At 62.5% G+C, this 55,599-nt stretch carries 58 protein-coding genes and 1 tRNA gene (1 of these 59 only partly in view); 35 read left to right on the top strand and 24 right to left on the bottom strand.

Annotation, left to right across the window (positions count from 1 at the left end):
- Together NKF25_RS18815 and NKF25_RS18810 are read left to right on the top strand one after the other, a co-directional pair.
- Positions 1-416: the 3' portion of a MarR family transcriptional regulator gene (locus NKF25_RS18815; RefSeq protein WP_253228181.1), read on the top strand. The gene continues 367 nt to the left of window position 1, outside the view; 416 of the gene's 783 nt are visible here — the last part of the coding sequence; the start codon falls outside the window, past its left edge; the stop codon is at positions 414-416.
- 230 nt (positions 417-646) lie between these two features.
- Positions 647-1,174 (top strand): hypothetical protein, encoded by a 528-nt coding sequence (locus tag NKF25_RS18810; protein WP_253228180.1) that lies wholly within the window; start codon positions 647-649, stop codon positions 1,172-1,174.
- 31 nt (positions 1,175-1,205) lie between these two features.
- Here NKF25_RS18810 and NKF25_RS18805 read toward each other — a convergent pair whose 3' ends face one another.
- The 5 genes from NKF25_RS18805 to NKF25_RS18785 are packed head-to-tail and all read right to left on the bottom strand — an operon-like array spanning position 1,206 to position 3,411.
- A complete protein-coding gene (locus tag NKF25_RS18805; RefSeq protein WP_253228179.1) occupies positions 1,206-1,970 on the bottom strand; it encodes a proteasome assembly chaperone family protein in 765 nt (254 codons plus the stop codon).
- A 5-nt stretch (positions 1,971-1,975) separates the two neighbouring features.
- On the bottom strand, positions 1,976-2,158 hold the full coding sequence (locus NKF25_RS18800) for an RNA-protein complex protein Nop10 (RefSeq protein ID WP_253228178.1): 183 nt from the start codon (positions 2,156-2,158) through the stop codon (positions 1,976-1,978).
- A complete protein-coding gene (locus NKF25_RS18795) occupies positions 2,155-2,955 on the bottom strand; it encodes a translation initiation factor IF-2 subunit alpha (protein WP_253228177.1) in 801 nt (266 codons plus the stop codon). Before NKF25_RS18795 ends, NKF25_RS18800 begins: the two co-directional genes overlap by 4 nt.
- Positions 2,952-3,125: a 30S ribosomal protein S27e gene (locus NKF25_RS18790; RefSeq protein WP_066143251.1), complete on the bottom strand. Its 174-nt coding sequence runs from the start codon at positions 3,123-3,125 to the stop codon at positions 2,952-2,954. The genes NKF25_RS18795 and NKF25_RS18790 overlap by 4 nt, the downstream gene beginning before the upstream one ends.
- 4 nt (positions 3,126-3,129) lie before the next feature.
- On the bottom strand, positions 3,130-3,411 hold the full coding sequence (locus NKF25_RS18785; protein ID WP_066143248.1) for a 50S ribosomal protein L44e: 282 nt from the start codon (positions 3,409-3,411) through the stop codon (positions 3,130-3,132).
- A 168-nt stretch (positions 3,412-3,579) separates the two neighbouring features.
- Between NKF25_RS18785 and NKF25_RS18780 the strand changes: the two genes are divergently transcribed.
- The 4 genes from NKF25_RS18780 (at position 3,580) to NKF25_RS18765 (ending at position 6,744) form a co-directional block, all read left to right on the top strand.
- A complete protein-coding gene (locus NKF25_RS18780; protein ID WP_253228176.1) occupies positions 3,580-4,488 on the top strand; it encodes a twin-arginine translocation signal domain-containing protein in 909 nt (302 codons plus the stop codon).
- 75 nt (positions 4,489-4,563) lie between these two features.
- Entirely contained in the window at positions 4,564-4,818 is a 255-nt protein-coding gene (locus NKF25_RS18775; RefSeq protein ID WP_253228175.1) for an HAH_0734 family protein, read from the top strand.
- Positions 4,819-5,144: 326 nt separating this feature from the next.
- Positions 5,145-6,311: a thiolase domain-containing protein gene (locus NKF25_RS18770; protein ID WP_253228174.1), complete on the top strand. Its 1,167-nt coding sequence runs from the start codon at positions 5,145-5,147 to the stop codon at positions 6,309-6,311.
- Positions 6,312-6,366: 55 nt separating this feature from the next.
- Positions 6,367-6,744, top strand: a complete 378-nt coding sequence (locus NKF25_RS18765) for an OB-fold domain-containing protein (protein WP_253228173.1) — start codon at positions 6,367-6,369, stop codon at positions 6,742-6,744.
- Here the strand turns inward: NKF25_RS18765 and NKF25_RS18760 are convergent.
- The 3 genes from NKF25_RS18760 to NKF25_RS18750 are packed head-to-tail and all read right to left on the bottom strand — an operon-like array spanning position 6,721 to position 9,115.
- Positions 6,721-7,659 (bottom strand): alpha/beta hydrolase, encoded by a 939-nt coding sequence (locus NKF25_RS18760; RefSeq protein ID WP_253228172.1) that lies wholly within the window; start codon positions 7,657-7,659, stop codon positions 6,721-6,723. The genes NKF25_RS18765 and NKF25_RS18760 overlap by 24 nt on opposite strands.
- 44 nt (positions 7,660-7,703) lie before the next feature.
- The gene (gene meaB / locus NKF25_RS18755; protein ID WP_253228171.1) at positions 7,704-8,702 is read right to left on the bottom strand and encodes a methylmalonyl Co-A mutase-associated GTPase MeaB; all 999 of its coding nucleotides are present in this window, start codon (positions 8,700-8,702) and stop codon (positions 7,704-7,706) included.
- Entirely contained in the window at positions 8,699-9,115 is a 417-nt protein-coding gene (locus NKF25_RS18750; RefSeq protein ID WP_066143229.1) for a cobalamin B12-binding domain-containing protein, read from the bottom strand. The genes meaB and NKF25_RS18750 overlap by 4 nt, the downstream gene beginning before the upstream one ends.
- Before the next feature lie 273 nt (positions 9,116-9,388).
- On the opposite strand from NKF25_RS18750, the gene NKF25_RS18745 reads away from it, so the two are divergent.
- Positions 9,389-9,979, top strand: coding sequence for a DUF420 domain-containing protein (locus NKF25_RS18745; protein ID WP_253228170.1), 591 nt, complete (start codon positions 9,389-9,391; stop codon positions 9,977-9,979).
- A 98-nt stretch (positions 9,980-10,077) separates the two neighbouring features.
- Positions 10,078-10,269 carry a hypothetical protein gene (locus tag NKF25_RS18740; protein ID WP_253228169.1) on the top strand — a complete coding sequence of 64 codons (192 nt, stop codon included), beginning with the start codon at positions 10,078-10,080 and terminating at the stop codon, positions 10,267-10,269.
- A gap of 55 nt (positions 10,270-10,324) precedes the next feature.
- Here NKF25_RS18740 and NKF25_RS18735 read toward each other — a convergent pair whose 3' ends face one another.
- The gene (locus tag NKF25_RS18735; RefSeq protein ID WP_253228168.1) at positions 10,325-11,068 is read right to left on the bottom strand and encodes a DNA-directed RNA polymerase subunit epsilon; all 744 of its coding nucleotides are present in this window, start codon (positions 11,066-11,068) and stop codon (positions 10,325-10,327) included.
- Between the two features lie 131 nt (positions 11,069-11,199).
- On the opposite strand from NKF25_RS18735, the gene NKF25_RS18730 reads away from it, so the two are divergent.
- Positions 11,200-11,622 carry a hypothetical protein gene (locus NKF25_RS18730; RefSeq protein ID WP_253228167.1) on the top strand — a complete coding sequence of 141 codons (423 nt, stop codon included), beginning with the start codon at positions 11,200-11,202 and terminating at the stop codon, positions 11,620-11,622.
- A 712-nt stretch (positions 11,623-12,334) separates the two neighbouring features.
- Here NKF25_RS18730 and NKF25_RS18725 read toward each other — a convergent pair.
- Positions 12,335-13,231, bottom strand: a complete 897-nt coding sequence (locus NKF25_RS18725; RefSeq protein WP_253228166.1) for a 1,4-dihydroxy-2-naphthoyl-CoA synthase — start codon at positions 13,229-13,231, stop codon at positions 12,335-12,337.
- 122 nt (positions 13,232-13,353) lie between these two features.
- Here NKF25_RS18725 and NKF25_RS18720 point away from each other — a divergent pair, with 122 nt between their 5' ends.
- Positions 13,354-14,511 carry a pyridoxal phosphate-dependent aminotransferase gene (locus NKF25_RS18720; protein WP_253228165.1) on the top strand — a complete coding sequence of 386 codons (1,158 nt, stop codon included), beginning with the start codon at positions 13,354-13,356 and terminating at the stop codon, positions 14,509-14,511.
- Positions 14,512-14,522: 11 nt separating this feature from the next.
- On the opposite strand, the gene NKF25_RS18715 is transcribed toward NKF25_RS18720, so the two are convergent.
- Positions 14,523-15,599 (bottom strand): tubulin/FtsZ family protein, encoded by a 1,077-nt coding sequence (locus tag NKF25_RS18715; RefSeq protein WP_253228164.1) that lies wholly within the window; start codon positions 15,597-15,599, stop codon positions 14,523-14,525.
- 154 nt (positions 15,600-15,753) lie between these two features.
- On the opposite strand from NKF25_RS18715, the gene NKF25_RS18710 reads away from it, so the two are divergent.
- The 13 genes from NKF25_RS18710 (at position 15,754) to NKF25_RS18650 (ending at position 30,124) form a co-directional block, all read left to right on the top strand.
- Positions 15,754-16,215 (top strand): hypothetical protein, encoded by a 462-nt coding sequence (locus NKF25_RS18710; RefSeq protein ID WP_253228163.1) that lies wholly within the window; start codon positions 15,754-15,756, stop codon positions 16,213-16,215.
- Complete coding sequence (locus tag NKF25_RS18705) at positions 16,212-16,754, top strand: hypothetical protein (protein ID WP_253228162.1); 543 nt, start codon at positions 16,212-16,214, stop codon at positions 16,752-16,754. Before NKF25_RS18710 ends, NKF25_RS18705 begins: the two co-directional genes overlap by 4 nt.
- A gap of 26 nt (positions 16,755-16,780) precedes the next feature.
- Positions 16,781-18,733 (top strand): ATPase, T2SS/T4P/T4SS family, encoded by a 1,953-nt coding sequence (locus NKF25_RS18700; RefSeq protein WP_253228161.1) that lies wholly within the window; start codon positions 16,781-16,783, stop codon positions 18,731-18,733.
- Positions 18,730-20,448 (top strand): type II secretion system protein, encoded by a 1,719-nt coding sequence (locus NKF25_RS18695; protein WP_253228160.1) that lies wholly within the window; start codon positions 18,730-18,732, stop codon positions 20,446-20,448. The genes NKF25_RS18700 and NKF25_RS18695 overlap by 4 nt, the downstream gene beginning before the upstream one ends.
- Before the next feature lie 211 nt (positions 20,449-20,659).
- Entirely contained in the window at positions 20,660-21,145 is a 486-nt protein-coding gene (locus NKF25_RS18690) for a hypothetical protein (RefSeq protein WP_253228159.1), read from the top strand.
- Positions 21,123-21,521: a hypothetical protein gene (locus tag NKF25_RS18685; RefSeq protein ID WP_253228158.1), complete on the top strand. Its 399-nt coding sequence runs from the start codon at positions 21,123-21,125 to the stop codon at positions 21,519-21,521. Before NKF25_RS18690 ends, NKF25_RS18685 begins: the two co-directional genes overlap by 23 nt.
- Complete coding sequence (locus NKF25_RS18680) at positions 21,518-22,351, top strand: hypothetical protein (protein ID WP_253228157.1); 834 nt, start codon at positions 21,518-21,520, stop codon at positions 22,349-22,351. The genes NKF25_RS18685 and NKF25_RS18680 overlap by 4 nt, the downstream gene beginning before the upstream one ends.
- Positions 22,348-25,560: a hypothetical protein gene (locus NKF25_RS18675; protein ID WP_253228156.1), complete on the top strand. Its 3,213-nt coding sequence runs from the start codon at positions 22,348-22,350 to the stop codon at positions 25,558-25,560. Before NKF25_RS18680 ends, NKF25_RS18675 begins: the two co-directional genes overlap by 4 nt.
- Positions 25,538-25,969 carry a DUF5791 family protein gene (locus NKF25_RS18670; RefSeq protein WP_253228155.1) on the top strand — a complete coding sequence of 144 codons (432 nt, stop codon included), beginning with the start codon at positions 25,538-25,540 and terminating at the stop codon, positions 25,967-25,969. The genes NKF25_RS18675 and NKF25_RS18670 overlap by 23 nt, the downstream gene beginning before the upstream one ends.
- 42 nt (positions 25,970-26,011) lie before the next feature.
- The gene (locus tag NKF25_RS18665) at positions 26,012-26,851 is read left to right on the top strand and encodes an SDR family oxidoreductase (protein ID WP_253228154.1); all 840 of its coding nucleotides are present in this window, start codon (positions 26,012-26,014) and stop codon (positions 26,849-26,851) included.
- Positions 26,852-26,918: 67 nt separating this feature from the next.
- Positions 26,919-28,100, top strand: a complete 1,182-nt coding sequence (locus tag NKF25_RS18660; RefSeq protein WP_253228153.1) for a bifunctional oligoribonuclease/PAP phosphatase NrnA — start codon at positions 26,919-26,921, stop codon at positions 28,098-28,100.
- 139 nt (positions 28,101-28,239) lie between these two features.
- Complete coding sequence (locus tag NKF25_RS18655; protein WP_253228152.1) at positions 28,240-29,379, top strand: DUF373 family protein; 1,140 nt, start codon at positions 28,240-28,242, stop codon at positions 29,377-29,379.
- Positions 29,380-29,416: 37 nt separating this feature from the next.
- Positions 29,417-30,124 (top strand): diphthine--ammonia ligase, encoded by a 708-nt coding sequence (locus NKF25_RS18650; RefSeq protein ID WP_253228151.1) that lies wholly within the window; start codon positions 29,417-29,419, stop codon positions 30,122-30,124.
- Positions 30,125-30,336: 212 nt separating this feature from the next.
- Here the strand turns inward: NKF25_RS18650 and NKF25_RS18645 are convergent, their stop codons facing one another.
- Positions 30,337-31,311, bottom strand: coding sequence for an NDP-sugar synthase (locus NKF25_RS18645; RefSeq protein ID WP_253228150.1), 975 nt, complete (start codon positions 31,309-31,311; stop codon positions 30,337-30,339).
- Between the two features lie 91 nt (positions 31,312-31,402).
- Entirely contained in the window at positions 31,403-33,385 is a 1,983-nt protein-coding gene (locus NKF25_RS18640; RefSeq protein ID WP_253228149.1) for a bacterio-opsin activator domain-containing protein, read from the bottom strand.
- 128 nt (positions 33,386-33,513) lie between these two features.
- On the opposite strand from NKF25_RS18640, the gene NKF25_RS18635 reads away from it, so the two are divergent.
- Positions 33,514-33,810, top strand: coding sequence for a transcriptional regulator (locus NKF25_RS18635; protein WP_066143163.1), 297 nt, complete (start codon positions 33,514-33,516; stop codon positions 33,808-33,810).
- Between the two features lie 57 nt (positions 33,811-33,867).
- Here NKF25_RS18635 and NKF25_RS18630 read toward each other — a convergent pair whose 3' ends face one another.
- From NKF25_RS18630 to NKF25_RS18620, 3 genes are all read right to left on the bottom strand, one after another.
- Positions 33,868-35,337 carry a PHB depolymerase family esterase gene (locus tag NKF25_RS18630; RefSeq protein ID WP_253228148.1) on the bottom strand — a complete coding sequence of 490 codons (1,470 nt, stop codon included), beginning with the start codon at positions 35,335-35,337 and terminating at the stop codon, positions 33,868-33,870.
- A gap of 8 nt (positions 35,338-35,345) precedes the next feature.
- On the bottom strand, positions 35,346-36,338 hold the full coding sequence (locus NKF25_RS18625) for a PHB depolymerase family esterase (RefSeq protein WP_253228147.1): 993 nt from the start codon (positions 36,336-36,338) through the stop codon (positions 35,346-35,348).
- Between the two features lie 81 nt (positions 36,339-36,419).
- The gene (locus NKF25_RS18620; protein ID WP_253228146.1) at positions 36,420-37,622 is read right to left on the bottom strand and encodes a glycoside hydrolase family 18 protein; all 1,203 of its coding nucleotides are present in this window, start codon (positions 37,620-37,622) and stop codon (positions 36,420-36,422) included.
- Positions 37,623-37,846: 224 nt separating this feature from the next.
- Here NKF25_RS18620 and NKF25_RS18615 point away from each other — a divergent pair, with 224 nt between their 5' ends.
- Positions 37,847-38,197 (top strand): VOC family protein, encoded by a 351-nt coding sequence (locus tag NKF25_RS18615; protein ID WP_253228145.1) that lies wholly within the window; start codon positions 37,847-37,849, stop codon positions 38,195-38,197.
- A gap of 133 nt (positions 38,198-38,330) precedes the next feature.
- A complete protein-coding gene (locus NKF25_RS18610) occupies positions 38,331-39,170 on the top strand; it encodes an SDR family oxidoreductase (RefSeq protein ID WP_253228144.1) in 840 nt (279 codons plus the stop codon).
- Between the two features lie 433 nt (positions 39,171-39,603).
- Here the strand turns inward: NKF25_RS18610 and NKF25_RS18605 are convergent, their stop codons facing one another.
- From NKF25_RS18605 to NKF25_RS18595, 3 genes are all read right to left on the bottom strand, one after another.
- Complete coding sequence (locus NKF25_RS18605) at positions 39,604-40,539, bottom strand: alpha/beta hydrolase (RefSeq protein ID WP_253228143.1); 936 nt, start codon at positions 40,537-40,539, stop codon at positions 39,604-39,606.
- A gap of 423 nt (positions 40,540-40,962) precedes the next feature.
- Complete coding sequence (locus NKF25_RS18600) at positions 40,963-42,204, bottom strand: Nramp family divalent metal transporter (protein ID WP_253228142.1); 1,242 nt, start codon at positions 42,202-42,204, stop codon at positions 40,963-40,965.
- A gap of 656 nt (positions 42,205-42,860) precedes the next feature.
- Positions 42,861-44,240 (bottom strand): NAD(P)/FAD-dependent oxidoreductase, encoded by a 1,380-nt coding sequence (locus NKF25_RS18595; protein ID WP_253228141.1) that lies wholly within the window; start codon positions 44,238-44,240, stop codon positions 42,861-42,863.
- Between the two features lie 142 nt (positions 44,241-44,382).
- On the opposite strand from NKF25_RS18595, the gene NKF25_RS18590 reads away from it, so the two are divergent.
- From NKF25_RS18590 to aglJ, 3 genes are all read left to right on the top strand, one after another.
- Complete coding sequence (locus tag NKF25_RS18590; protein WP_253228140.1) at positions 44,383-45,162, top strand: enoyl-CoA hydratase/isomerase family protein; 780 nt, start codon at positions 44,383-44,385, stop codon at positions 45,160-45,162.
- Between the two features lie 156 nt (positions 45,163-45,318).
- Positions 45,319-46,521: an amidohydrolase gene (locus tag NKF25_RS18585; RefSeq protein ID WP_253228139.1), complete on the top strand. Its 1,203-nt coding sequence runs from the start codon at positions 45,319-45,321 to the stop codon at positions 46,519-46,521.
- Positions 46,522-46,619: 98 nt separating this feature from the next.
- A complete protein-coding gene (gene aglJ / locus NKF25_RS18580) occupies positions 46,620-47,528 on the top strand; it encodes an S-layer glycoprotein N-glycosyltransferase AglJ (protein ID WP_253228138.1) in 909 nt (302 codons plus the stop codon).
- 130 nt (positions 47,529-47,658) lie between these two features.
- Here aglJ and NKF25_RS18575 read toward each other — a convergent pair whose 3' ends face one another.
- Entirely contained in the window at positions 47,659-48,297 is a 639-nt protein-coding gene (locus NKF25_RS18575) for a division plane positioning ATPase MipZ (RefSeq protein WP_253228137.1), read from the bottom strand.
- Positions 48,298-48,380: 83 nt separating this feature from the next.
- Here NKF25_RS18575 and pyrB point away from each other — a divergent pair, with 83 nt between their 5' ends.
- The 3 genes from pyrB (at position 48,381) to NKF25_RS18560 (ending at position 50,547) form a co-directional block, all read left to right on the top strand.
- Positions 48,381-49,292 (top strand): aspartate carbamoyltransferase, encoded by a 912-nt coding sequence (gene pyrB / locus NKF25_RS18570; protein ID WP_253228297.1) that lies wholly within the window; start codon positions 48,381-48,383, stop codon positions 49,290-49,292.
- The gene (pyrI, locus tag NKF25_RS18565) at positions 49,289-49,750 is read left to right on the top strand and encodes an aspartate carbamoyltransferase regulatory subunit (protein ID WP_066143121.1); all 462 of its coding nucleotides are present in this window, start codon (positions 49,289-49,291) and stop codon (positions 49,748-49,750) included. The genes pyrB and pyrI overlap by 4 nt, the downstream gene beginning before the upstream one ends.
- A 98-nt stretch (positions 49,751-49,848) precedes the next feature.
- Positions 49,849-50,547 carry a hypothetical protein gene (locus NKF25_RS18560; protein WP_253228136.1) on the top strand — a complete coding sequence of 233 codons (699 nt, stop codon included), beginning with the start codon at positions 49,849-49,851 and terminating at the stop codon, positions 50,545-50,547.
- Here NKF25_RS18560 and NKF25_RS18555 read toward each other — a convergent pair whose 3' ends face one another.
- On the bottom strand, positions 50,548-51,150 hold the full coding sequence (locus tag NKF25_RS18555) for a hypothetical protein (protein WP_253228135.1): 603 nt from the start codon (positions 51,148-51,150) through the stop codon (positions 50,548-50,550).
- Between the two features lie 81 nt (positions 51,151-51,231).
- On the bottom strand, positions 51,232-52,149 hold the full coding sequence (locus NKF25_RS18550) for a peptidylprolyl isomerase (protein ID WP_253228134.1): 918 nt from the start codon (positions 52,147-52,149) through the stop codon (positions 51,232-51,234).
- Positions 52,150-52,410: 261 nt separating this feature from the next.
- Here NKF25_RS18550 and NKF25_RS18545 point away from each other — a divergent pair, with 261 nt between their 5' ends.
- Positions 52,411-52,890, top strand: coding sequence for a phosphopantetheine adenylyltransferase (locus tag NKF25_RS18545; protein ID WP_253228133.1), 480 nt, complete (start codon positions 52,411-52,413; stop codon positions 52,888-52,890).
- Between the two features lie 15 nt (positions 52,891-52,905).
- Here NKF25_RS18545 and NKF25_RS18540 read toward each other — a convergent pair whose 3' ends face one another.
- On the bottom strand, positions 52,906-53,226 hold the full coding sequence (locus tag NKF25_RS18540) for a transcription initiation factor IIB family protein (RefSeq protein ID WP_253228132.1): 321 nt from the start codon (positions 53,224-53,226) through the stop codon (positions 52,906-52,908).
- Positions 53,227-53,312: 86 nt separating this feature from the next.
- On the opposite strand from NKF25_RS18540, the gene NKF25_RS18535 reads away from it, so the two are divergent.
- A tRNA-Leu gene (locus NKF25_RS18535) sits at positions 53,313-53,397 on the top strand.
- A gap of 142 nt (positions 53,398-53,539) precedes the next feature.
- Positions 53,540-55,096, top strand: a complete 1,557-nt coding sequence (locus tag NKF25_RS18530; protein WP_253228131.1) for a polysaccharide biosynthesis C-terminal domain-containing protein — start codon at positions 53,540-53,542, stop codon at positions 55,094-55,096.
- 334 nt (positions 55,097-55,430) lie between these two features.
- Here NKF25_RS18530 and NKF25_RS18525 read toward each other — a convergent pair.
- Positions 55,431-55,599: RNA-binding domain-containing protein (locus NKF25_RS18525; RefSeq protein WP_303647142.1), on the bottom strand; the 169-nt coding region annotated here is incomplete at its 5' end.

Here is a 55,599-nt window from a genome sequence, read left to right as displayed (position 1 = left end):
ACGCGACGCCGGGCGACGAAGGACCTGCGACCGGTATCGCCACGACGGACGCCGAGGAGGGCACGGAAGTCGGCGTCACGGAATTCGAAGGTATCATCGACCTCGATCCCGGCCACGTGACGGTGTATCAGGTTCCGCCGGTCCGTTCCGGAGGTAGTCGGTCGGTCGATTCGGACGCGCTGGCGGCCGTCTGTGACGCCGCTCCAGTCCTCGCGGCAACCGGTGTCGAAGCGTTCGTCGCACTACAGTCCGCCGGTCTCGAACCCGACACGACGTTCGCCGCGGGCGAAGTCGCCGCCGAGGCTGCGGAGCGTGGCTTGGACGTGGTCATCGTCGCAACCTCCGACAGCGTCGGGCGCGTCACCGACGCCCTCCGGGACGTTGGTGTCGCCTACGAAGTTGCAAACGTCGAATAAGTTATAGTCGTTCAAAAACGGTGCAATTCCTTTGCGGGTTCGTCAGCCGTTGTGTGAGAAAGCGAGTTAACTCGACCCATTTCAACGGTGAGCGAATCGCTTGCGGCAAAGTGGTTCGTGGAAAATACTGTTAGAAAAAAACGCCTGTTGGGTGGCAAAGTTAATACCCTTGGTTATAATATATGCGTGTGTATCGAACTCGGAGATAATCTCATGTTTACCTCCAAGCTATGAAACTCACCGAACCGGGGACGAAAGGGGAACTCGACGAGAGTCAGATTCATAACGTCTTGCGGAACGACCGACGACGCGAAACGATTCGGTATCTTCGTCAAACGGGTGACTCACTGGCCGTCGACGACCTCGCGGAACACATAGCCACGCTGGAAACGGGGGAGTCCCCCCCACCCAGAAACGTTAGAAAGAGTGTCTACGTTTCGCTCCATCAGACACACCTCCCGAAACTGGACGACCTCGGTATCGTGGAGTACGACCAACGGTCGGAGGAACTGGTTCTCAACGACCGCGCGCGCGAGGTCGAGGTGTATATGGAGGTCGTCGCCGAACACGACGTTTCGTGGCCGACGTACTATCTCGGTCTCGGGATACTGGAGTTCATCGTCCTCTTCGCGGCGAAACTCCATCTCTTCTCCATCCAACTGCTCGATTTCGAGTTCTGGACGTGGTTCTTTTTGACGTTCTTCCTCGTCTCCGCGCTGTACCACATCTACAACGGACAAGAGCGATCGCTGTTCTGACTGACCGTTACGGCGGGGAAAACGTGACTGCTCAGCCGATGTACCGCAGGTCGTCGTCCGACGGGAGGGATGCCTGTTGGGATTGGGATTCCATCTCCTCTATCTTGTTGACGACTTCCTCCATCTCCTCGGCGCGCTCTTCGAGCGAGCTGAAATCGACCTCGAAATCGAGCACTTTCTGGAGGATTTCGAGGACCGCCTGCGCGCTTTTCGGGTCGACCAGGTAACCGCTCGTCTCGCCCATCAGGCACGTCGCTTCGAAACCGCGCCGTCCGCCGAGACCGAGCAGGAGTCCGCTGGTGCCGACGATGCCGCCCGCCGGTTCGTCCTCGCGGAACTCAACGCCCGCGTCTTCGAGTTCGTCCACGAACTCCGTCGTCGCGGCCGCACCCAACACGGCGTACTCCTCGATGAGTTCGCCGGTCGGCACACCGCCGAGCGCGAAGACGCGTTCGACACCGAACTCCTCGGCGATGTCCAAAAAGGCGTTCGTCAGCCGATAGTGGCCGACGTTGTCCTGGGCTTGATAGTCGCCCGTCAGGACGAGTACGTCCTGCCCGTCGAGCGTCAACGCGTGGAGTTCCACACAGACCAGTGCGGCCGTGCCGTCGTCCCCGACGCTCACCTGTGGCGGCAGATACTCCGAGTACACCCGTCGAACGAGTTCGCTTTCTTTCTCCTCGAGTAGATGCTCGGCGACGAGTTTACCGACGTGACCGACGCCCGGCAGTCCCTCGATAAGGACGGGGCTTTCCAAGTCGGGATTGGCGACGATGTCGATGTCGATTTCGTCCATGTACCTTATTCGTGGTCGCGCCGCTTAAGTGCGCGTCGGTACTCCCCGTACGGGTCGTTCGGGTCGAACGGCGCGGGTGCGCTGTTTACGGCGTTCGCTCCACAGTCGGGACACGTCGTCAAAAGGGTGTACACCGGGCGGTCGTGTTCCGCCTTCCACGCGGAACATACCCGGATGTTCGATTTCATTCGTCGTCGGTGTGGCGGTCACGGTGGAAGTCGGCGGTACCCTCGATGCCGTCCATGACGCCCTCCGCACGGTGGACGCTCTCTTCGAGTTGCGCCTCCGCCGTCTTGTAGTTCGGTGCCTTCACACGAACGCGATATTCGGGTGCACCGACGTAGGTAACGTCGAGTTCCACTTCGTCGGGAATGTCGCCGTTTCCTTCGGCGGCTTTGAGCGCCTCCTTGATGCCATCGACGCCGTCTTTCCCCGGGTTGCGGAGGTCGACGTAGCCGGTGACGGTGACGTAGGGAACCGAGACGTTCTCGCGTGCGGTCTCGACCAGTTGTCCGATTTCCTCGTCCGTAAGGTCGGTACTGTCGAGCGCTTCGGGACCGTGAATCGCCGCTTGCTCGAAGCCGTCGTAGATGCTGCCGAACTCGGAGAGGAGTTCGTTTGCGACGTGCGTGTACTGCTCGTCGCCCATGTCCTCGCCGAACGCGAGCGACATCCACTTGTCGGCCTTCTGCTCGTTCTTCCAGTCCTGTATCTTATCGCTTCGCTGATGTTCGTTCACGTCCTTGATCGAGAGGTCGATCTGCTGGGACCCCTCGTCAACGTCGAGAACCTTACAGACGACGGTCTGTCCGGTGCTGACGTGGTCTCGGACGTTTTTGATCCAACCGCTGGCGACCTCGCTGACGTGGACAAGCCCACGCTTGTCCTCGTACTCTTCGAGGTCGATGAAGACCCCGAAGTCTTCAATCTCGTCTACTTTACCGACGACGAGTTCGCCAGTGTCGGGCCAGCCACTGTATTTCATCGGGATGCTATCGTTTCGAGGACGTCGCCATTGATTTCTGCCTTGCCGCCGGTCGGCGTGGCGAGGTTGTGACCGCAGACGACGCAGTTGACTTCGCTCGACGCCTTGCCGAAGACGGTCTGTTCGTTCTCACAGTCTGGACACTGAACTTTGTAGAAATTTCCTGCCATGTGTTTACTCCTGGAATTCGAGTCGGCCTGCACGCCATCCCGGGCGGAGGTGTGCTTTGCCACACTCGCTGCAACGGTACTTCAAGTCGGTCTTCTTCGTCGGTTTGTCTCCACCGGGAACCTTCGAGAAACCACCAGCGTTACCGATGACGGCTTTGCCGCGTTTCTGCTGGCGAGCGTCCCACTTCATGCCGGTTCGTCGGCCAGTGCGGACCTTCTCGACTTCGTGTTCGTGGTGTGAGTGACAGTGCGGGCAGTACGTGTTAAATCGACGTGGCATCTGCATAGATATCGACCTTACGGTGAAATTGCGGGCCGGGACTTAAAACCCGTTTGGTTTCCACTGCGACGGATGTGGGACGGAATATATAGCCCTCTCCGTGAGTCTATTTCATTCTATTATGAAAATAAAAATTTTGAAGTCCGATTCCCTAAAATACAGAGTGAATACATCATGACAAACGTCAATCGGCGGCGATTTCTCAAACGAACCGGTGTCGCAGGGGCGGGACTCGCAGCGCTCGGAATGGGAACGGGAACGGTAAGCGCGGATCGATACGGGATTCCCATCGTCTCGACGCGCGGCCATTTCGACGACGACGGTAACCTGACTTCGGGCCACACCGAGACGGGCTACGACACCACTGGCGACGTTCCGGGCGTCGATACCGGCTGTGTGGACGACTTGACCGTGTTCATCCACGGGTGGCACAAGACGGGCGGCGACCCCGAACAGGAGGCGGAGGACAAGTTCCTCTCGGCGAAGAACAACCTCGACGCCGCAGGATACGACGGAACCCTGATCGGCTATTCGTGGGACAGCGACGCCGGTGGCGGCATCGATTATGGCTGGGGGACGGCACAGGACGTCGCCCAGAAGAACGGCGTCAAACTAGCGCAGTTCGCGGTGTATCTCAAATACTACTGTCCGAACACCACGCTCAGATTCACTAGCCACTCGCTCGGTGCACAGGTACTCCTCAGCTCGCTTCGCTCGCTCGACGTGACCTCGTGGTGGAACGACGGCGGTTACGAGGTGTACTCGACCCACATGCTCGGCGCGGCGACGGACAACGAAGCGCCCACCAAGGAGTGGATGGACACGTACAACGCCATCACGAACCAGACGACGGCGACGTTCAACTACCACAACGAGGAGGACGACGTGCTGGAGTGGGTGTACAACACCATCGAGTTCGACCAGGCGCTCGGCGAGACCGGCTACGAGGACGGCAACACGCCCGCACCCAACTACGTCGAGTACGACGCGACTTCACAGGTCGGCGACGACCACTCGAACTATCTCGACACCCTCGGCGACGAAATCGTCTACCACATGAACAACGTCCCGTCCTACGTCTGAGACGAATCCGCTCCCGAATCGGGTTCGAACGGCGGTTGCAAAGCGCTTAATTGACCGCCTTACAAACCCTCTCGTATGAAACGGCTCATCATCCACGGGGACCCCGGAATCCGGGACGACGCGATCATCAACTACGACGATGCGGAACAGGTCTGTTTCTCCATCACCCGACAGGGTGACTGGCACGGCCCGGACGAACCCCAACTGTGGTGTGTCATCGGCACCGAGGACGAACGCGAGGACTTCGACCGCCGAAACTACGTTCCCCACTGGCTCGATACGGACGCCATCGACGCCGAGGACGTCGACGTCGTCGAATCCGCCAACTGATCTGTGGTCGAGTAGTTCGATTCTAACATCTTCCCGTTCTCCCGCCGAGTCATACCGCTGGTGGCGAGTCGATTCCGTCGGAACGTGGCGAACCCGGCGAAAATGTGGGACGGTAACGTGGTTCGTTCGCTAGTTATTTCCACACAGCGCCACCGATCTGTCGATTTTCCGGTGAACCGTTCAGTTTCGAAAATTAATGAAGGATTTGGGGGCAGGTAACTGTACGTTCGTTCACTCCAAACCGAAACAACCGGCTGAAATTTCTCCCATTCGGCCTGAAATCGAAAAGAGTGTCTTTCTTAACCGGGCCGCTCGTACGTTCTCACATGACAGGTGTTCGGATTGCAGGAGTCGGTTTGACTCACTTCGGGAAGCATCCCGAGCGGACGGGGCGTGACCTCTTCGCCGAGGCGAGCGCGGGCGCGTTCGCCGATGCGGAGGTCCCCCGCGACGATATCGAGGAACTCTACTACGGAAACTTCATGGGCGAACTGGCGGAGCATCAGGGCCACCAAGGGCCGCTGATGGCGGAAGCCGCGGGAATTCGTGCGCCTGCAACGCGCTACGAGAGCGCGTGTGCATCCAGCGGCGTCGCGATTCGGCAGGCCGTCAAGGACGTTCGGAACGGCGAAGCCGACGCGATTCTCGTCGGCGGCGCGGAACGGATGAACAACCTCGGGACGGAGAAGACGACGGAAGCCCTCGCCATCGCGGCGGACGACCTGTACGAGGTCCGGGCCGGGATAACGTTCCCCGGCGCGTACGCGCTGATGGCGCGGGCTTACTTCGAGCAGTACGGCGGTTCGCGCGAGGATTTGGCTCACATCGCGGTGAAAAACCACGCGAACGCCGTGCCGAACGAACACGCCCAGTTCCAGAAGGAGATCGAACTCGAACAGGCGCTCGACGCACCGATGATCGCCGAACCGCTCGGCCTGTTCGACGCGTGTCCCATCACGGACGGTGCGGCCGCCGTCGTGCTCGTCAGTGACGAGTACGCCGCCGACCACGGCCTCGACGCGCCGGTCTCCGTCACGGGAACCGGACAGGGCGGTGACCGGATGGCGCTCCAGGGACGCGAGTACCTCGCTCGTTCACCTGCGGCCGAGGAGGCCGCCGAGGAAGCCTACGCGGACGCCGGAATCGACGCGAGCGACGTGGACGTCGCCGAGGTGCACGACTGTTTCACCATCGCGGAAGTGCTGGCGCTCGAAGCCCTCGACTTCTACGCGCCCGGCGAGGGAATCGGCGCGGCCAAGCGCGGCGAGACGACACGCGACGGCGACCGCCCGATCAACCTCTCGGGCGGCCTGAAGGCGAAGGGTCACCCCGTCGGCGCGACGGGTGCCAGCCAACTGGCCGAGATGACGCGCATCCTGCGCGGCGACCACCCCAACAGCGACGCCGTCCCGGACGCCAAAGTCGGCGTGGCCCACAACGCGGGTGGCACGGTCGCGAGTGCGACGGTTCACGTTCTGGAGGTGGTCTCGTGAGCGAACACAGTGAGCGAACGGGAGTACGCCAGAGCTTTGCTCTGGAGGTGGAAGAATGAGCGAAAACGCGCACGGAAACACGGGGTACGACGAGTGGTTGGACGCCATCGAGGACGGAAACGCGTACTACCTCGAATGTTCGAACGGACATGGCTCGCTGCCGCCGCGTCGAATCTGCCCCGAGTGCGGGGAAATCGGTCTCGAAGAGACGCCGCTCCCCGAAACCGGAACTATCGACACGTACACCGTCGTCCACGTCGCGGCACCGTCGTTCGTGGACGACACGCCGTACACGACCGCAATCGCCGACTTCGGGCCGGTTCGAGTGACCGCGATGGCACCCGACGACGTGGCGGTCGGGGATACTGTTTCACTGACTATCGGCGAATCGAAAACGAACGGTGACCGACTACTGCTGTTCGAGCGGCGCTAGTTCGTCGAATAGGACGTCCAGAAACGGTCCCGGATGTTCGACGTGCGGAAGCAGTCGCGCCTCGTCGAACACGACGAGGCGCGTGTCGGCTTCGTCCGCGAGTTCTTTCCCGCCTTCGAGCGGCGTGACCTTCGCTTCCCGCCCCCAGACGAGCGTTACGGGGACGTCCACGCGCGCGAGTTCCTCGCCCAGGTCCTCGTCCGGGTTGAGATACCCCGAGATGAACGACGCGGGTGCGAACCGGGCACCGGGTTGGTGGGCGGTCTGCCACTCGAACTCGACGTCCTTCTCCGTGTACGACGCCTCGCTGAAGTAGCCGTCGCGTTCGTTGAACCGGCGAATCGAGCGCTTGCTGGCGATGGCGTTGAACAGCGCGGTTCCGAGGAGCGGCGACCGAACGAGGTTTCGAAGCCACTTCCGACGCTTTCCGGCGTCGTCGGTCGGACAGATGAGTTCCAGTTGGGAGAACGCGCCCGTCTCGACCTGTGTGAGCGTGGCGTACGCCCCGGAGAGCGACGACGCGAGACAGATGGCGTTGTCGGTCATGTCCTCGGCGAAGTCCACGACGAACGAGGTGTACAGCGAGGCGGTGTACACGACCGGCGGCCGCGACGACCGCCCGAATCCGGGCAGGTCGGGTGCGATGACGTGGTACTGCTGGGCCAGTTGCCTGAAAATCTGATCGAACTCCTTGTTCGATGCGGCGGCGTGAATCCCGTGGAGGAAAAGAACGTCGGGGTTGTCCGGGTCACCCGCTTCGGTGTAGGCTACGTCGAACCCGCGCCAGCGGTAGGTTCCCTGAAACCCTTCGAGCGGCGGGTCGAGTGGTTCCGCACTTCCGGCGAGCGATCGATTGAGTGCTGCTGTGAGTCCAACTCCGCCAGCCGTCGCCGCCGCAAGTCGTCGAAGATTCATACGTGAAAGGGCGACCCGAACGGGTTTATCCGTTATGCCAGAAATCAGTCGTGAATACAGTCTTCGATGGGCGTGATGACCTCGTCGGCTACCGAATACGGGTCGGTTTCACGCTCGAACACGGCTTCGACCAGTTCCGCGATTCCACCACGCGACTCGATTTCCGACGCGACGAGTCGGTTGGCGTCCTCGCGCAGGAGTGCTCGAATCTCCTCCGCGTATCTCGTTCGGGTTTTCGCGTCGAGCATGCCCGTCGATTCGAGCAGGTCGTGGTGTTCGTTCAGCACCTCGATGAACTCCGTGACGCCCTCGCCGTCCTTCGCTATCGTCTCCACGATCGGGGGTTCCCAGTCGTAGCCTTCGACGTCGTCGCCGAACTCCGGCGTCGGGGTTCCGTCGCGCATGTGCACCATTTCGGTGAGGTCCGAGACAGCGCGGTCGGCACCCGGCAAGTCCGCCTTGTTCACGACGAAGACGTCGGCGATTTCGAGGATGCCCGCCTTGAGCATCTGGACGTTGTCGCCGCTCTCGGGGGGAACCAACACGGCGACCGTATCGGCGGTTTTCACGATATCGATCTCGTTCTGCCCCGCACCGACCGTCTCGACGATGATCTTGTCCTTGCCGAACGCGTCGAGTGCCTTCACGGCGTCCGAGGTGGCCGTGGAGAGGCCGCCGAGGCTGCCGCGGGCGCTCATCGACCGGAAGAACACGTCCATGTCACCGACGTTGCTCGCCATCCGGATGCGGTCGCCGAGGACGGCCCCGCCCGTGAACGGCGAGGAGGGGTCGATGGCGATGACGCCGACCGTCTCGCCGCGCTCGCGGTAGTAGTTCGCTACCTTGTCCACGAGCGTCGATTTACCCGCGCCCGGGCTACCGGTGATACCGATGATTTCGGCGTCGCCAGTGTGCGTGTGGAGTTCCGAGACGAGTTCCCGATAGCCGGGTTCGCGGTTCTCGATCTTCGTGATGACGCGTGCCAGCGCCCGGTGCTTCCCGTCGAGGAGGTCTGCGAGTAGATCCGTGTGCGTCGCGCTCATCGTTCGGGCGCGTTTTCACGGACGAACTCGATAGTCTCTTCCATCGGCGTGCCCGGACCGAACACCTCCGCGACACCGAGTTCTTTGAGTTCCGCCTTGTCGTCGTCGGGGACGACACCGCCGACGAGGATGAGGGTGTCGTCGAACGCGTCGTACTCCTTCAACCCCTCGACGATTTTCGGGACGAGCGTGTCGTGTGCCCCGGAGAGAATGGAGATTCCGAGGACGTTCACGTCCTCCTGCACGGCCGCCTGCACGATTTCGTCGGGAGCGTTGTGAAGCCCCGAGTAGATGACCTCGAACCCGGCGTCGCGGAACGCCCGGGCGATAACGTGTGCACCGCGGTCGTGCCCGTCGAGACCGACCTTGGCGACGAGGCAGCGAATCGACTGCTGTTCCTGATCTGCGCTCATACACCACCCTTCCCCGCGTTCGGGTTTCACTTTAACGGAAATACATGTGAAAAACGAATTGCGAAAAAACAAGTCCGGTTGTTATACCCCGCTGGCCGGTTACGCGTCGCGAACCGGGTTGGATCTCTCGAATCGATACCGCACAGGAACGGTTTTTCCTCCCCACGGCGGGCGCGACTGGTCAGGGTAGTTCGGGGGGTTCGCACGGCCACCAATCCCACAAATCGAGAACGAAGCGAAGCCACCTTACCCCGGCAGTCCAAACGTGCGTGCATGGCTACGGCGAACGCGCGGGAACGGGCGCGGGAGAGTCCTCTGAAAGTGACGGCAATCCTCTCGGTTATCGGATACATCCTCGTCCTCGGGACGTTTGCGGGCATCCTCCCCATCTATCCGCACATCGGGCGGGGAACCATCGACATGCTCTCGGACGGGATTGCAATCGTGAACACCATCGCAACGTTCTCGCTCGCGCTCGGGTGGTACTGGATTCGCAACGGAGAAGTCAGGAAACACCGCGCCGCGATGATCACCTCGTTCGTCCTCATCCTCGTCTTCCTCGCACTCTACCTCACGAAAGTCGGCGGTGGCGGCGGCGAGAAACACATCGATTTGGTGCACACCTCCATCCTCTACTACGCCTACGTCATCATGCTCGCGATTCACATCATGCTCTCGGTGATCTCGGTCCCCGTCGTACTGTTCGCCATCGTCCTCGGACTCAGCCACACGCCCGCCGAACTGCGAAACACGCCGCACAAGAAGATCGGCCGAATCGCGGCCTCGGCGTGGATTCTCTCCCTGTCGCTCGGCGTCATCACGTTCGCCATGTTAGCCCACTATGGCTGGACGATTCCGAAGTAAGTCATCGTCGAGAATCGGCATCGGATCGAGCCAAACGTCGGTCTTCCGAACTGGTTTTTACCAGCACGAACAACTAGGGGATGGAGTACACGATTTCGATGGGTGACGACACGACGGGGAATACGCGAACCGAAGAAGACACACGGACAGAACCGGACGACGAACCTGCACAGGATGACCGAAAACGAATCGTGGACGAAATCTCGGACCTGATGGAGGAGATCCATTTCGACGATGGGACGAACGACGAGAAAGGGCGGAACCACGACGAGGACGGAGAAAAGGAGTAGCGTCTCCGTCGTGACCGCTGGCGTCGCCACAAAATAAAATCCCCTCGCCGCTCGGTCAGTCGCTTCCCTGGTCGCCCCATCGGTCGGTCAGACTGGGCAGGTTCGGGTCGCGGTAGGGGTTCCGACCGTGGACGGCGTACTCCAGGTCGCCGTCCTCCAACTGCTCCTTGAGGACGCGACGGAGTCGATTGAGGCTCGTGATGTCGAGACCGTGTTTTTCGGTAAGTTCGGTAAATCGGTCCTCGTCGGTGAGCGACTGAAACGTCTCGTAGAGGTCGGTCAGTTGCTCGGGGGGTTGCTCGTGAATCCAGTCGGAGTCGTGCAGTCCAAGGTACTGTTCGCGCTCGCGGTCCACGACGTGGCGGATGACGACCAGTGCGACCTTCGGGATGGCCCGCTGGCTTCCGAAGGCGGTGAGGTCCAACTCGGTCATGATGCCGATGACGCAGTCGCGCTGCCACGGCGTCAGCGACAGGTCGTTACACAGCGCGTGGCTGACCCGAAGTTTGTCCAGTTGGTGCATTCGACTGCTGTGGCCCGCCATCGCGGAGTGGCGTTCCTCGTGCAGTCGGCGGACGTTCTCGCTCAGGTCCGATTCCGGCGAGTTTGCCCGGCCGATGACCGTCGCGCTCGGCGTGACCGGTCCCCACCGACGAACCGACTGGTCGCGCTGGAGGTCGGCCCGCCGAACCGTGCCGTCCCCCGGTCGCCTGCTGAGTCGACCTGGTTGGTCGTCCGCGTCGTCCCCCGTGGCGAACTGCCAGTGGACGACGTGTGAGTCGCCGTCGGTTTGACGCATCGTCCCCTTCTACTCGGTGGATATAGTTCAAAGGTCGGTTTCGGGAAGGATTCTTGACACTCGTCGGGAAATTTCTGGGACGACGTTTTCGTGAGCCAAAGTTACTTTTCACTTGACCGTATTGTATTCGTATGAAAACTCGGCTCGCCTCCTTCGCCTTTTTCGCCCCCTTCGCCGGTGTGATCATCGGCTTGTTCCCCGTTTCGGTGCTGTACCTCGACGGTTACTGGGACTTGCAGTTGGTCGCTTTCATCTGGGCCACGTTCGCTATCGCCGGATGGCTCGCTGTTCGACGTCGGGACGTGTGGCGTTCGAGGGGCAGTTGGTGGAGTGCGCTCCTCGTCGTCGTCGTGCTCGGTGGCGCCCAGTTCGGTATCCACATGGACCTCCCGATTCCCGAGGACCTCACGATCGCGCTCTGGTATTTGGTCTTCGGTGTCGGACTCGCCAGCGCCGCAATCGGCGTCGAGATCGGTATCGAGAAAGGCGATGACGGGGTCGCTACTGATGACGACTACACTGAGCAGAAATCGTCCTCACCAACGGCCGACTGAGAACAAAATTCGTTCGTGCGGGTCGCTATCCGGGAATTACATCACCACAGAAGCGACCTCGTTCCGTCCATATCTCTACCTTATCACCAGAACTACTTAAAGAGAAATCGCGCCTCCGACGGCAGATGGGATTCGGAAGGGAAGTAGAGAGCGACCGCTGTCGGGAAGTCGCGTCAGTAGAACCGGCCGCATTCCGTCCATATCTCTACCTTATCACCAGAACTACTTAAATGGAGAGCGGTTCGCCAGGCTTGGGACCCGAATCGAAATCATACGAATCGGAGTCATAGCGCGACCGCTATCGAAAAATAACACCGGTAGAAGCGACCTCGTACCGTCCATATCTTCACCTTATCACCAGAACTACTTAAACGGAGAACGGTTCCATCGTCGCCGAATATCGACGTGCACAAACCTGACGAGTATCCCGACAACGTCGGATCGAATCTAACCGAAACGTGGCGGGCAGTCACTCACCGCGAGCAACGAGGCGTGGAGCGCCTCGAACTGTGACCGGGCCAAGGCCCGACCATCGTTCCCGCGAGCGAAGTCCTCGTGAGCAACGCGAACGAGGGCAGGGAAGACGCGGTTTGTCTTCCCGAGCAAGCGAGAGCACGGAAGAGCGAAGCTCTTCAGGCGGGAGGGCCGCAGGCTTTTGGTCCAGATTTTTATCGAGGGACGCAAAGCGACCCTCGCGATAAAAAGGTGGGTTCTAGTAGTGCCACGGGTAGTCCGAGAAGTCCGGGTCGCGCTTTTCAACGAACGCGTCCCGTCCCTCCTGCGCTTCGTCGGTCATGTACGCCAACCGGGTGGCTTCCCCGGCGAACACCTGCTGGCCGACGAGGCCGTCGTCCTCCAGATTGAAGGCGTATTTCAACATTCGAATCGCGGTCGGGCTCTTGCCGTTGATCTCTTCGGCCCAGTCCAGCGCCACGTCCTCCAGTTCCTCGTGGGGAACCGATTCGTTGACCATTCCCATCTCCTCGGCCTCCTCGGCGGAGTAGGTTTTGCCGAGGAAGAAAATTTCGCGGGCCTTCTTCTGGCCGACCTGCCGGGCGAGGTAGGCCGACCCGAACCCGCCGTCGAAACTCGCCACGTCGGGGTCGGTCTGGAGGAACTTGGCGTGTTCCTCGGAAGCCAGCGTCATGTCGCAGACGACGTGGAGGCTGTGGCCGCCGCCGACGGCCCATCCGGGGACGACGCAGATGACGGGTTTCGGGATGTGACGGATGAGACGCTGGACTTCGAGGATGTGCAGGCGGCCCGCCTCGGAGGCGTCCTTACTGTCGGCGTCCTCTCCCTGGTATTCGTATCCTTCACCGCCGCGAACGCGCTGGTCGCCGCCGGAGCAGAACGCCCAGCCGCCGTCCTTCGAGGACGGACCGTTGCCGGTGAGGAGCACACAGCCGACGTCCGACTGGCGTTTGGCGTGGTCGAGCGCGCGATACAGTTCGTCCACGGTTCCGGGCCGGAAGGCGTTGCGCACGTCGGGGCGGTCGAAGGCGATTCGGACCGTCCCTTGGTCTTTGGCTCGGTGGTACGTGATGTCGCGGAAATCGAAATCCGAAATCTCCTCCCATCGCTCGGCGTCGAACAGTTCCGATACCATACTCGAAACTGATGGTGGATCGGTCTAATAGGTTCCCGTCCGCGTTTCCTTTCCATCCCCAACCCGGCAAGGCGCGGGGGGACTACGAAGCTACTTGACACGGGACAACCACGGTCGAAAACATGAAGATTTCCGCACGGGCAGACACCTTCGAACGCTCGGGGATTCGCGTGATGTTCGAACTCGCCGAGCAGCAGGGCGGCGACCTCGTCAGGCTCGAAGTCGGCGAACCGGACTTCGATACGCCGGAACACGTCATCGACGCGGCGGCGGACGCCGCCCGCGAGGGAAAAACCCATTACACCTCCGGGGCGGGAATCCCCGAACTCCGCGCCGCAATCGCGGAACGGATGGAGTCGGAGACGGGCGTTTCGTTCGCTTCCGAGGAAGTGACGGTCACGAACGGCGGAATGGAAGCGTTGGCGTTGGCGATTCTGGCCATCGCTGACCCCGGCGACGAGGTCATCCTCCCGACGCCAGCGTGGCCGAACTACGAGAATCAGGTCGTCCTCGCGGACGCCGAACCGGTGAAGGTCCCGCTCCCGGCCGAGGACGGGTTCGACCTCGACGCCGAGCGGATCATCGACCACATGAACGACGACACCGCCGCGGTGATTCTGACGACGCCCTCGAACCCCACCGGCCGTGTCTACGGCGAGGACGCCGTAAAAGCGGTCGTCGATGCGGCGGCGGAACACGACGCCTACGTCATCGCGGACGAGGTGTACGCCCGGTTGACGTACGACGACGAGTATCGCCGCATCTCCTCGTACACCGACTACGACGGCCTCCTGACGGTCGATTCCTGCTCGAAAACCTACGCCATGACGGGGTGGCGGATGGGATGGCTCGTCGGACCGGAGTCCGTCGTCGAGGCCGCCACACAGGTCGGAGAGAGTACGACCGCCTGCCCATCGAGCGTCGGCCAGCAGGCCGCACTCGCGGCTATAACCGGGACACAGGAACCAGTCCGCGAGATGTACGCCGCGTTCCGCGAACGCCGTGATTACCTGACCGAGCGCGTCGCGGAGATTCCACACATCTCCTGCCCACGCCCGGAAGGTGCTTTTTACGCCTTCCTCGACGTGAGCGAACTGGACGGATCGAGTTTCGACATCGCCGAGCGCCTCCTGTCCGATTACGGCGTCGTCACCGCACCCGGCGGCGCGTTCAGCGCCGCCGGGGAAGGCTATCTACGACTGAGTTTCGCCAACAGCCTCGACCGAATCGAACTCGGTCTGGACCGTATCGAGGCGTTGGTCCGGGACGAGTGCGAATAGGAAAAAGCTCCTCAGAACAAGTCGTCGAGTTGGTCGTTGTGGAACATCTCGGCCGGGTCTTCCGTGCGCTCTTCCTGTTTGTTCGCCTCCTTCGCGCGTTCCATGAACTCCTGCATGCGCGGCGAGCGTTCGACGCCGCCGAGGAGGACCAACGACGCGAGTCGTTCGCTGTCGAGTGGGAAGTCCCCGCCACGGACCTGTAGACTCCCGGTTTCGCCTTCGAGCCACTTGCGCGCCTTCTCGACACCCTTCCGTGGAATCCTGTCCGAATCCCCGGCGACGACGAGGAGCGCGGAGTCGGCGTCCGTCGCTTTCGGCATGCTGAGGTTGCTCAGAATCGCCTGCCGCGTGTTGCTCGTCACGGTGTTGATGTTCTCGGCGCTGTCCTCGCTGGCACCCGCACTGGCGTAGCCGAGTGCCGCGACGCCGCCCGAGCGAAGCGTGTTGATGACCTCGCTCGAATCCACGACGCTCTCGCCGACGCCTTCGACCGCCTCCCCGGATGCGAGGAGTAAGCCGACACGTTGGGCGATTTGCTGGTTGATGCTCTCGAACGCTTCGCCGACGCTCTGGCCCGACTCGTGCCACGCGTCGTTGTCGATGAGGAGGGTCGCGTCGGCCTCGCGGACGACGGTTTTCAGCGAACGACCGGCGTTGGCCTGATACATCGAACCTTCGCCCCGTCCCGGCAGGACGCCGAGTGCGTACACGGGTATCTCGTAAATCTGTTGGAGTTCGTGGATCAACACCGGCGCGCCGCCGCTTCCGGTGCCACCGCCGAGTCCGGCGACGACGAAGAGGGCATCCGCTCGCGCTGTGATCCGTCCGTCGAGGGAGTTCATCACTTCGCCAGCGTCGTCTTGCATCACTTCGGCACCGAGTTCGTTATCGCCACCTACACCGTGCCCCTTCACCCGGTCCTGTCCGATGAGAACGGTATCTAAATCGAGTGACTGTAAATCCGTCTTTGCCGAGTTGATGGCCAACGCACCTTGCACCGCATCGAAATCCATGCTCGCGTCGAATTCGGCGAGCCTCTGTGTCAGCTTCCCACCCGCTTGACCGACACCAATCAGGACGACTTTCATGGCGGATTGAAATGAACCACGACCCATAAGTTTTCCGACGTAATCCAAACGGAGGATTTCGGGCAAAAAATGTGTCCCTCGATCCTCACTGAAAGTCGATGGATGTCGAACTGTCCCTGAAATTTTAAATACCGATCCGCGACCAATCCCGTCGATGCCCGACCTCGAAACACTCTCCGAGCGCGTGTCCACTCTCGAACGAACGGTGACCGGCGGCGAGATGCCCGAGTTACAGGACGACGTGGAACTCCGTAGGACGACCACCGAACTCACGGCACGCCTCGACGAACTCGAAGCGAAACAGGACGAACTCGAAGCCGCCATTTTGGCGCTCCGTGGCTACGTCGGCGACGTTCGTGCCGTCAACGCCGACGTGGAACGACGGGCCGACGCCGCGCTTGCGACGGCCGAAGACTGTCAGGACCGACTCGAAACGCACGAGTCCTGCAATTCCCGTCCCTCCCACATCGATTTCGATCGAACTCCTCCGGAGCAGGGCACCGACACAGAACCACAATCCCGCTCCGAGATTCCGCCCCTCGAATCGACGCGTCCCGACGATCACGCCGAATCGAACGGACGCTCGTTGATGACGCGTCTCCGAGGGCTACTGTGAGCGTCCGTACAGTTCTCGCCGTAGTGCTCGCGGTCGCACTCTGTAGCATCTCCCTCCCGGCAATCGACCACGCGCGGACAAGTCGGGCGACGTACCACGCAGAATCGGCGGTGACGACCGTTTCCCGTTCGATGACCGACCTCGCGGACGAAAACGCCGTTCCCTTCGGGGACGACGGCGAATCGAACACTCTCGATTCGCTCGGCGCACGCAGAGTGGTTTCGCTATCGCTCCCCGCCGAATCGGTGACGACCGGGAATATCGAGTTCGTCGCGGTCGGCGGCGTTCCCGAAAACGGACGAATTCCGAAGGACGAATCCGGGGATGTACTCGCCTATCGCGTCGGCGGCACGACCCACGTTCGACACGTCCCGTTCGACGTGCGTGTCGTAACGACGGACGCCGACCACGAATGGTCGGTCGAACCGGACGGAACGCCGCTCGTCGTTCGCGCGCCCGACCGAATCGACATCGCGCTGTTGTTGGTCGAGTATCGCGGGAAGCGCACCGTCCTCGTCGTTCCGGCGGCTGAAATTTAAATCGGAAGACGCGACCACGGGCGACCATGTGGAACCCACTGTCGAAATCCACCGACGACCGTGACTGCCGCTGTGACCCCTCGTTCGACGGCACGACGTTGGTCGTCGATGCGAACGACTGCTCGGGACGGGGAACGCTCGAAGACCGCCCCGCTTGCCGCGCGACGGTTCTGGATGCGCTCACCGACCGCGACGCCGACTGTATCGTGATACGCTCCGAGGGCGTCGAACGCACCTACGATGGCGACGGTGCGGCGTTTCTCTCGGCGGCCGGTCGATTCATCGACCGCGTCACCCCACACGACGCCACGCTCGCCGAACGAGCGCGTTCGGACCCACTCCGGGCGGGTTTCGACGCCGTCGGAAGAGCGCCGCCCGTGGTCGATATCGCCGCCGAAACCGGGTTCGCGGAGGGTGTCCATCGGTTCGCCGACTACTCGACGCTCTTCCGGCCGTTCGTCGGGCCAACCATCGCTCGTTCCCGAATCACCCTTCGTCCACCGGCGAACGCCCGACTGGACGACCAGTACACGCTTTCGACCGGTGCGACCGTTCGATACTACGACACCGACTCGGCGGATTCGGCCACCGACGCTCATCGAACCTACCATCTCGAACCGGTGGAGTACACCCTCGACGAGGATGCGTTCGGGACGCTCGACCGGGCCGCAACGCTCCTCGCCGACGGCGGAGTCACGGGGGGAAAACGAGCACCAGGGCGGGCGGTCAGGACGGTTGCTGACTCGACCGAGGCCGTCGATACCCTCTCCCCCGTCCTCGAAAAATACACGCAGGGGTACGGCGTCCTGTCCGACCTATTCGCGGATCCCGCCGTTTCGGACGTTTTCGCAACGGCTCCGGTCTCACAAAACCCACTTCGCGTGCGGGTCGACGGTGAACGGATGCGAACCAACGTTCGCCTCACCGACGACGGTGCGGCCTCGCTCGCCTCCCGGTTCCGTCGAACGAGCGGGCGAGCGTTCTCGCGGGCGAGTCCGACGCTCGATGCCGTCGCGGAGGTCGATGGCACGAGCGTCCGTGTCGCGGGCGTCACCCGCCCCGTCAGCGACGGCATCGGCTTCGCCTTCCGCGTACAGGGCGAGGAACGATGGACGCTCCCGGCGCTGGTTGCCAACGGAACGCTTCCGGCGGACGCCGCCGCACTCCTTTCGGTCGGCGTCGAACGTGCGGGAACCGGACTCGTGGCCGGTTCCCGTGGCGCGGGCAAGACGACGCTTCTCGGAGCGTTACTCCGGGAACTCCCTCACGAGGTTCGAACGGTCGTCCTCGAAGACACGCCGGAACTGCCGATCGAGACGCTGCAAGACGGTGGGCGCGACGTGCAAGCGCTTCGAACGACCGCGAACGACGACGAACCCGGACTTCGCCCCGACGATGCGCTTCGGACGGCCCTTCGATTGGGGGACGGTGCGCTCGTCGTCGGGGAAGTTCGCGGCGAGGAGGCGAGCGTCCTCTACGAGGCGATGCGAGTCGGCGCGAGTAGTAATGCCGTCCTCGGAACGATCCACGGCGACTGTGGCGACGCGGTGTACGAGCGGGTCGTCACCGACCTCGGCGTCCCGCCGTCGTCGTTCGCGACGACGGACTTCGTCGTCACGGCAGAATCCTACGAAATCGACGGACAGCACGGCAAACGCGTGAAGCGCATCGAGGAGGTCGTTTCGAGCGGTGGGGTCGAAACGAACGGGTCCGAAGCGAATGGAATCGAAGCGGACGGAACCGCCGTCCGCTTCGAACCGCTGTACGAACGACGGGACGGAAATCTCGTCTCGACCGGACGAATCGAGCGCGGTAACAGCATCTTCGTAGCCTCGCTCGCGAAATCGGCGGAGACGTATGCCGACGTTCGGGCGGCCCTCGCCGCCCGAACTGAGGATATAGAACGACGGGTCGAACGGACGAATCCGTCGTTCGAGGCCACGACGAAACGCTTGAACGGGGTCGGTGATCCGGCGTGATCCTCGAATCCTTCGAAACGCTGTGTTCGTCCCTCGCCCGGCTTTATCCGTGGCAAGTCACTTCGGATGCCGACATCGACCGAGCGATGGGATTTCTGAACGGAAACGTCGGAAGTCGCGAAGTCGCCCGTGCCGCAAACGCCGCAGCGATCCTCGGGTGCCTCGTCGGAGTCATCAGTGGCGCATTGGCGGAACCGGCGCTCCGCTTCGTGGTCGGTGGCCTATCGGTCGCTCTCGCGGTCGGTGTCTCGGCGTCGCTTCGACGGGTTCCCGAACTCCTCGCCGCCGCGAAACGGACGCAGGCGCTCGGCGACGCGCCCGACCTCGTGGCCAGGGCCGTCCTGTGGATGCGAATCGAACCGACGGCGGAAGGTGCCGCCGCGTTCGCGTCACGGACCGGTGACGGGTCGCTCGCGTCGAGTCTCGGCGACCACGTTCGCCGCGCGGCCGGGTCGCCGACGTCCGGATTGACGTCGTTCGCGGCGGAGTGGGAATCGTGGAATCCCGCGCTTCACCGTTCGATGGTACTGATCGCGGCGGCGAGCGAGGCACCGGCAGGGGAACGAAAGCGGACGCTCGACCGCGCGCTGACGGCGATTCTCGACGGCACACGGGAACGGATGGCCGAGTTCGTGACCGAAATTCGGGGACCGGCGACCGCACTGTACGCGTTCGGGGTTCTGCTCCCGCTTGCGCTCGTCGCGGTACTTCCGGCGGCGAAGACGGCGGGAGTGCCCATGTCGCCTGCCGTATTGGTCGTCGGGTACGACGTTCTGCTCCCCGCATTGTTGTTGGGCGCAAGCGTTTGGCTGCTCACCCGGCGGCCGGTCACCTTTCCGCCGCCGGACGTGTCGCGGTCGCATCCCGACGTTCCAGACGAGCGATGGCCCGTCGTCGCGCTCGGTCTCGGCGCGGCGGGTGTCGCGCTGATCGTTACGACGCTACTGCTACCGAATTGGACGCGCTGGATCGCCTGTGGTGGCTGTCTCGTCGGTGCACTGTCGGTCGGATCCACGCGTTCGACCGTCCGCATCAGGAATCACGTTCGGGCGGTCGAGTCGGGGCTCACCGACGCCCTCTATCTCGTCGGTCGACGGGTGAACGAAGGACAAGCAGTCGAGGCGGCCATCATCGTTGCTGGCGACGAATTCTCCGGGGAGACGGGTGCCGTCTTCGACCGGGCGACACGGATTCAGCGACAGCTCGGGATGGGGGTCAAAGAGTCGTTTCTCGGCGAGTACGGCGCGCTCTCGACGGTTCCCAGTCCCCGCGCGAGGAGCGCGACCGCGCTCCTCGCGCTCGCCGCCAGCGAAGGGCGACCTGCCGGGGGTGCCGTGGTGGCGATGGCCGACCACATCGACGACCTCCAGAGGGTCGAACGGGAGGCGCGGCGCGAACTCTCGCAGGTCACCGAGACGCTCCGCCACACGGCCGCGATATTCGGGCCGCTGGTTTCGGGTGCGACCGTCGCACTCGCCGGAGAGATGGCGAGCGTCGGGGGGTCGTTTGGCGGCGGTGGCGCGTTTCCCGTCGGCGTGCTGGGACTCGCCGTCGGCGTGTACGTCCTCTTCCTTTCGACCATCATCACGACGCTCGCGGTCGGACTCGAACACGGTCTGGACCGGACGTTGGTCGGGTATCGGGTCGGCCAATCGTTGCTGTCGGCGACCGTCGTCTATCTCCTCGCGTTCGTCCTCGCCGGAGCGCTGACGTAGTCCGCCGGTCGGATGTCGTCCGAACGGCGTTCAGTTCGATTCGCGTCTTCGTTTCCAGAACCGACGAAGGTCCCGGACGAGGAACACGACGACACCAACGAAGCCAATAGCGACGACCAGATCCGATGAAATTCCGTCGTAGAACTCTCGATGTACAGCACGAATCGTTTCGTGCGAGCGTTTAAGTACGAAAACGGGACGACTCCGGCCCATGTTCGACGCACCTCTCGACGCGTGGTACGTTTGGCTCGGTGTCGCAACGGTGAGTCTCGCCGTCTTCGGCGTCGCCATCGAACTGCCGACGTCGCCGCCTCCCGACGCCGCCAGCGTCGCCGACACGGTCGATTCCGTCGCTGGCTGTACGTACTCTGCAACTGGGGAACATCCGCTTACAGCACGGCAGATTCGACTCGGTCCCCGCCGTCTCGGCTTGCGCGACGATGGCGGGACCGCACACGCGACGTTTCGATACGGCCCGGTCATCCCCGTGTTCGGGGCTGGCGACGGTTCCGATGGGAAATTGCGCCGCATTCTGTCCGGCACGCCGCCATCAGCAGTATTCGACTCGTCGGATGCGTTCCGGCGGGCGGTTCGTACCGCTCGAAATCGACGGCCGTCGTGGAAACGGGCGGAAAGCAGGCTTCGCGTGCGCTGTGTTTCGTGGGGGGGAGTCGATGCGACGCTGGTCTCGGGCTAGGGCGCAGACCGAACCGATCGCTGCCCTCGTCGCCGTCTTCGCCGTCTGTCTCGGTTTGCTCACCTACACCGGCGTCCTCGGAAGCGCGATGCCACGGTCCGAGCGAACGCTTGCGCCGACGACACTCTCGGCGGCCCAGGATCGAATAACTTCGAACGAAATCGTCCATCCTGACCGTCTCGAAGGCGTATCCACCGCGAATCCCGACGGCTATCACCTCAACGTCACCCTCTCGGCAGGGTCACACGAATGGCACGAAGGGCCGATACCCCCGAAGAACTCCGACGCCACCGATGCAGCGACGGCAACCGTGAGCGTGCATGTCGGTCCCGGAGACATCTACCCGGGCACGTTGCGCGTGGTGGTGTGGCCATGAGGGCCATCAGTACCGTCGTCGACGTGACGCTGTGTCTGTTGTTGGTCAGTGCCAGCGCCTTCGTCCTCGTCGGCGCGAAGCCATCCGACTCGCCGATTCGAACGCGGACCGCCGAATCGACGGCGAACGTCCTCGAAACGGGCACGGCGAACGTGAACTACACGATTTCGTCCGATTCCGTAACGGCCCACCCGACGACGCACGGCACGCTCGCCGAACTCCTCGGGCAGGCCGCACTCGCCAACACGACGATTCGCGGAACCGAGTTGTCACCGACGAGCGATTCGTTCGAACGCGCGGTCTCCCGGCGGGTGCAGGAGCGACTCGGATATCCCGCCGACAGACAATTCCTCGTCCGATGGGAACCGTATCGGGATTCCGAACTCGGTGGTCGGTTCGCGCTCGGCGAATCACCACCCCGCGACGTGGACGTCCACGCCGCCGTTCGCTCGATTCCGAGCGGCATGCCACGGGTTCGAACGCGAGCGCTCGACGCCGCCCGTCGTGACGGCTATCGCGGCGTGGCTCGCGTCGTCGCCGCCGGAATCGTCTCCGGATTGGTTCCGAACGAATCCACGAGGATGGCCCTTCGAGACCGTGAAACAGGAATCGTCGTCGCGCGTCGATTTCGACGGTTGATTCGGTCGTACGACGCGGTGGATTCGGCGTCTCCCCGACTCGATAGCCAGCAGACGAGGCGGGCGCTCATCCACGCGATGGCGAGAACGATCGAATCGGACATTCGAAGGTCGTTCGGGACGCCGACCGATGCCGCGCGTTCGGTCGCCGTCGGACGAACCGAACTCGTCGTCAGGACGTGGTCCGCATGAGGTTCGCCGACGACACCCGAGGCAGGGTTCCGTTCGCGCTCATCGGCGTCCTGCTGTTGGTCGGGAGCGTCACCTTCGCGGGTGCGTTGGTCACCCGACAGTCACCGCAGGTGAACGAAAACGTCGATCGAAGCATGCGTAGCGTGACCGCTGGTACCCACACCGCACTCCGAGAGGCGGTACAGCAGGCCGGGCGAGCGGCGGCCGCTCGACCACTCATCGAACCGTCGAACACGACCACGGGTCGGATCATCAACGACTCCACCCCGTTCCGCGATTACCTCCGTCTTCGAATATATCTCGCCGCCCGCCAGCGGTTACGCTCCGTTTCGGTGCACGTCGGTGACGTTCGTGCGACCGCGTCGCTCCGGGCCACGCCGAACGCGGTTGCGCTCCGGCGGGCGAAACAACGGGTCCACATCGAACCGGTCGGGAAGCCCACTGAGGCGGGCCTCCGCGTCCGAATCGAGAACGTGTCGCTCCGTGCGACTCGTGACGGTACGACCGTCGCCAGTGCGGAAAAGGAAATAACGCTCGTCGTGGAGACTCCCGCCCTCGCGCTCCACGAACGCGTACAGCGATTCGAGCGACGGCTGAACAACGGGCCGCTCGACCCCGGACTCGGCCGTCGATTGACCGCGCGACTGTACGCCGTGACGTGGGCGCGGGGGTACGCCCAGTACGGCGGTGCGCCGATCGCGAACGTGCTCGGCAACCGCCACATCGAACTGATGGCGAACGGCGCGGTTCTCGAAGAACAGCGGAAATCGTTCGGGGTCAGCGACCCGCGCGGACGGCAAAGTCTTCGGCGCGCTACCGCACGAGTCGGTCTGACCGATCTCCTCGTGCCGACGACCCAACACGGTGAACTGTGGACGAATCTCGTCCTCGACACGGCCGACTCAGCAACCGGCGGGGACGGCGACTTTCGAACGATTTCTTCGCCGAGTAACTCGGCGTATTCTCCCGAGACGAAGACGAAAATCGGCGTGAATCGCTCGGCGGACCGAGCGTTGCTGGATCTCATCGACGGCGGAACGTCGAGCGAACTGGCGTCGGCGGTCGGGTCGGCGTACCGCGTTTCCGCCCGCTCGGTCACGACGGTTCGACACGTCCACGACGAACACGAACCACGACTGCACTCGCCCGGAGGGAACTGGACGCTCGTCGGTCAACGGACGAAAACGCACACTGTCGTCGAAAAGGCGGGAGAATCCTCGAACTCACCCGGAACGCCGAGCGGATGGCACCTCCTCTGGACGGGTGCTCGCCGCGTCGTGCAAAAACACACGGTGATCCGGCGGTGGAAACGCGAGAACGGGTCCAGCGGTTCGCAGCGAGGTCGTTCGAGGAATCGTGCGGACCGTGCGGATCGAGCGGCGCGAAAGAGCCACACCACGAAAACGACCCAACACTGGACGGACGAGTTCGTCGTCTCCCTCGGGGTCGCGGGTGATCATCGGACGACCGAACGCGCACCGGTTCGCCCGCTTCCGACGGCGTACGAACCGGGCGGGCCGTTTTCCGGACCGAACCTCGCCGACGTTCCCGGAAAGGCGATCGAACGACTCGTCACCGACCGTGGCGGAGCGGACGAACTCGCACGACGTGCGGTGTCCGGAACGCTGAACACGCAACCGGTGACGATACAGGGGCGGTATCCGAGCCAAGTTCGGTCGTGGGCGTACAGCGACGTACGGGGGCTCCGAAACCGGGTTCGAAACCTCTCGGTGACGGTCTCGCGCGGAAATCTCGCGGCGGGAAAGACGAACCCGGCGTCGAAACTCGCACGCGTCCTCCGTGCGCGCCGGAGCGAACTCATCGACGCGCCGTCGAGCTACGACAGCGCAGCGGATCGGGCTCGATACGCGGCCCGTGCTACGTACCTCGATTCGGTCATCGATCAGCTCGATAGCAGGGCCGATCGTACTCGACAGGAGCAGAAGGGTTTCGAGGAGGCTGTGAAGGGTGCCACCGGAATCCCGCTCGACCGGATTCAACGGATTCTCGCCGCGCGGACGAACGTCACGTCGCCGTCACGGCATTCCTTGCAGACGGCCGGTCCCGGCGAGCCAGTAAACCTTAGCGTCGACGGTGCACCGCCGTATCTCACGCTCTCCGCCGTCGAGCATCGCCACGTCTCCGCCGTGCCGCAGGGAACGACGGCCTACCCGCTCGCGGCGCGAAACGTCAATCTCTTCACCGTCCCGTCGGGCGACATCTCGGACACGATCACGTCGTTGCTGTCGGACGGACGGGAACCGGAACGGGTGAGCGTTCGAAAGGCTGGCTTCGCCCTGCGGGCCGCGAACGAAACGCTCGCCGGTGGGGCGAATGCGTCGCTCCGCCGCCAGCGGGACGAACTACAGCGCAACCTCGACGCGTCGCTCGACGATATCGAGCGACGCGTGGGAACGGAACTCGCCACGAGCGATGCGGTCGATCTATCCGATTCGGAATCCCGTGCGGCAGTTCATCGAGGCATGGCACGCTGGCGAACGACGGCCGATCGGGCGATCGCCGTGACGAACGGTTCCGCCGCCACGAGTATCGCACGAGCGATCGAACTGCAGTCTGGCGGGGGGAAACACTGGACACGGATGCAACGCGATGCGGTGACGCTCCGAATTCGGTTCGGCCTCGAATCCGCACGGAAGAACGCCGACGGTGTGGAAGAATCGAGCGTCAAACCGGTCGTGAAGGCCGCTCGAACGGTGTTGACCGAGAAACTGAAAGGGGCGGCCCAGGGGTACATCGAGAAGCGCGTTCGGCGGCGAATGAACGAATCGATCAACGAAACGATGGCGAACATGCCCGCGGGACTGCCGGTCACGCCGGTTCCCGGCTATTGGTACGCCACGGTCAACGTCTGGCAGGTGGACGTCTCGGGGACGTACGCTCGGTTTACGGTCCGTGCACGCGAGGGAGCGCCGACCTCGCCGGGTGCGTCGGTCGCGTACTGCCGACAGGCCGGAATCGTTCGGTTGGACACCGACGGCGATGGTGCCAAGGAGACCGTTGGACGGACGACGCCGGTTTCGTTCGATACGGGAACGACCGTCATCGTCGCGGTCCCACCGGGAAAGACTGGCGTGGGTGACGTGGACGGGAACGCCGACGAACGCTCATCCGGGTGGGGAAATCGGAGTGACAATCCATTTGACGCCCGCGTCCTTCGTGACGACCATGCTCTACGACGAGATAGATGACCCCGGCGAGACGACGCCGACGAGATTGCACGAGGAGTACTTGGCAGAACTCGCGGAGACGATCACGTCGGTCGGCCCCGACGAAGTGGTAGACGGGACGGACCTCGACCCGGAAATGGTCGAATCGGTCGCCGACGGCGAGCAGGTCGACATGACGCTCGAAGACGCTGCCGCGATTCTCGCGACTGCGGACGGAATGCCCGATTCGGACTCGATCCTCCTCGAAGTCCGCGACCACCTGTTGATGGGAATGACGACGGGCGTAGTGGACATCGACACGCTCGCGAGGGAGATCGACGGCGACCTCGAAGCGCGCGCTATCCAAAAGAAAATCGAGGGGCGAGGACCGATGACGCTGGACGAGTACGCGCGCATCCACCACGCTATCGCCAAGCGAAACGACCGATAGCAGTTTCAGGGAAGTTATCCGCGTTCCGTTCGAAGGAAAGATATGAACGTCGGAGTACTCGGTTGCGGCTACGTCGGTCTTGCACTCGCGCGTGGACTGCTCGCGGATGGACACGACGTTGTCGGTGTTCGGCGGTCTCAGGACGGTCTCCAGGCGGTCGAGGAGGTCGGTGCGGACGCCGTACAGGCGGACGTGACGGACGCGGATTCCCTCGCGTCGATTCCCGACGTGGACGTGCTCGTCTACGCGGTGAGCGCGGACGGCCGCGACTCGGAGGCGGCGCGGACGGCGTACGTCGATGGATTGCGGACGACCCTCGACCACTTCGCGGGTCGGAGTTCGCCGCCCGAACGAATCGTCTATACGTCGAGTACGGGAGTGTACGGCGACAGGGACGGGGAGTGGGTGGACGAATCGACACCGTTGGAGCCACGAACCGAACGGGAGGGGATTCTGGCCGAGGCCGAGGAAATCGTGCAGGAGGACCGCGGGTGGGACTGGACGATCACTCGGTTCTCGGGCCTGTACGGTCCGGATCGCTATCGGTTGGAACGGTATCTGGAGGGTCCGGTCTCCGACCGATATCTGAACGTGATCCACCGCGACGATGCGGCGGGCGTGATTCGATACCTCCTCGAAACCAGAAACGGGCGGAACGAGGTCGTTCTCGCGACGGACGACGAACCCGTCCGGAAACCGGTGCTGGCGGATTGGCTCGCGGACGAGTGTGGCGTTTCCCACCCGCCGCGGGCCGAACCGACGAGCGAGCGGGCGCGAGCGAGCAAGCGCTGTTCGAACGAAAAACTCCGCGAAATGGGCTACGAATACCGCTATCCGACGTACCGAGAGGGGTATCGGACGGCAATTGACACGTATCAATAGTTCCGAATCGTCTGACACCTGTAACCGTTGGGAAAAGTTCTTGGTTTCCCCTATCGACTTCGAGGGTATGGAGTTACGGGCCGACCAGTCGGTTCAGGGGCTGTTCCGCAGTGCGCAACTCTACAGTTCCGACAATCCGATGTTGGTCGTCGGGGGCGTCCTCGGTGCGATCGTGTTGGTGGTTTCGGCGTGGCTGGTCGTCCGCTGGATTCGGCGACCGAAAGGGGCTCGGCTCAAACGGGCGTTAGCCAAACGGGACGAACTCGTCGTCCTGTTGCACCCCAATCCCGACCCGGATGCGATGGCGTGTGGTATCGCGATCGCGTATCTCGCTGAAACGGTCGGAACGGACGTAACACTGCAGTATACAGGACAGATACGACATCAGGAAAACCGCGCGTTCCGAACCATTCTCGACCTCGAACTCGACCGCGTCGAACACGTAACCGACCTCGCTGCTTCTACCATCGTTCTCGTCGATCATAACACTCCGCGCGGATTCAACGGCGCGGAACGGATCGAACCGTACGCCGTCGTCGACCACCATCCAGGAAACGGTACCGGCGAGGTGTTCACGGACAAGCGAACGAAGTACGGCGCGTGTTCGACCATCGTCGCGGAGTACTTCGACGACCTCGGAGCGACACCCGTCGGTCCGGACGAGATTCCGCCCGAGGACGAGTTCGTTCTCCCGTCCCACATCGCCACCGGCTTGCTGTACGGGATACAGTCCGACACGAAACACCTGACGAACGGCTGTTCGGCGGCGGAGTTCTCGGCGAGTGCATACCTCTATCGCGGCGTGGACGAGCACCGACTCGACCGAATCGCGAACCCGCAGGTGAGCGCAGAAGTGCTGGAAATCAAGTCGCGGGCGATCACGGAACGGGAGGTTCGCGGCTCCTTTGCGGTCTGTAACGTTGGCTCGCTCTCGAACGCCGACGCGATTCCGCAGGCCGCGGACGAACTCATGCAACTCGAAGGGGTGACGGCCGTCGTCGTCTACGGCAAGCGCGAGGACACGCTCTACATCTCGGGACGGTCGCGCGACGACCGAGTTCACATGGGAAAGGCGCTGCAGGCGGCCGTCACGGACTTCCCGGGTGCCAACGCCGGTGGGCACGCACGGATGGGTGGCGGGCAAGTGCCGGTCGAATCGGCGGTCATCGCCGGGGGGATGGAAGCGGGTCTCTGGTTGGACCGGGAGTTCATCGACGGAATTTTCGATGCACTGAACGGGAACGTCTGACTGTCGATCGTCGCACTGCTTGTACCCGATTCGACGATGACAACGAACGAGTGACGGGGGTGACTAGTATATCATTGAGTAGAACAGTCGGGATAAAGACGACCTTTTTATCCTTTCGCCGTCTGGGGTGGAGTACCGAATGAGTACGCTGGTGGTGTGTGTCGATCGAAACGACGACATCGGACGCAAGACGGGGCTGGAGATGCCCGTCGCGGGATGGGAAGCGGTCCAGGCGCTCGTCACCGATGTCGGGTTGGCCGATCCCGAGGATTCGAGTGTCAACTGTCTTCTCGAAGCGCTCCGCGTGGCCCGCGACCTGCGGGACGAAGACGAGGAATCGATGGTCGCCGTCATCTCCGGTACCGCCGACACGCGCGTCGGTGCCGACCGCGCTGTGGCCGCCCAACTCGACGACCTTATCGCGGAACACGACCCCGACTCGACGATCATCGTCATCGATAGCGCGGAGGACGAACGCCTCGTCCCCATCGTGGAGAGTCGCGTCCGGGTGGACGCGGTGGACCGCGTGGTCGTCCGGCAGGCCCGCGACATCGAATCCACTTACTACCTGCTGAAGCAGTTCCTCGCGGACGAGGAACTGCGCCAGACCGTCCTCGTGCCGACCGGCATCGCGCTCATCGCGTTCCCAGTGTTGCTGTTACGGTTGGGGCTCGCCATGGCGACGTCCGCCATCGCGGCCGTCGTCGGCCTGTTCGCGCTGTACAAGGGACTCGCCATCGGGTCCTATTTTCGCAACCTGCCCGGCGAGGCCCGCGACGCCCTCTACTCCGGGCGGGTTTCCATCGTCACCTACGTCGTCGCCGTGGGACTATCGCTCATCGGCGTGTTCGCCGGGGCGCTCCGAGCAGCGCCGATGGACTCCACCGGCAACGTCCTCATGACCGCGATGGCGTTCGTCTTCGAGAGCGTCCCGTGGATAGCCGTGGCCGCGCTCACCGCCAGCATGGGTCGCTTGCTGGACGAGGCCATCCGTAACGACAGCGTACGGAACTCGTATCTCAACCTGCCGTTCGGCGTGCTCGCGGTCGGGTTGGTCGTCCGCGGGTTCTCGGCCTACTTCCTCCAGCGCGCCGGAAAGATCAAGCCCGTCGTGATTCCCCAGATAATGGTCGGGCAGACGACGATTCAGCGACTCACACTCGACCCCGGAACCCGACTCGCGGTGTACGTCGTCCTCGGCGTCCTCGTCAGCCTCATCGGCGTTCGCGTGGCGTCCTACATTAGCGGGACGACCATCAACGAGGAACTGGCCGAGTAACCGAGGTTCATTTATTCCCCGACTCGCAAACCATCATATGAATCAGCAGGCGTGGGTCAGCCTCTTCTCCGGCGGCAAGGACTCCTCGTGGGCGCTCTACCGTGCGCTCGAAGAGGGCCTGAACGTCGAGCGACTGCTCACCGTTCACCCGAAAGGCGACTCGTACATGTACCACGTCCCGGCGACGGAACTCACGGCGCTCGCCGCCGAAAGCATTGGCATCCCGCTCGTGAACGTCGAGGGTGACTTCGACGCCGAATCGGTCGAGGACGCGGGCGAACAGGGCGACATGGAAACCGAAATCATGGAGGACGCGCTCCGCGACCTCGACGTCGACCTCGCGGGCGTGACGGCGGGTGCGGTCGAAAGCGAGTTCCAGACACACCGGATTCAGGACCTCTGTGACGACCTCGGTATCGACCTGTTCGCTCCCCTCTGGCAGCAGGACCCGCGCGAACTCGCGGACGCCATGCTCGACGCCGGTTTCGAGATCAAAATCGTCCAAGTTGCGGCCTACGGTTTGGACGAGTCGTGGCTCGGACGGACCCTCGACGCCGACGCACTGGACGAGTTGGAGGAACTCAACGAGGAGTACGGCGTCCACATTCTCGGCGAGGGTGGAGAGTTCGAAACCCTCGTGACGGACGCGCCGCACATGGACCGGCCCATCGAACTCGAATACGAAACCGAGTGGGACGGGGACCGCGGACGGTTGCGGATTACGGACGCAGAGTTGGGCGAGTAATCGCGGTTTACCGTGCGGTTGGCGGTTATGGGTTTTTGCAGTCGTTGCGGAGGGCAGTCGCGGGGCGGAATCGCGGTAAGCAACTGTTCCGCGAGCGAACGAAGTGAGCGAGCGGCTCTTTTTTGGTCCAGATTTTTTCGAGGAGTGGTACGCGAGAGCCTTCGGCTCTCGCGGTACCCGACGAAGAAAAAAGGTGGGAACGAAAGGTGCGTTTACTCGTCCCGCTGATTCGTGATCTGGGTGTGTGCACCGATGAGTGCGCCAGCCAGGTCCATGTTCTCGACGTAGGTGCCTTCGTCTATGATGGTGTCACGCACGTCACACCCCTGAATCGTGGCATCGGGGAAGATGATGGCGTTTTCGAGGTTGGCGTCGGTCAGTTCCGCGCCGTCCATCACGTGGACGTTGTGGCCGATGTCGGCGTTGTCGAGGGTGGCGCTGTCGGCGATATAGGATTCCCCGTCGAGGAACCACGCGACGGCTTCGAGGTAGCTTTCGGGGGTTCCGATGTCGAACCACGCTTCCTCGAAGGTGTAGGCGTAAACGGGGTTGCGCGACTGCAACCATTGGAGGAACCACCCGGGTTCGTCGGGGTTGTTCCCGTCGGTGAGGTACTGTTCGAGAAGCGGGAGGGTTTCGGCGGTGAACGCATAGCAGGCGATGGAGACCAGCGTGGAGTGGGGGTCTTCCGGTTTCTCCTGAAAGTCCACGACGCGGTCGCCGTCGAGTTCGACCAACCCGTAGGCCTTCGCGAGTTCCTTGCTGCCGACGTCGTAGGCGGCGAGGCAGGATTCTCCCTTGTTCTCGAAGAAGTTCACGAAGTCGCCGACGTCGAAGCTGATGAGGTTGTCTCCGGCGATGACGACGAGGTCGTCGTCCACCTCCTCGCGCTCGACGAGTTGGGCGAGAGCGCCGACGACGCCGAACTTCTCGTCCTCCTCGGACGTGTCTTCGACGCTCAGCTGTGGTTTTTCGAATTCGCTCTCCGCGAGATGCTCGCGGAAGTCGTCGGCGAATCGTTCGTTCGTGCTCACGTAGACGGTGTCGACACGCTCGTCGGCTTCGAGGTCAGCGAAGATGCGGTCGATGACCGTTGTTTCACCGATCGGCAGAAACATCTTCGGTCGCTGTTTCGTAATCGGCCACAGACGTGTCGCATATCCACCGGCGAGGACGACGGCTTTCATGGTTTGACCGTCACTCCGACCCCCTAAGTCCTTTTTCATACCTCAGCCGTTGGATACAATAGGGTCGTCCCCGTCGTGAACGGAGTCCTCGTCACGGCTCGTCGGTGTTCCGTTCGTCGAACAGCGAGGCGAGCAGTTGGTGTTGTGCCTTCCGAAGATGGTAGTGGAGCGTGGCGGAGGCGATGTCGAGCGCGCCAGCGACCTCTTCGGCGGTGCTTCCGCGCGGCCAATCGTAGTACCCCGCGAAGTACGCGGTTCGGAGCGCCGTCTCCTGTCTGTCGGTCAGACGGTCGGTCAGCGAGCGGCGGAACTCCTGTGCGGTTTGAATCGGGCGGTCGATGGTTCGTTTGCCGACCAGTTCCGCCATCGGATACGCCGCCTGAAACGTATCGACGACCTTGCGAACGTCCGTCTCGTGCGGAATTTCGGCGACGATGGAGACTTCGCCACCGTTTGCGGTCGCGGATTGGACGGCGGCACCGGCCTCGACCAACCGCTTGACCGTCGATTCGGTCATCCGAACCTCGATAACTAGTCCGTCGTCGTCCGTGTCGATGAGTCGGCACTCGCCGACGTGTTCGTCCTCGGAGAGCATGGTTTCGAGACGGTCCGCGGGCGCATCCTCGGCACGAACGTAGTGCAGCAGTTCCCCGTCGGAGGCCGGGACCAATCCCATGAGGTGACACGTACAGTTGAGATGACGGGAGGCAGCCATGACCGCGTCGCGGGAGCCGGTCACGTGGAATTCGAGTTCGACGGTGCTGTCCGACAGCAGGATCTGCTTGTTCTTCGCGGCGTTGATGGCGAAGCCGATGGTGTCCCCGAGGATTTCGAGGGCGGCCTGTGCTCGGTCGCCGAGCACGCCGCTTCGCGTCGAGACGAGCGACAGCGACCCGTACATCGTGTTGCCGTACGAGATGGGAATCGAAATCCCCGATTCGATGTCGCGGTCAAGCGCTTCCTCGCGTATCTCTTCGGGAAGCATGTCCGTCTCCCGGACGTCCTGAATCACCTGCAGTTCGTCGCTACGCATCGCCTCGCTCGCGGGGTCGTTGCCGAGCCTGTCGCCGTAGTCGATGAGTATGTCGAGATAGCCCTCGATTCCACCGGCGCGGGTTCGGGGAGTCACGCCCCCGCGGCTGACCTCGCTCTCGTCCGTCCACGCGAGTTCGTACAGTCCGGATTCGACCAATCGTTCACACACTATCTGCTCGATGTCGTCGCGGGTCGCCGCATGCACGAGGTCGCGGATGACTTCCTGTATCACCCAGTGGATTCGGTTCAGCGTCTCCAGTTCCTCGTGCTGATGGGCCAGCGTTTGCTCGCGTTGCCGTCGCTCGGTGATATCACGAGCAACCCAGACGACGACGTCCTGGCCACCGATCTGTTGGCCAAGCGGCGTCGAGCGCGCCTCGAACCATCGTTGTCCGCTTTCGACGGCGAGCGGATATTCCATCGTTTCGACCTGCCCGCTCTCCAGCGTCCGATGGATGTGGCGTAAAAAACTGTCCGCGATGTCGTCCGAAAAGACGTCATGTAACCGTCGGCCGACGAGGTCCGGCGGCGCTGTCGCGGCGAGGGCCTCCGAGTTAGGGCCGACGAGCAGTTCGCAGTATTTTCCCGTCTCGTCCAGAAGAAAGGCGACGTCCGGGAACGCGCTCATGAGCGTCTTGATGTGGGTATCGCTGTGGCCACCGATCCGATCGTAAATCGCGTCAACGATCCGTTGCCGTAACTCCTCCGTCCCATCGAGCGCGCTCAGTGGAACGTAATCGCTCACTCCGAGACTGATCGCCTCGCTGGCGATTCGCTCGTTTCCGTTGTCGGTCAGTAGGACGAACGGGAGGTTCGGATGGTCGTCGCGTATCGAATCGAGGAGTTCGACTCCTGTCGAATCGGGCAAGAGGTGGTTACTGACGACGCAGTCGATGGCGTCGCTGTCGAGACGGGAGAGACAGTCCGCTGCGGACGAAACCGAGTGAACCGTCAGGTTCTCGTGCCCCTGATCGAGTCGCCGTGCGATGTCGGTTTCGTGCTCGACAAACAGGACCGTATGGCTCCTCGTCGTTCTCATCTCGAATGAGTCTCCTCCGGCCGTGTGCTCCCCCATCGCAAATTATCTCATGCACCCGGGCGGGAAAACAGTTTATGTTGTCAGTTTCGTCGCGGTAGTAATTTGAACCAGCGTGACTAACGACTGGTATGCGCGACGACGAGACGACGCGCGAGCAAATCGCGGCGTTTCTCCGAACCGAACCGGCCTCGCCGAGTACCCTTGCAGGGGAGTTCGAAATCACGGCAGGCGCGGCAGTTCGCCACGTCGAACACATCGCTCGCTCCGTCGAATCGAACGACGAGCAACTGCTCGTCGCTCCGCCCGAATGCCGGGACTGTGGCTTCGACCGGTTCGACAACCCCGCAAACCGCCCCTCCCGGTGTCCCGAATGTAAGAGCGAAGCCATCGACGAACCCACGTTCGTGATCCGAGAGACCGAATGACGGGGCGGCTTCGACCGACCGATGAAATAACGGGGAGGCTTCGATTTCGGAAACGGCTCAGCACGAACTGACGGCTTCGTAGTAGCCTTCGGAGGTTTCCTTCAGCGTGCTCGTGTAGGCCGGGAAGCCGAGGTAGTCGTCGGAGCCGATGGCGTAGTAGGCACCGGTCGAGGTGTCCTGATAGGCACGGCCCGCGTCCGCGTGTTCGTAGTTGTAAGCCGTGCCGCAGTAGCCCGTGAAACCGGAGCCGACCGAAATGGTTACTGAATCGTTTCCGGTCGCGCCGTCGTCGTCGGTGACCGTGACGCTGGCCGTGTACTGCCCCGACGACCCGTAACTGTGGGTGACGGTCGCGCCGGTTGCGCTTGACCCGTCGCCGAAGTCCCAGTCGTAGCTCGCAATAGAGCCATCCGAATCGCTGGACCCGCTGGCGTCGAAGGTGACGGTTTCGTCGACGTCCGGCGAACTCGGACTGGCGCTGACGGTCGCGGTGGGTGCGGAGTTGTCGTTCCCGCCGTCTCCACCATCGCCGCCATCGCCCGACCCATCGCGCGGGTGGTCCGCGAAGAAGTTCCAGATGATTTGGCTCGCGTCCGGGCCGCCGGGGGCGGTGTAGGAACCACCCTGCGCGCCGCCGGACCACGCGTGTCCCATGCTGTCGATCATCCACTTCTCGACGATGGTATCGCCGTTCCCGTCGCGGTACTCGGAGACGGTGTAGCTCAGGCTACTGGCCTGTCCGTCTCGCGTCGCGTCGGCGGTGTAGTCGATATCGTCGTCGTCGGCTCCGTCCGATGCGAGGTCGTTGGTCTGGGTGGCCTGCTCGGCGGCCTGATTCCCGTTCTTCGGGTAAACGGTGTAGTCGCTCGTGCCGTGGAAGACGATGGTCGGAATCGTGTCGGTGACGCCGTTCGACTGCATCGCCTGATACGCCGCCGTCCCCTGCGTCTGCGGGTCCGGGCCGCCCTGCGTCATGGCCATCGTCGCGTCGGTCACGCCATCGGCCGCGCCGTACTCCAGCCCCGAGTGAACCGCCCCCGCGGCGTACAGGTCGGGATAGGCGGCGAGCAGGTTCGGCACCATTCCCGCCCCGGCGGAGAATCCGGCGAGAAAGACCCGGTCTTCGTCAACCGTGTTCGCCCCCATCACGTCCTCGACCATCCCGGCTATGAGTGCGGCCTCGCCGCTGCCCCGCGTCGTATTCGAATCCTCGAACCAGTTCCAACACTCGTTTGCGTTCGCGCTCGTCGTCTGGTCGGGATAGATGGCGATGAACGTCTCGCTCTCGGCGACGTCGTTCATCTTCGTCTCGTTCTTGAACTGGTCGGGACTCTGGGTACAACCGTGAAGCATGACGACGAGCGGAATCGGCGACCCGTCCGCTCCCGTCGGAACGTACTTCTTGTACGTCCGGCCGTTGTACGTTTCCGAGGTGTACGCGCCCGCTGCCGCACTGCTGGTCCCAGCGACGAGCGTGCTCGCGCCGACCGTCGCGCCGACGGACTTCAGGAGGGTGCGTCGTTTCATCCGCATGGTCATCGACCCCTCGTAAATCCGGAGACGAACTCCCAGATGATTCGACTGGCGTCCGGCCCGCCGGGTGCGGTGAACTCCCCGCCAGCGACTCCACCGGACCACGCGTGATCCATGCCCTCGACTTCCCAGTGTTCGACGAGCGGATTCCCGTTCTCGTCGTGGTACTCGGATACAGCGTAGTCCATACTCGATCCTTGGCCGCTGTAGGTGCGGTCAGCCGTCGTATCGACGTTGTCGTCGTCCGAGCCATCGGACGCGAGGTCGTTGGTCTGGATCGCCTGTTTCGTCGCCTGCTCGCCGTTGATGGGGTAGACGGTCGTGTCCGCCGTCCCGTGGAAGACGATGGTCGGCAGTTCGCTCACGGTGTCGTAGATGTCCATCGTATCGTAGGCGTCGGTTCCCTTCAACTCGGGGTCCGGCCCGCCGTACAGCATCGCCGTCGTTCCGCCCGCCGAGGTGTCGGCCGCGTCGTACTCCAAGCCGGAGTGAACGCCGCCCGCCGCGTAGATGTCGGCGTACTCCGCGAGCAGGTTCGGCACCATCGCCGCACCGGCCGAGAGTCCGGCGACGTACACGCGCTCGGGGTCGCAGTTCTCGGCGTCGATGGTCGTCCGCGTCATTCCGGCGATGACGGCCGCCTCACCGTAGCCCCGCATCGTATTCGCATCGTAGAACCAGTTCCAGCACTGGGCCGGGTTCCGCGCGTTGTACTGGTCGGGATAGATGACGACGAACCCCTCCTCGTCCGCAACCTCGTTCATGCGCGTCTCCTCTCGGAACTGGTCCGCGTCCTGCGAACACCCGTGGAGCATCACCATCAACGGCGGGTTCGACCCCGCCGAATCCGGGACGTATCGCCAGTAGTCGAAGCCGTCGTAGTAGTGGTTCGTGTAACTCCCCGTCGCCGCCGCCGTTCCCGCACTTCCCAAGACGCCCGCTGTGGCCACCGTACCGCCCACCGACCGCAGGAGCGTTCGCCTGTCAATTTTCATGCTATGACGAAACGTACCAATGATGTCGAACAAAATCTATTGGTGGGTTAATATGTAAATATTGACCGATGGGCGCGATATTTATCGTCGTCCGCGTCGGCGCGAACAGCCGAGCGCGGCGTGTATCGCGCTGATGAGCGTGTTGCTGGGGTCGTGTGAAAGTTCCCAGCACATCATCCCGCCGAAGTCGTTGTCCCTGACGTACCGCGATTTCTCCATGACCGAATGATGGTCGTCGTAGGTGACGAAGGTGTCGTCCGTCTCGGAGTACAGCCACGGAACGCGCGCCTCGCGATGCCAGTGATACTGGTACTGCGGCTTGCTCTTGAGTTGGCGAATGGCGTGATACGATTGGGTGTCCGCGCCGTCGAACGGTTGGAAGAGTCCCCGATTCTCGTTTCCGACGTTCTCGAAGACGAAGCCGTAAAACGGCGTCCCGCAGACGAGTTTGTCCCGCGCGATGGGCTTTTCGGCCCAGTACTGCATCGCGTGGTCCACCGTGAGCAGTCGTTGCCAGTACGTCGGGTCGTCGTACGGCGCGTACAGCGGCGCGTTGAAGTTCGCCGCGGAACTCCAGCTTCCATAAAAGTTGTAGTTCATCACGTTGATGAAGTCCAGGTACTCCGCGATTTTCCCAACCTCCAACGGGTCGATGTTCGACGGAATGGGGGCCGCCGCCATGCTGAGTTCGTAGTGCTGGTCGTCCTCCTCCCCGGCCTCATCCAGTCGATTTCGAATCTCCTCCAGCAACAGCGTGAAGTTTTCCGGGTCGTCCTCCCGAACCGAACCGTCCGGGTACTCCCAATCGATGTCGATGCCGTCGAAGTTGTATTTTCGGAGGTGTTCGACGGCCGTTCGGGCGAACCGTTTTCGACTGTCGGCCGTCGAGGCCGCGGCCGACATGTTGTCCCCGAACTCCGCGATCGTGAGCATGAACGTCGTCCACGGCTGTTCGTGCGTAATCTCCTCGAACTGTTCCAGCACTTCTGGGGCGTAATCGCCCGTGACGGCGAGTTTCACCTCGCCGTTCGCTTCCGTTTCGAGAAACGCGTAGTTCAGGTGCGTTAGTTTGTCGTACGGCACGTCCCGCGGCGTGTAATCGCCCGCCCACGACGGATAGTACGCGACGACGCGTTTGTCCGACCGCCGTCCGTGTCGGTGGCGATGGTGGTCTTCGTGACCTTCCCTCGCCTCGACCGTATTCCCGAACAGCGCCAGCGTCGTCGCCGCTCCGGCACCCTGTAGGTATCGCCGCCGTCCCACGCCGCTATTTTGTATTTTCATCCATCGTAGCGATAAGTATAACAATAAATAAAAACATACCCTAACTTTATAATTTCATTCCTCAAATTTCTGGAATTGAGGATAGTATCGGAAACGGAAAACCGGCCGTTGGTTCCGAAGCCCCGAAACGAGCACCAGTTATTAACGACACACGGACCGTAGTTCGGGGCGGATTCGGACGAACTTCGGTTGCCCAATCCGAGAACCGATCCACGAATTTCATCATGCAACTGAACCACACCAATCTCACCGTGTCGGATGTGGAGACCACGGCGGCGTTCTTCGAGGAGTACTTCGACTTGGAGAAACGGGGTGGCAGTCCCGCCATCACGATTCTCTCGGACGACGCCGGGACCGTCCTGACCTTGATGCGGGGAAAGGAGGGCGAGGACATCAAGTACCCGAGCAGTTTCCACATCGGCTTCTTCGTCGACGACGAGGACCTCGTGGACGAGAAACACCGCCGACTGGAGGAGGACGGCTACGACGTGACGGACGTCAAAATGCGACACAACACCTACGACTTCTACGTCGAAGCGCCGGGCGGATTCTCCATCGAATTCGGAGCCAGATAGGACGGTCGGGTCTTCAGTACTCTCTGGGAGTTACGAATCGCAGAGCAGTCGTCGTGGTCGTCGGTTCGCCACCACCGACCACCCTTCCGAAGGGCTATGTCGATATCTGTTGGATTGTCCAGACGAACCATCCATGAACGGATTAGCAGGGAAGACGGCACTCGTGACGGGAGCAGGGTCGGGAATCGGGCGTGCGTCCGCGCGCCGGTTCGCCGAGGAAGGCGCGAACGTCGTCGTCGCCGACATCGTCGAGGATTCGGCCCGTGAAACGGTCGAACTCATCGAGGACGCTGACGGTGACGCGACGTTCGTCGAAGTGGACGTTTCCGACCTCGCGTCCGTCGAGCACATGGTCGATGTCACGGTCGAAACCTACGGAAGCCTCGATTTCGCGCACAACAACGCGGGAATCCTCACGGACTTCGTGGAAATGACTGGTATCGAGGAAGGTCACTGGGACAGGTTGCTCGACATCAACCTGAAGGGGATTTGGGCCTGCATGAAGGCCGAACTTCCCGTTATGAACGAACAGGGAAGCGGTGCCATCGTCAACACGGCGTCCGAGGCCGGTTTGGTCGGGATGGGCGGACTCTCCAGCTATTCGGCCAGCAAGCACGGGGTCGTCGGGCTGACCAAGTCGGCCGCGCTCGAATACGCCAGTCGGGGCGTCCGAATCAACGCCATCGCGCCCGGTCCGACGAAGACGAACATCCAATCCGGATTGATGGGCGGCCCCGGCGCTTGGTCGTCGATGTCGCTGCGGGACCGTCTCGGGACGGCCATCGACCTGATTCGGACGGCGATTCGGACGGTGTGGTCCGATTTCGATACGTCGGCCATGCGGGACGTCCCGATGGACCGCATCGCCGAACCGGAGGAGATGGCCGGGGCGGTGGCGTTCCTCTGTTCGTCCGACGCCTCGTACATCACCGGGCACACCTTGCCCGTCGACGGCGGGCAAGCGGCCGACTGAGAATCGATACGCGATACTGTACAGTAGATAGTAGCACAGTTTCCTTATTCATGCTGAATTCTGGACGAATCTGTCAGTTCGTTACGTAGGCGTGCAAGCGCATCGAACAGCTCAGCGTGTCAGAAAAAGCTATACTCTGAACCGAAATACATCTATTCATGTCCTCCAATGCAGCGGACACAGAAGCCCCTTCGTCTGTTCGGGTCCTTTCCCCGGTCAATGTCGGACTCGCACTGATCGGTCTCGTGTACGCCGTGGGGACGCTAACCAACGTCATCGATTACCCATTCTTCTCGATCGTGTTTATCCTCGTAGGTGGCGGGATGGTTTCGTATAGAGCGCACCGACGGAAATCGTGAGAGACTCACGTTCTCCATTCATGCGCCGTTTCATCCACTCTTCTGAATGAAGAATTCGGATTATCAACTGCTGTTTAGTCGCCGTCGAGCGCGTCCGCGAGGTCGGCGGCGACGTCCGCGATGGCTTCGTGGGCGCGGTCTACCTCGCGTAACGTCATGAACCCGTGGACCATCGTCTCGTAGTTCTCGTAGCGCGTTGGAACGCCGTCCCGGACGAGTTGTTCGGCGTACGCCTTCCCGCCGTCGCGGAGCGGGTCGAATCCGGCGGTGATGACCGTTGCGGGAGCGACATCCGACACGTCGGCCGCCTTCGTCGGGTCGGCGTACGGGTTTCGCTGGTGGATTTCGTTCACGTAGTAGCACCGTTCGTACCACTCCAAGTCGGATTCGCTGAGGACGATACCCGTGTGCTCTCGGACGGACTGCTGGTCGTCCTCGACGCCGACGCCGGGGTAGATGAGCGCCTGATGGGCGATTTCCGGACCGTCGCGCTCGGCGGCCATGAGCGCGGCGACGGCGGCTAGATTCCCACCCGCGGAATCGCCCGCGACTGCGATTTCCCCGGTTCCATGGATCGCGTCCGGGTTTTCGGCCGCCCATTCGACGGCGGCGTGGGCGTCCTCGACCGCCGCGGGGAAGGGGTGTTCGGGTGCGAGTCGGTAGTCGACCGAGAGGACGGCCAGGCCGCTCTCCCGCGTGAGGTGTCGGCAGAGCCAGTCGTGCGTGTCGATGCTTCCGAAGACGAACCCGCCTCCGTGGAAGAACACGACCGTGGGAAACGGTCCGTTCGCATCGGGGAGGTAGAGGCGAGCGTCGAGGTCGTCCGCGGGACCGGGAATCGTCCGGTCCACGGTCGCACCGATGCTCGGCGGGTTCCGATTCTGTAGCCACATCGCCGGTTGGGTGATGAGGCGGGCGATTTTTACCCCGCGACGACTGTGCGGGAGCGGAAATAGGTCCTGACGCTCGACCGCTGCCTTCGCCTGTGGGTCGATTTCGTCGGCTTGCATACCCGAACGAATGGGGAATCGAGACCAATGATTGTTCGTGCTGCGGCAGGTCTCCGGTGTCATTCGTGTGAGTCGGAGTCTGTGGTGTCACGAACTGCTTCTTCTCACGGCGAGGGGTCATCGAAAACTCGTTTCGTGCATACCGCTCCGGGTAACACGAGGAAAAGAAGGGCAACGACGTCGTCGAAAGTAACCGTCGGGGCCGTGGAGTAGAGCCAGATACCGTACAATACCCCGATAAAGCAGAGCAGTGCCCCGATAGCGAACAGGCGTTTTTCCGTCGAACTCATACCTCGTGTCGTGTCTCGGAAAATATATAATCGGATGATAGCGGTTAGCGCGCAGTGCAGTGCACGTGACTCCGAGACGACTGGTCTTCGATGGCTCGTGCAACTCCGTCCCGAAGTCGGCGTTCACCCGAACTTAGCCGAATATCGTGGTGTAGAGCAGCCAGACGTTGAGCACGGAGATCAGCGCGACGATGACGCCCATGACGCCCGTCGTGCTGGTGCGGTTGACGAACGTGCCCATAAGGCCCTCTTCGCGGGTGAAGTAGACGAGCGGTATCAGGACGAACGGCAACTCGAACGAGAGGGCGACCTGGCTGGCGACGAGGACGCTCGTCGGGTCGAACCCGGCGATAACGACGACGAGACTGGGCACCAGCGTGACCGAGCGCCGGATCCAGACGTTCACGTTCCAGTCCAGAAACCCGTCCATGACGGTCTGGCCGGACATCGTCGCGACGAGCGAGGAGGAAAGTCCGGCGGCGATGAGCGCGATGCCGAACGCGAGGCTCGCGTTCGAGCCGAAGACGCCGCTCAGGGTGACGTAGGCATCATTCAGCGTGCTGATTCCGGTTCCGGTGAGTGCCGCGGCGGCGACCACGAGCATCGCGGCGTTGACGAACATCGCGCCGAACAGCGCGACGATGGTGTCGATCGATTCGTAGCGGAAGTGGTCGCGGTGGACGTCTTCGGTGTCGCCGGATTCGGCGACGAGACGCTCTCGTCTGTCCTGCACGATGTAGGGGTGGAGGTAGATCGAGTGGGGCATCACGGTCGCGCCGAGGATACCGATGGCGACGTAGAGGGCGTCAGCGTTCGGGATCGATGGCGCGAGACCGGCGGCGACCTGTCCGGTGGTTGGCTGGGCGAGCACGACCTCGAAGACGAAGGCGAGCGCGATGACCCCGACGAGGGCCATAATCACGTACTCGATGGCGCGGAAGCCCCGCTTGTAAGCGGTGCGGACGCCGAGCAGCGCGAAGCTGGACGCCCCGGCGAGGATCGCGCCGCCGGGAAGCGGGATGTTGAAGATGAGGCTGAATCCGATGGCTGCCCCGATGATCTCCGCCATGTCGGTGGCGATCATCGCCAGTTCGGCGGCCGCCCAGAGGACGATCACGACGCGCCGCGGGAGACGTTCACGGCAGAGCTGTGCGATTCCTTTTCCGGTTGCGATACCGAGTTTGGCAGCGACGATTTGGATACCCATCGCCATCATCGAGGCGAGCACGATCACCCAGAGAAGAGCAGTGCCGTACTTCGCGCCGCCGGAGATGTTCGTCGCCCAGTTCCCTGGGTCCATGTACGCGACCGAGATGAGAAATCCCGGTCCCATGTACTTCGCCAGCTCGCGAAAGGAGAAAGTACGATTAGACATTGGTTACCCGTAGATTAGACGCGGCTAATAATATTATTTGTGGTTCCAACACCATCTGCCGAACTGTCGATTGAGGCGCTCAAACCTCCACGAGAGGCGTATTCAGTTATCTGTCGGGGTCCTTCCGCTCGCAACGCTCCGTGCACTCGGAAATATTCCGTTCGACGCTCGTGACGAACACTCACGTCCTCCCCGATCGGATGGAGGCGTTCGACTGGCTCTGTCGGAGTAATGGAAATGTCGCCCGGAACACTAACCTCCAGCCTCATTCCGTGGCGGCGTGCCGAGTCGGCTGGCAAACCCTCGTGCCGGGCGGGCGAGAATATCGCCAACTTTTGACGGCTGAACCGTCGAAGCGGGTCGCGTCAGTAATGGCGACCGACTTCCGAGCCAGTTAGCCCCGACTCACGGGCAGTGATTTTGGAGCTCACTACGCTCACTGAACTGTTGCACACCTGGGTTCTCCGCTCGGTCATCGCTCCCGAAGTGGGAGTACTCCGGCGGGGACTGAGGTGCGCATCGAACGGTAGACGACGGCCGAATAAGGAGTTTCGGGTTCAGTTATCAGAACAGATAGTCGGAGCCGAAAATTCGGTCGTCAGAACGTGTATTCGGAGTCGAAAATCCGGACGTCGGAACGGATAGTCGGTGTCGCGTCAGTACGTGTACTCGTCCTCGGTGACCTGCACGTACTTGCCGTTCCGGTAACCGAACTTCGTCTTCTTGTACTGGGCCATGAGCCTCCCGGCGCGAACGCCGGACGAGAGGCTGGACGAATCGAGTTTCCCGATTCCGGTGCCGTCGTCGTTGAGCAGTTTGTTCACCATCGAGAACGCCTTGTCCCAGTCGTCCGGGCCGTACTCCTCCACGATGTCCGCGAAGGCGATGTTGCGCAGGAGTTCGTCGCCGATCGCGTCCTTCCACTCGTCGTTGTACGATTCGATGTCGTCGGTCGCGGCGAGTTTTCCGGCGATCTTGCCCGAGCGAACCGCGACGTGGTAGCCGCCCTCGTGGAAGGCGCTGGTCGTTCCCATCGCGCCGCCAGCGACGGCGATTCCGGCTCCGACCGGCGATTCGATGGGCCGCGTCGAGGAGATGGGGTACGTTTCGGTGCCGTTCGATTTCCCGCGGTCCTCCACGAGCGGGAAGTCCTCCTCGATGTCGTACTCGTCGCCGTACTCGCGTTCGAGGAGGCGGCGGATGTACTCGTTCGGACGGGGGAGTCCCTCGTCGTCCGGGCGGAGGAGGTCGTAGGAGTCGGGGTCATCGACGTCGTCCAACGTCATCCCGATGGGCATGGTGAGGCCCACGCGGGCAACCGTGCCGTCGTTCGGGAAGACCCACGGGTAGGCCGTCTCGCCGGGGATGACGCCCCACCAGAACTTGATGGCGGACTTTTCGAACACCTCTTCGGGGAACTCGCGGTACTCCTGATACGCGATGTGGTTCACTTCCGGCGGGCTGAGGTAGTCGCTCATGGAACTTCCCTCGGGCATGAACTGGTCGAGCGCCCCGAGCGTGACCTGACGCTGTGGCCCGTCGGCGAGGACGAGGTACTTCGCCTCGATGTCCTCGCCGTCGGCGAGTCGAAGCGCGTGACGGTACTCCGCGTCGAGGTCGGTTTCGACGCCCCTGACGCCGACGCCGACGCGGTACTCCGTTCCCGCATCCTCGACACGCTCCCGTAGCCAGTCGTCCATGCGGGCGCGGAAGAAGGTGAATCCCATGTTCGGGTACGACGCTTCTATGCCCGTACCGCGGAGGGTGACAGCCTCGTTCGGGCCGATGAAGTCCGCGCTGTCGAGGACCTGCAGGACGGCCTCGTCGGGAATATCCTCGTAGTCCTCGTCCATGATGTCGATCCAGTAATCCAGCATTCCGGCGGCGTCGGTCGAGTCGGGACCGAGGAACTCGCGGTCCTCGCGCGGGACGCCCTTTTCGAGGACGACGGCACTCGCACCGTGTTTCCCTGCTTGTTCACCGGCCGCCATCCCTGCGGGGCCCCCGCCCACTATCGCAACGTCGAATCGCTCCATATTCCTACGCTACTCAAGGAGGGATACTAAATTCTTAGCCTTCGGTCGCGCGAGCGTTAGGAATCGAAATCGGTCGCCGTACTACACGGGATCGGTCACCGTACCACGGTACTGTTTTGGCGATTCCGCCCACAGAAACGGTATGGCAGAGTTCGAACACCTCTCCGTCGAACGAACCGACGACGTAGCGCGCGTGAGGATGGACCGCCCGGAGACGCACAACTCGATGAATCCCGCGATGGCCGCCGAACTGCGGACGGCGACGGCCGACCTGTACGAGGACGATTCGCGGTGTATCGTGCTCACCGGAACCGACGGCGTGTTCAACACCGGCGCGGACCTGTCGGTGCTCTCGGGCGACGCGAGCGACGGCCGGACGCTTAGAAGCATCGCTTCCTCCCTCCACCGCGCCATCGAAAACCTCGCGCGGGCACCGAAACCCGTCGTGACCGGCGTGAACGGCGTCGCGGCGGGCGGCGGGTTCGGCCTCGCGCTGTCGGGCGACATCGTCCTGCTCGCCGAGGACGCCAGACTGGAGTTCGCCTACCCGCGCGTCGGTCTGACCGGCGACGCCGGTTCGACGTTCTTCCTCCCGAAAATCGTCGGCCTCCGGCGGGCGAAGGAGATCGCCCTGCTCGACGAACCCATCGACGCCGAAGCGGCCGTCGAGATGGGTTTGGCGACGGAAGTCGCGTCCAACTTCGACGAGCGCCTCGACGAACTCGCCGCGAAGTTCGCGGACGGTCCGACGAGGGCCTATGGCGCGACTAAACGCCTGTTCAATCGGGGTCAGGGACGGGACCTGTCGGCACAGATGGCCGCCGAGACGGATTCCATCGCCCGGATGACCACGACGGCCGATTTCGAGCGGGGGCTGAACGCATTCTTCGGCGAGGGCGAACCGGAATTCGAAGGAAAGTAGTTGGGCGGTTCGAAGGAAGTCGATGGTGGGTGGTAGGTGAGTAGATGGGTAGTGGCTGAATGAGGGTAGGCGGGGATGAATGGGTTATACGTGCGGAAATCGGTAACCTGTGTTTCGAACCGAAATACTCATTCTCCCGCCCTCGGAGGTTGTGGCATGCAGGCAATCCTCAATGGAGACGTTCGCACGGTCGCCGACGCGGGAACCATCGATGGCGGTATCGTGCTGTTCGAGGACGGGAAAATCGTGGCGGTCGGCGCGGAGGGCGACGTGGAGGTCCCAGATGACGCCGAGGTCATCGATGCGCGTGGGAAGCCAGTGACGCCGGGTCTCGTGGAGGCCCATAGTCATGCCGGGATGGGCGAGTGGGGCGAGCCTGAGGACGGGGATGTCAACGAACTCTCGGACCCGGTGACGCCGCACGTCAACGCGCTGGACGGCTTTCACCCGCGCGACGAGCACCTGCGCCACGCCTACCAGGGCGGGGTGACGACCGTCAGCGCCCGGATGGGGAGCGCGAACGTCATCGGCGGCATCATCTGTTCGATGAAAACCTACGGGGACATCGCCGACGAGATGCTGATCCGGGAGGACGGCATGAAGGCCGCGATGGGCGAGAATCCGAAGCGGTTCCACGGCGATCAGAAGGACCGCCAGCCCACCACACGCCCCGGCATCGCGGCCACCCTCCGACAGGCGTTCATGGACGCCGAGGACTACACCGACCGCCGGGAGAAGGCCGCCGAGGACGGCGACCCGTTCGAGCGCGACTTGGGCATGGAGAACCTGTCGCGGGTCATCGAGGGAGACCTCCCGCTCCGCGTGCACGCCCACCGCGCCGACGACATCGCCACCGTGTTCCGCATCACCGACGAGTTCGGCATCTCGGACCTGTCGATCGAGCACGCCACCGAGGGTCACGCGCTCGCGGAGGAGTTCGTAAAGCGCGACGTGCCCGCCATCGTCGGCCCGTCCTTTTACTCCGGCGCGAAGTACGAACTGTCGAACATCACCTTCGAAACCCCCGGCATCCTCCACGACGCGGGGGTCACAATCGCCATCCAGACCGACGCGCCTGTCCTCCCGCAGGAACACCTCGATGTCTGTGTCGGACTAGCGATCCGTGAGGGACTCCCGGAGGAAGCCGCCCTCCGGACCGTCACGCGTAACCCCGCCGAGATTCTGGGAATCGAGGACCGCGTGGGAACGCTGGAAGAGGGGACGGACGCCGACCTCGTCGTCTGGGACGGCGAACCGTTCGACATCACCGCCGACGCCCAGCACGTCTTCGTCGATGGCCAGCACGCGTACGACGCGTCGCGCGACGACCGCGACCCGCGCGACGAGTACGCGTGGTGACGATGTTTCGACTCTGCTCGCTTTTCACCACTACCTCTCTCGTTGCTGACAGAGTCAAAGGGTTGGGCTTTTAGCCTCCCGGTGTTCATCTCCCGACGATGCCCGACAGAGAGGACGTGTGCGTACTCATCCCAACGTTGAACGAAGCCGAAACGATTGGCGAGGTCATCGATGGCTTCCGTGAGCAGGGATTTTCGAACGTTCTCGTTGTCGACGGGAACTCGGACGACGGAACGCGCGACGTGGCGACGGATCACGGCGCGCGCGTCATCCAACAGAGCGGGGTCGGCAAAGGCCAAGCGGTCCGTGAGGGATTGGACCACATCGAAGCTGAGTACGTGTTGATGCTGGACGGAGACGGGACGTACAAACCCGGGGATGCGGACACGATGCTTGCCCCGCTCGACGATGGGTACGACCACGTCATCGGCAACCGATTCTCGGACATGGACGACGGCTCGATGCCGCGGCTGAACCACTTCGGCAACCGCATCATCAACGAAGCCTTCGCAGTCATTCACCGCTCGAACTTCAAGGACATCCTCAGCGGCTACCGCGCGTTCACCCGCAAGTCGGCCGAACGGGCGTATCTCACCTCGGACGGCTTCGGCGTCGAAACCGAACTCGCCGTCGAATGCGTCAAACACAGCGTGCCGACCGCCGTCGTCCCGGTCCAGTACGAGGAACGCCCCGACGACTCGGAGACGAACCTCCACCCGCTCTGGGACGGCGGCGACATCATCATGACGCTGTACCAACTCGCCAAGACGAACAACCCGCTCTTTTACTTCGGAAGCATGGGATTCGTCAGCGGTCTCTTCGGGGTGTTCCTCGGCGCCTACGTCGGCGTCGAGTGGGTGACACGCCACATCTCACACGAAGTACTCGCCATCGTCGCGGGTGTCTCCATCATCTTCGGCCTGCAACTGCTGATGTTCGGCGTCCTCTCGGACATGATCGTGACACTGCACCGCGAACAGATGCGTCGTATCGAAGAACGACGGTAGACGGCGACTGTCGAGGAACGAAGGTAGATGACGACTGTCGACTAACGGCGGCAGATGGCGACTGTCGACTAACGACGGTAGACTGGAACTATCCACGACGGGAGCGTTCTTTTCACACGAAGGGGGGCGGTCAGAGCCGTTTGGACAGGAGCACCGACGCGAGTCGGTCGTACGCCCGAACGACCGACTCGTCGGAGAGCACCGCGATGCCGCCGTCCGGAATCGACGCGAGTACGGGACTTCCGAGCAGTCGTTGGACTCTCGGCATGGGACGGTCCGCTCGGGTGAGGACGACGCCGATGATGGTTGTTCCGAGCGCACGCGCCATCGCGGCAGTTTTGGCCGTGTCGCATAGACACGCCGGGTCAGGTGTCGTCACCAACAGGACGTGGTCTGCGATGCGGAGCGGTGTTGCCGCATCCGGCCCAGCCCCCGCCGGGCAGTCCACGAGAACGTGGTCCGCAGTGCTGGGGAGACGGCGGAGGGCGTCCGCCAGCGAAATCCGTTCTCCCATGGTTCGTGGTGCGGGGACGATTCCGACGCCGGAGAGATTCGGCGGCGGATGGGTGGCGGTCTCGACGTCTTCGCCCGCCGCAACCGCGGCGAGATTCGGCGTCGGTTCGACGGCCGCGAGCAGATGTAGATCCGGCATGTCCACGTCGGCATCCGCCGCGAGGACGGACCGGCGCGTCCTCCCGAGTGCACCCGCGAGACCGAGCGTTGTCGTCGTCTTCCCACAGCCACCCTTGCCACCGGCGATAGCGAGCATGCTGGGAGTGGTTCCATCATTTTATTTAAACTTCGGGGTGAGACCCGTACCTTTCAAGACGCGTGACAACCCCTGTTCGAATGATGCGGCACGACCACCTTATCGACACAAAACAACTAACGCGGCAGGACATAGAGAACGTCCTCGACCACGCCGCGGAAATCGACGCCGACCCGTCGGCGTTCGCTGATCGACACGCGGGAAAACTGCTCGGACTGATGTTTTACGAGCCGAGCACCCGCACGAAGATGAGTTTCGAGACGTCCATCAAGCGCCTCGGCGGCGACATCGTCGACATGGGGCCCGTCGAATCGTCGAGCGTGAAGAAGGGAGAAAGCCTCGCCGATACGGCCCGCGTCATCGAGGGATACGCCGACGCGCTCGTGTTGCGCCACCCGAGTCAGGGTGCGGCGAAGATGGTGGGCGAGTTCGTAGACGTTCCGCTCCTGAACGCGGGCGACGGCGCGGGACACCACCCGACCCAGACCCTGCTCGACCTGTACACGATTCGGGAGAACGCGGGGCTGGACGACCTCACCATCGGCATCATGGGCGACCTGAAGTACGGCCGAACGGTCCACTCGCTCGCCTACGCGCTGACGAACTTCGACGCCCACCAACACTTCATCAGTCCGGGCAGTCTGAAACTGCCACGAAGCGTCCGCTACGACCTGCACGAGGCTGGAGCAAGCGTCCGCGAGCACACGGATATCGAGGCAATCCTTCCGAACTTGGACGTACTCTACGTGACCAGGATTCAGCGCGAGCGCTTCCCCGACGAGAACGAGTACCGCGCTGTCGCGGGCGACTACCAAATCGACCTCGAAACGCTCGAAGCCGCGCCGGACGATTTGACCATCATGCACCCACTTCCGCGCGTGGACGAAATCGCGCCCGAGGTGGACGAGACGGAACACGCGAAATACTTCGAACAGGCACACAACGGCATCCCGGTGCGGATGGCACTGCTGGATTCCATGCTGGAGGACCAATGAGCGACCACGAACTCCGCGTCAGTAAGATTCGAAACGGCACCGTTATCGACCACATTCGCGCCGGACAGGCGCTCAACGTCCTCGCCATCCTCGGCATCGACGGGGCCGACGGCGAGGAAGTGAGCGTCGGGATGAACGTTCCCAGCGACCGGGTCGGGAGAAAGGACATCGTGAAAGTCGAGGGGATGGAGTTGAGCCAGAACGAGGTGGACGTACTTTCGCTCATCGCACCCGACGCGAGCATCAACATCATCCGGGAGTACGAAGTCGCGGAAAAGCACCGCTTGGAGCGACCCGAGTACGTCACCGGCATCCTCTCCTGCCCGAACAGCAACTGTATCTCGACGGAGGACGAACCGGTGGACTCGAAGTTCGAAGTGCTCCCCGACGGCGTTCGGTGTGAGTACTGTGAGACGATACTCCGCGACGACCTCGCCGCACACATCAGCGTAAAGTAGGAAACGACGGCTTAACGGGCCGAACTGGAACGCTTAACGAGGCGAACTGGAACGAACGGTCGGTCCGGTTTATGCTGTCACTCGAAATGCTTCCCGGTATGGGAACCCGAATCGGCAGACATCTCGCACTCGTCTTCTCGCTTCTCCTCGTCGTCTCGGGCGGTGCAGCCATCGCGGCCAGTACGTCAACCAGCACGTCGGCCGCGACCAACACGTCTCCGTCTCCGAGCGCGCTGTCGGCGGTCCAAGTCGGCAACTACAAAGTTTCCATCAAGAACGTGACCGTCAGGACGTGGGCGCTCCGGAACACGACGGTGGACAACGCGACCATCGATACGGTTCACGTCGGGACGTTGCGGACGAAGGGCGGAGCGAAGCGGAACGTCACCCTCCACAACGTCTCGGTTTCGACGGTCCACATCCGGAATGGAACGCTGAAAAACGTCAGCGCCGATCGGATCGTCATCCGAAACCGCTCGATCTGGAACGTTCCGGGCGGTGATCTGTTCGACCCCGGCGTGAAAAACCGCGTCATCGAGCGCCACGTGCTGGAGAACCTCACCGTCGAAGGTGCATCCCTCGACACGCTGAACGTGACGACGCTGTCCACGGCCAACGTCACGGTGCCGGAGCAGTCGACGGACCCGCAAGTCGATCCGGCCGTGACGAATCCGGATTCGAAGCCACGACCGGACATCGTCATCGAGAACGCGAGCGTCGACTCGGGTGTCGTTCGACATGCGAACGCCGGAAGTTGGTCTGCCCGGAGCATCAGCTCCGAGAACGCGACGGGATAGTCAGAGAAACGAAGCGGTCTCCACGGTTTTTCCACCCAAAAACGCCGCCCCGCCGAGTTCGAACGCCGGGACTCGTACCTCGTCGCCCTCCCGAAACGCGAGCCCCGGAACGCCGCCGAAGACGCGCCGAAACTGCTCGTCCGCGTTTGCGTCCGGAACGGTGAGTTCGACCCGCTCGAAATGGCCGTCGTCCCACGACCCGAGGTCCGTTTCCACGTCGCTCCCGTCCGGGTGGAGTTCGACCCGGAACCCCCACGGGGTCATAACGAACGTCCGTCGTCCATCGCGGTCCCGAACCGACCAGTCCGCCTCCGCCGCACGGTCACAAATCGCGTCGAACGCGGTCGTACACAGACCGAGATGGTCGAAATGCGGCTTTCGTCCCGGTGCTATCGTGACGTTCACGTAGCCCCGCTGGGCGTTCTGGAGGCGGAGGCGAAAGTCGTCCGGAATCGGGTCCGTCGCGTCGAGCGCGTGGAACTCGCCATCGACCTGCCCGAATCGTCGGTAAGGTGGCAGTCCGTTCGCGTCGAGTTCAGTCTCCGCACGGCTCACGTCGGGCGTGTTGAAGTGGAGATGAAAGAGTCTGGTCGGGGATTGCATATCCGACGCTCACGTCCGTTCGAAAAAATCGGTTCGGTTCGATGCGGTTCGATTCGGTTCGATACGAATCGAGGGACTCGATTACTCTTCGACTTCTTCGGCTTCGTCGTCGGCTTCGAGTTCCTCGACGAGTTCGTCCTCGTCGATGTCGGCGTCTTCGAGGGCTTCTTCGAGGTCGGCTCCGCCCATGCCACCCATTCCGCCCATGCCCATCATACCGGCACCGGCACCGTCGATGGTCTCCTGGACGATGACTCGGTCGAGGTCGAGTCGGTCGATGACGTCCTGTGCGATCTGCTGTTTCTGGAACATCCACTGCTGGTTCATCGACAACTGCGGCGTCGCCTCGATGTAGAGGGTTTCCTTCTCGACCGTCTCGGTCTCGGTTTCGCCGTCCTCGTCCTCGACTTCCTCTTCGACCTCGTCCGTCTCGATCCACATGTCGAGGTCGGCGTCGATGTACATCGAGAAGAGGCCCTTGGCTTTCTCCTCCGCGTCCTCGACTTCTTCGACGATCTCGTAGTCGTATTCGAGGTCCTCACCGGCGAGCGGGTGGTTGAAGTCCACGCGTGCGCGACCGCCGATGATGGTCTCGACGTAGCCCTGCTGGCCGTCGACGTTGACACGAGCGCCGGGGTAGCGGTCGTCCTCGCCGATCTTGTCGGCGCTGATCGTGCGGACTTGCTCGTTGTCGTACTCGCCGAACGCTTGCTCGACGGAGACGGTTCCCTCGTCACCGGCTTCCTTCCCGTAGATGTCCTCTTCGACGTCCTCGAAGATGTGGCCAGCACCGAGAACGATGGTGCGCGGGCCGAACTCACGGTCTTCCGACTCGATGCCTTCCTCTTCGGCGACCTCTTCGCTGGTCGTGTCGACGAGGTCCTCGTCCTCGATAGTTCGTGCCGTGTAATCGAGACTGATGAAGTTTCCTTCCTGCAGCCCCTCCTCTGTCTGAGTTTCTTCTTCCTCGTTTACATCTGCTTCTTGTTCGTCACTCATATCCGAAACGACACCCGTTCTGCCCTTAAGAATCACGTTTCGCCTTCGAGGAGGAATTTAGCCGTGTCGGAACCTTCGTTCCTCCCATACGAGCATTTCAGTGGATGAAACACCGAAATTCAGCGAAACCGTCGCCTCGCGGTGAACCCCTCCCGAAGTTAGCCGATATGTTCTCTCGCCGACAAATGGGTGGATACCCCGCGTCCGGTGGTGTCGCGGCGTTCCGAAGGTGATAAACCACGCGGAACCATTCGCCGGGGTATGGACGTTGCGTTGGGTGGGACGTTTGACCCGGTTCACGATGGACACCGGGCGTTGTTCGAGCGAGCGTTCGAGTTGGGTGATGTCACCGTCGGGTTGACGAGCGATGATCTCGCTCCCGCGACTCGAAACGTGGACCGACATGTCCGCTCGTTCGAGGAACGAAAAGCCGACCTCGAAGCCGAACTGCGTGACTTTGCAGGGGAACACGACCGCGACTTCGAGGTTCGAAAACTCACCGAACCGACGGGGATCGCCACCGAGGAGCAGTTCGACGTGCTCATCGTCTCCCCAGAAACGAAGGACGGCGGCGAGCGAATCAACGAACTCCGGGCGGAGAAGGGACACGACCCGCTCGAAATCGTCGTCGTTCCGCACGTCGAGGCCGAGGACGGCGACATCATCTCCAGCACGCGAATCGTCGTCGGCGAGATCGACGAACACGGGAATCTGACCCCGGACAACGACGGACGCGACTGAATTTTCCGAACGCAACTACCACGACGGCGGTTGTAGTCCGGCTTCTTTCAAGATAGACTTCCAGCGCTGTTGAATGGTCAGCCGAGAGACGTCCATCGCGTCGGCCACGACCTGCTGTGAACGCTGGTCACCCTCGATGAGCGACCCGGCGTACAGGCTGGCGGCCGCGACCGCGCGTTTCGAGCGGTCCTCGGGATCATCCGCGTCGGAGACGGTCGAGAGGAAGAGGTCTGCCGCCCGCGAGCGAGCGCTGGTTTCGAGTTCGAGACGGTCCGCGGCCTGCTGGATTTCGGCGAGCCAGGCTTCGTTTTCGACTTGGTCACGTGCCCGATACACGGAGAAACGTTGCTCGCCATCCGATATAAACGCTCGTCCGACGAGAACGATAGGTACTTATCCGGCACATGAAAAAGCCATACTGCGTGCGGGTAGCCAAGCTAGGCCAACGGCGCAGCGCTTAGGACGCTGTCCCGTAGGGGTCCGCCGGTTCGAATCCGGTCCCGCACATTTTCATCACGATTACCCGGTGAGCCTTCGCAAAGCGAAGGCTCGCCCCGCTTGCCGACGGTATCCGCAATCCGGTCGGGAAAATCATTCCGTTCCGAGCGAGAAAGTATTTGGACGACCAACGCGACCGTAGCATACAGTAATGGACCGAAGCATCTCGGATGGAGTTCTGTCCGTTGCCGGAGCGAAGGTGCTCACGCTCTTCATCGGACTCCTCACCACACCGATCCTGTATCGATGGCTCGGTGCCGAGAGGATCGGTATCTACTACGGTCTCCTCGCCCCGTTCTCGCTGTTCATGATCTTCGTCAGTTCCGGGGTGAGCGATGGCGTCCGGAAGTTTCTCGCGGAGAACAGGGCGTTCCCGGACTGGACGTCCCACGTCGTCGGGTTCTACTTTCGACTGGCGTCCGGGTTGGCGCTCGTCGGCGCGGGACTCGTCGCGCTCGTCACGTGGAGCGGCGTCCTCGATTCCCTCCTCCCTCCCGGATACGAGATATACGGGTACCTGCTCGCCGTCCTCGTCGTCGTGAGTCAGTTTCAGTCGTACGCCCGCCGGACGCTGATGGGATTCGGTCTCGAACGCTACTCCGAACCGCTGCAGATCGTGCAGAAGGTGACGTTCGTCGGGATCGCCCTCACGCTCATCAGTGCGGGATACGGCGTCACCGGGATGTTCGTCGGGAACATCGCGGCGAGCACGGCCGTCGCCCTCCTCGGCCTCGCGCTGGTCAACCGCAAAGTGTCGCTGAGGAGCGTTTTCAGGGTTCCGTCCTCGGAGTTTCCACGCAAGGAGTTGCTCACGTTCAACGTCCAATCGATCGTCCTCATCCTCTGTCTCACGTCGCTCTATCAGGTCGATCTCATGATGCTTACCCTGCTGACCACTTCCAAACAAGTCGGATACTACCGGGGAGCGCTCGAACTGGCGGAGTTCCTTTGGTTCGTTCCGCTGGCGCTCCAGACGGTCTTCGTCCACTCCACGTCCGAACTCTGGGCGGCGGGACGAACCGACAAGATATCGACCCTCGCCGCACGCACCACGCGATACACGTTACTCATGACCGGCGTGATGGCGGTGGGACTCGCCGCGTTAGCGCCAGACGTCGTTCCGGTATACCTCGGTTCCGACTTTCAACCGACGGTGAAACCGCTCCTCCTGTTGTTGCCGGGTGCGCTCGGGTTCGCCGTCGCGCGGCCGATTCTCGCGATAAGTCAGGGCGAGGGAACGCTCGGGTTCCCGATCCGGGCGACCGGTGCCGCCGCGGCGATAAATATCGGACTCAACGCGATACTCATTCCCCGCTACGGGATGTCCGGAGCGGCAGTTTCGACGAGCATCGGCTACGGTTCGATGTTTCTCTTCCACGTTTGGAGCGCGCGGAAGGTCGGTTTCGATCCCCTCTCGAACGCTCGTCTCGGCCGCATCGCCGCGACGATGCTTCTCGCGGCACCGCCCATATTCGCTTTGGCGCACTTCATCACGTACTCCATCACCATCTCGGGGATCGCCCTACCGCTCTCCCTTGTCATCGTTCCCCCGCTCGGACTCGTCATCTTCCTCTCCTGTGCGTTCCTGACGGGTGCGCTGGGTATCTGTGAAGTCCTTCGGTTACTCTCGGATTTCCCCGTGCCGGTCGGACCGCTCGCTCACCGACTTCGATGTCGAACGCCGTTCCTTTCCTCGCTGTGCGGGTAGACTAGGCACCGTTCGAGTCGTCCCGCGGAAATACGGTCGGCCGCAAAAAATTCGAAAGACGCGTTTGCGCGGTAGGTGTTAGTGGTCCGAGAAACCGTCTATCACGCCGCCGCAGTCCGGACACGACACGTATTCGGTACCGGTGCTTTTGTGGCCGGTCGGATTGCCGTTACGGGTCGTGCGTGAACTGCTGCCGTGACTTAGGTCAGAACTACAGTATGGACATTCTAGCATGATACTCATCCACGCGTTGCGTGGTAACGATTCACACAACACGAGGGATCATGATAAACTTTGTGTCGGCTTATCTCCGGGAGAGATGACGTAATCGTGATTACGAGAGCGCCTCCTTGGCGTTCTCGACCGCTGCTTCCTTCTTCGCGGGGTAGGCTTCGACTTTCGCGCGGAGGGTGATTCCCTGCCCGAGTCGAACCTCGTCGCGGTAGGCGGCCTGCTTGTCGAGCGAGATGAAAAACGAGCAGTTGTCGTCCACGCGCTGGTCG

The sequence above is a fragment of the Haladaptatus sp. AB643 genome, from assembly GCF_024136975.1.
GTDB lineage: Archaea > Halobacteriota > Halobacteria > Halobacteriales > Haladaptataceae > Haladaptatus.
The sequence above is the reverse complement of the archived record's forward strand: the minus strand, read 5'-3'. Positions and strand labels throughout refer to the sequence as shown.

Bases quoted from the DNA above. Each gene is read 5' to 3' on its own strand.
- NKF25_RS18810 (WP_253228180.1), top strand. From the start codon at position 647: ATGAAACTCACCGAACCGGGGACGAAAGGGGAACTCGACGAGAGTCAG.
- NKF25_RS18805 (WP_253228179.1), bottom strand. From the start codon at position 1,970: ATGGACGAAATCGACATCGACATCGTCGCCAATCCCGACTTGGAAAGC.
- NKF25_RS18800 (WP_253228178.1), bottom strand. From the start codon at position 2,158: ATGAAATCGAACATCCGGGTATGTTCCGCGTGGAAGGCGGAACACGAC.
- NKF25_RS18795 (WP_253228177.1), bottom strand. From the start codon at position 2,955: ATGAAATACAGTGGCTGGCCCGACACTGGCGAACTCGTCGTCGGTAAA.
- NKF25_RS18790 (WP_066143251.1), bottom strand. From the start codon at position 3,125: ATGGCAGGAAATTTCTACAAAGTTCAGTGTCCAGACTGTGAGAACGAA.
- NKF25_RS18785 (WP_066143248.1), bottom strand. From the start codon at position 3,411: ATGCAGATGCCACGTCGATTTAACACGTACTGCCCGCACTGTCACTCA.
- NKF25_RS18780 (WP_253228176.1), top strand. From the start codon at position 3,580: ATGACAAACGTCAATCGGCGGCGATTTCTCAAACGAACCGGTGTCGCA.
- NKF25_RS18775 (WP_253228175.1), top strand. From the start codon at position 4,564: ATGAAACGGCTCATCATCCACGGGGACCCCGGAATCCGGGACGACGCG.
- NKF25_RS18770 (WP_253228174.1), top strand. From the start codon at position 5,145: ATGACAGGTGTTCGGATTGCAGGAGTCGGTTTGACTCACTTCGGGAAG.
- NKF25_RS18765 (WP_253228173.1), top strand. From the start codon at position 6,367: ATGAGCGAAAACGCGCACGGAAACACGGGGTACGACGAGTGGTTGGAC.
- NKF25_RS18760 (WP_253228172.1), bottom strand. From the start codon at position 7,659: ATGAATCTTCGACGACTTGCGGCGGCGACGGCTGGCGGAGTTGGACTC.
- meaB (WP_253228171.1), bottom strand. From the start codon at position 8,702: ATGAGCGCGACGCACACGGATCTACTCGCAGACCTCCTCGACGGGAAG.
- NKF25_RS18750 (WP_066143229.1), bottom strand. From the start codon at position 9,115: ATGAGCGCAGATCAGGAACAGCAGTCGATTCGCTGCCTCGTCGCCAAG.
- NKF25_RS18745 (WP_253228170.1), top strand. From the start codon at position 9,389: ATGGCTACGGCGAACGCGCGGGAACGGGCGCGGGAGAGTCCTCTGAAA.
- NKF25_RS18740 (WP_253228169.1), top strand. From the start codon at position 10,078: ATGGGTGACGACACGACGGGGAATACGCGAACCGAAGAAGACACACGG.
- NKF25_RS18735 (WP_253228168.1), bottom strand. From the start codon at position 11,068: ATGCGTCAAACCGACGGCGACTCACACGTCGTCCACTGGCAGTTCGCC.
- NKF25_RS18730 (WP_253228167.1), top strand. From the start codon at position 11,200: ATGAAAACTCGGCTCGCCTCCTTCGCCTTTTTCGCCCCCTTCGCCGGT.
- NKF25_RS18725 (WP_253228166.1), bottom strand. From the start codon at position 13,231: ATGGTATCGGAACTGTTCGACGCCGAGCGATGGGAGGAGATTTCGGAT.
- NKF25_RS18720 (WP_253228165.1), top strand. From the start codon at position 13,354: ATGAAGATTTCCGCACGGGCAGACACCTTCGAACGCTCGGGGATTCGC.
- NKF25_RS18715 (WP_253228164.1), bottom strand. From the start codon at position 15,599: ATGAAAGTCGTCCTGATTGGTGTCGGTCAAGCGGGTGGGAAGCTGACA.
- NKF25_RS18710 (WP_253228163.1), top strand. From the start codon at position 15,754: ATGCCCGACCTCGAAACACTCTCCGAGCGCGTGTCCACTCTCGAACGA.
- NKF25_RS18700 (WP_253228161.1), top strand. From the start codon at position 16,781: ATGTGGAACCCACTGTCGAAATCCACCGACGACCGTGACTGCCGCTGT.
- NKF25_RS18690 (WP_253228159.1), top strand. From the start codon at position 20,660: ATGTTCGACGCACCTCTCGACGCGTGGTACGTTTGGCTCGGTGTCGCA.
- NKF25_RS18685 (WP_253228158.1), top strand. From the start codon at position 21,123: ATGCGACGCTGGTCTCGGGCTAGGGCGCAGACCGAACCGATCGCTGCC.
- NKF25_RS18680 (WP_253228157.1), top strand. From the start codon at position 21,518: ATGAGGGCCATCAGTACCGTCGTCGACGTGACGCTGTGTCTGTTGTTG.
- NKF25_RS18675 (WP_253228156.1), top strand. From the start codon at position 22,348: ATGAGGTTCGCCGACGACACCCGAGGCAGGGTTCCGTTCGCGCTCATC.
- NKF25_RS18670 (WP_253228155.1), top strand. From the start codon at position 25,538: ATGCTCTACGACGAGATAGATGACCCCGGCGAGACGACGCCGACGAGA.
- NKF25_RS18665 (WP_253228154.1), top strand. From the start codon at position 26,012: ATGAACGTCGGAGTACTCGGTTGCGGCTACGTCGGTCTTGCACTCGCG.
- NKF25_RS18660 (WP_253228153.1), top strand. From the start codon at position 26,919: ATGGAGTTACGGGCCGACCAGTCGGTTCAGGGGCTGTTCCGCAGTGCG.
- NKF25_RS18655 (WP_253228152.1), top strand. From the start codon at position 28,240: ATGAGTACGCTGGTGGTGTGTGTCGATCGAAACGACGACATCGGACGC.
- NKF25_RS18650 (WP_253228151.1), top strand. From the start codon at position 29,417: ATGAATCAGCAGGCGTGGGTCAGCCTCTTCTCCGGCGGCAAGGACTCC.
- NKF25_RS18645 (WP_253228150.1), bottom strand. From the start codon at position 31,311: ATGAAAGCCGTCGTCCTCGCCGGTGGATATGCGACACGTCTGTGGCCG.
- NKF25_RS18640 (WP_253228149.1), bottom strand. From the start codon at position 33,385: ATGAGAACGACGAGGAGCCATACGGTCCTGTTTGTCGAGCACGAAACC.
- NKF25_RS18635 (WP_066143163.1), top strand. From the start codon at position 33,514: ATGCGCGACGACGAGACGACGCGCGAGCAAATCGCGGCGTTTCTCCGA.
- NKF25_RS18630 (WP_253228148.1), bottom strand. From the start codon at position 35,337: ATGAAACGACGCACCCTCCTGAAGTCCGTCGGCGCGACGGTCGGCGCG.
- NKF25_RS18625 (WP_253228147.1), bottom strand. From the start codon at position 36,338: ATGAAAATTGACAGGCGAACGCTCCTGCGGTCGGTGGGCGGTACGGTG.
- NKF25_RS18620 (WP_253228146.1), bottom strand. From the start codon at position 37,622: ATGAAAATACAAAATAGCGGCGTGGGACGGCGGCGATACCTACAGGGT.
- NKF25_RS18615 (WP_253228145.1), top strand. From the start codon at position 37,847: ATGCAACTGAACCACACCAATCTCACCGTGTCGGATGTGGAGACCACG.
- NKF25_RS18610 (WP_253228144.1), top strand. From the start codon at position 38,331: ATGAACGGATTAGCAGGGAAGACGGCACTCGTGACGGGAGCAGGGTCG.
- NKF25_RS18605 (WP_253228143.1), bottom strand. From the start codon at position 40,539: ATGCAAGCCGACGAAATCGACCCACAGGCGAAGGCAGCGGTCGAGCGT.
- NKF25_RS18600 (WP_253228142.1), bottom strand. From the start codon at position 42,204: ATGTCTAATCGTACTTTCTCCTTTCGCGAGCTGGCGAAGTACATGGGA.
- NKF25_RS18595 (WP_253228141.1), bottom strand. From the start codon at position 44,240: ATGGAGCGATTCGACGTTGCGATAGTGGGCGGGGGCCCCGCAGGGATG.
- NKF25_RS18590 (WP_253228140.1), top strand. From the start codon at position 44,383: ATGGCAGAGTTCGAACACCTCTCCGTCGAACGAACCGACGACGTAGCG.
- NKF25_RS18585 (WP_253228139.1), top strand. From the start codon at position 45,319: ATGCAGGCAATCCTCAATGGAGACGTTCGCACGGTCGCCGACGCGGGA.
- aglJ (WP_253228138.1), top strand. From the start codon at position 46,620: ATGCCCGACAGAGAGGACGTGTGCGTACTCATCCCAACGTTGAACGAA.
- NKF25_RS18575 (WP_253228137.1), bottom strand. From the start codon at position 48,297: ATGCTCGCTATCGCCGGTGGCAAGGGTGGCTGTGGGAAGACGACGACA.
- pyrB (WP_253228297.1), top strand. From the start codon at position 48,381: ATGCGGCACGACCACCTTATCGACACAAAACAACTAACGCGGCAGGAC.
- pyrI (WP_066143121.1), top strand. From the start codon at position 49,289: ATGAGCGACCACGAACTCCGCGTCAGTAAGATTCGAAACGGCACCGTT.
- NKF25_RS18560 (WP_253228136.1), top strand. From the start codon at position 49,849: ATGGGAACCCGAATCGGCAGACATCTCGCACTCGTCTTCTCGCTTCTC.
- NKF25_RS18555 (WP_253228135.1), bottom strand. From the start codon at position 51,150: ATGCAATCCCCGACCAGACTCTTTCATCTCCACTTCAACACGCCCGAC.
- NKF25_RS18550 (WP_253228134.1), bottom strand. From the start codon at position 52,149: ATGAGTGACGAACAAGAAGCAGATGTAAACGAGGAAGAAGAAACTCAG.
- NKF25_RS18545 (WP_253228133.1), top strand. From the start codon at position 52,411: ATGGACGTTGCGTTGGGTGGGACGTTTGACCCGGTTCACGATGGACAC.
- NKF25_RS18530 (WP_253228131.1), top strand. From the start codon at position 53,540: ATGGACCGAAGCATCTCGGATGGAGTTCTGTCCGTTGCCGGAGCGAAG.